Annotated in this window: 60 protein-coding genes and 2 tRNA genes (1 of these 62 running past the window's edge); 11 read left to right on the top strand and 51 right to left on the bottom strand. The window is 39.1% G+C overall.

Features of this window, described 5'->3' with window-relative positions; genetic code table 11:
• Nucleotides 1–1,667, top strand: partial view of a 7TM diverse intracellular signaling domain-containing protein gene (locus M23134_RS07655; protein WP_002695138.1) — the 3' portion only. 523 nt of this gene lie to the left of the window's left edge; the window shows 1,667 of its 2,190 coding nt (coding positions 524–2,190); the start codon falls outside the window, past its left edge; the stop codon is at nt 1,665–1,667.
• Nucleotides 1,668–1,889: 222 nt separating this feature from the next.
• Here M23134_RS07655 and M23134_RS07650 read toward each other — a convergent pair.
• From M23134_RS07650 to M23134_RS07640, 3 genes are all read right to left on the bottom strand, one after another.
• A tRNA-Asp gene (locus M23134_RS07650) sits at nt 1,890–1,963 on the bottom strand.
• A 131-nt stretch (nt 1,964–2,094) separates the two neighbouring features.
• Nucleotides 2,095–2,168 (bottom strand) — tRNA-Asp (locus tag M23134_RS07645).
• Between the two features lie 65 nt (nt 2,169–2,233).
• Nucleotides 2,234–2,902: a hypothetical protein gene (locus M23134_RS07640; RefSeq protein ID WP_002695136.1), complete on the bottom strand. Its 669-nt coding sequence runs from the start codon at nt 2,900–2,902 to the stop codon at nt 2,234–2,236.
• A gap of 119 nt (nt 2,903–3,021) precedes the next feature.
• Between M23134_RS07640 and M23134_RS37685 the strand changes: the two genes are divergently transcribed.
• A complete protein-coding gene (locus tag M23134_RS37685) occupies nt 3,022–4,881 on the top strand; it encodes a TPM domain-containing protein (protein WP_157558383.1) in 1,860 nt (619 codons plus the stop codon).
• A gap of 1 nt (nt 4,882) precedes the next feature.
• Here the strand turns inward: M23134_RS37685 and M23134_RS07630 are convergent, their stop codons facing one another.
• Complete coding sequence (locus tag M23134_RS07630; RefSeq protein ID WP_002695131.1) at nt 4,883–5,794, bottom strand: AraC family transcriptional regulator; 912 nt, start codon at nt 5,792–5,794, stop codon at nt 4,883–4,885.
• Between the two features lie 447 nt (nt 5,795–6,241).
• On the opposite strand from M23134_RS07630, the gene M23134_RS07625 reads away from it, so the two are divergent.
• On the top strand, nt 6,242–8,695 hold the full coding sequence (locus M23134_RS07625; protein ID WP_002695129.1) for a DUF5686 and carboxypeptidase regulatory-like domain-containing protein: 2,454 nt from the start codon (nt 6,242–6,244) through the stop codon (nt 8,693–8,695).
• A 55-nt stretch (nt 8,696–8,750) separates the two neighbouring features.
• Here M23134_RS07625 and M23134_RS07620 read toward each other — a convergent pair whose 3' ends face one another.
• The 8 genes from M23134_RS07620 to M23134_RS07585 form a co-directional block, all read right to left on the bottom strand.
• Nucleotides 8,751–9,512, bottom strand: coding sequence for a maleate cis-trans isomerase family protein (locus M23134_RS07620; protein WP_002695127.1), 762 nt, complete (start codon nt 9,510–9,512; stop codon nt 8,751–8,753).
• A 5-nt stretch (nt 9,513–9,517) separates the two neighbouring features.
• Nucleotides 9,518–10,696, bottom strand: a complete 1,179-nt coding sequence (locus M23134_RS07615) for a M24 family metallopeptidase (RefSeq protein WP_045113194.1) — start codon at nt 10,694–10,696, stop codon at nt 9,518–9,520.
• Entirely contained in the window at nt 10,677–11,948 is a 1,272-nt protein-coding gene (locus M23134_RS07610) for a M24 family metallopeptidase (RefSeq protein WP_262492893.1), read from the bottom strand. Before M23134_RS07610 ends, M23134_RS07615 begins: the two co-directional genes overlap by 20 nt.
• Before the next feature lie 25 nt (nt 11,949–11,973).
• Complete coding sequence (locus M23134_RS07605) at nt 11,974–13,152, bottom strand: aminotransferase-like domain-containing protein (RefSeq protein WP_002695123.1); 1,179 nt, start codon at nt 13,150–13,152, stop codon at nt 11,974–11,976.
• A 3-nt stretch (nt 13,153–13,155) separates the two neighbouring features.
• Nucleotides 13,156–14,124 carry an NAD(P)-dependent oxidoreductase gene (locus M23134_RS07600; RefSeq protein ID WP_002695122.1) on the bottom strand — a complete coding sequence of 323 codons (969 nt, stop codon included), beginning with the start codon at nt 14,122–14,124 and terminating at the stop codon, nt 13,156–13,158.
• A 24-nt stretch (nt 14,125–14,148) separates the two neighbouring features.
• Entirely contained in the window at nt 14,149–16,200 is a 2,052-nt protein-coding gene (locus M23134_RS07595; protein ID WP_082226529.1) for a TauD/TfdA family dioxygenase, read from the bottom strand.
• Nucleotides 16,201–16,865: 665 nt separating this feature from the next.
• Entirely contained in the window at nt 16,866–17,345 is a 480-nt protein-coding gene (locus tag M23134_RS07590) for a hypothetical protein (RefSeq protein WP_002695120.1), read from the bottom strand.
• Between the two features lie 36 nt (nt 17,346–17,381).
• The gene (locus M23134_RS07585; RefSeq protein WP_045113193.1) at nt 17,382–17,954 is read right to left on the bottom strand and encodes a hypothetical protein; all 573 of its coding nucleotides are present in this window, start codon (nt 17,952–17,954) and stop codon (nt 17,382–17,384) included.
• A 196-nt stretch (nt 17,955–18,150) separates the two neighbouring features.
• Between M23134_RS07585 and M23134_RS07580 the strand changes: the two genes are divergently transcribed.
• Nucleotides 18,151–18,627, top strand: coding sequence for a hypothetical protein (locus M23134_RS07580; RefSeq protein WP_002695117.1), 477 nt, complete (start codon nt 18,151–18,153; stop codon nt 18,625–18,627).
• A 63-nt stretch (nt 18,628–18,690) separates the two neighbouring features.
• Here the strand turns inward: M23134_RS07580 and M23134_RS07575 are convergent, their stop codons facing one another.
• Nucleotides 18,691–21,099, bottom strand: coding sequence for an alpha-ketoacid dehydrogenase subunit alpha/beta (locus M23134_RS07575; protein WP_002695116.1), 2,409 nt, complete (start codon nt 21,097–21,099; stop codon nt 18,691–18,693).
• 414 nt (nt 21,100–21,513) lie between these two features.
• On the opposite strand from M23134_RS07575, the gene M23134_RS39710 reads away from it, so the two are divergent.
• A complete protein-coding gene (locus tag M23134_RS39710) occupies nt 21,514–22,317 on the top strand; it encodes a DUF1573 domain-containing protein (RefSeq protein ID WP_075163999.1) in 804 nt (267 codons plus the stop codon).
• A 103-nt stretch (nt 22,318–22,420) separates the two neighbouring features.
• Here the strand turns inward: M23134_RS39710 and M23134_RS07565 are convergent, their stop codons facing one another.
• Nucleotides 22,421–22,816, bottom strand: a complete 396-nt coding sequence (locus tag M23134_RS07565; RefSeq protein ID WP_053337265.1) for a hypothetical protein — start codon at nt 22,814–22,816, stop codon at nt 22,421–22,423.
• A gap of 514 nt (nt 22,817–23,330) precedes the next feature.
• Between M23134_RS07565 and ald the strand changes: the two genes are divergently transcribed.
• From ald to M23134_RS07545, 4 genes are all read left to right on the top strand, one after another.
• Complete coding sequence (gene ald / locus M23134_RS07560; RefSeq protein WP_002695112.1) at nt 23,331–24,461, top strand: alanine dehydrogenase; 1,131 nt, start codon at nt 23,331–23,333, stop codon at nt 24,459–24,461.
• Nucleotides 24,462–24,701: 240 nt separating this feature from the next.
• Nucleotides 24,702–26,060, top strand: coding sequence for an FKBP-type peptidyl-prolyl cis-trans isomerase (locus M23134_RS41740; protein WP_002695111.1), 1,359 nt, complete (start codon nt 24,702–24,704; stop codon nt 26,058–26,060).
• A 176-nt stretch (nt 26,061–26,236) separates the two neighbouring features.
• On the top strand, nt 26,237–26,881 hold the full coding sequence (locus tag M23134_RS07550; RefSeq protein WP_002695110.1) for a leucine-rich repeat domain-containing protein: 645 nt from the start codon (nt 26,237–26,239) through the stop codon (nt 26,879–26,881).
• 138 nt (nt 26,882–27,019) lie between these two features.
• Nucleotides 27,020–28,597, top strand: a complete 1,578-nt coding sequence (locus M23134_RS07545; RefSeq protein ID WP_002695108.1) for a serine/threonine protein kinase — start codon at nt 27,020–27,022, stop codon at nt 28,595–28,597.
• Between the two features lie 36 nt (nt 28,598–28,633).
• Here the strand turns inward: M23134_RS07545 and M23134_RS07540 are convergent, their stop codons facing one another.
• Both M23134_RS07540 and M23134_RS07535 read right to left on the bottom strand, forming a co-directional pair.
• Complete coding sequence (locus M23134_RS07540; protein WP_157558382.1) at nt 28,634–29,305, bottom strand: DUF7738 domain-containing protein; 672 nt, start codon at nt 29,303–29,305, stop codon at nt 28,634–28,636.
• 79 nt (nt 29,306–29,384) lie between these two features.
• Nucleotides 29,385–32,138 carry a tetratricopeptide repeat protein gene (locus M23134_RS07535; RefSeq protein WP_045113192.1) on the bottom strand — a complete coding sequence of 918 codons (2,754 nt, stop codon included), beginning with the start codon at nt 32,136–32,138 and terminating at the stop codon, nt 29,385–29,387.
• A 744-nt stretch (nt 32,139–32,882) separates the two neighbouring features.
• Here M23134_RS07535 and M23134_RS07530 point away from each other — a divergent pair.
• Both M23134_RS07530 and M23134_RS07525 read left to right on the top strand, forming a co-directional pair.
• Nucleotides 32,883–33,416 (top strand): DinB family protein, encoded by a 534-nt coding sequence (locus tag M23134_RS07530; protein ID WP_045113191.1) that lies wholly within the window; start codon nt 32,883–32,885, stop codon nt 33,414–33,416.
• 253 nt (nt 33,417–33,669) lie between these two features.
• Complete coding sequence (locus M23134_RS07525) at nt 33,670–33,918, top strand: hypothetical protein (RefSeq protein ID WP_002695099.1); 249 nt, start codon at nt 33,670–33,672, stop codon at nt 33,916–33,918.
• Between the two features lie 130 nt (nt 33,919–34,048).
• Here the strand turns inward: M23134_RS07525 and M23134_RS07520 are convergent, their stop codons facing one another.
• The 35 genes from M23134_RS07520 to M23134_RS42045 all read right to left on the bottom strand — a co-directional run.
• Nucleotides 34,049–35,266, bottom strand: a complete 1,218-nt coding sequence (locus M23134_RS07520; RefSeq protein ID WP_002695097.1) for a metallophosphoesterase family protein — start codon at nt 35,264–35,266, stop codon at nt 34,049–34,051.
• A gap of 71 nt (nt 35,267–35,337) precedes the next feature.
• Entirely contained in the window at nt 35,338–38,379 is a 3,042-nt protein-coding gene (locus M23134_RS07515; protein ID WP_045113189.1) for an ATP-binding cassette domain-containing protein, read from the bottom strand.
• Nucleotides 38,380–38,796: 417 nt separating this feature from the next.
• Nucleotides 38,797–39,705, bottom strand: coding sequence for a hypothetical protein (locus tag M23134_RS07510; RefSeq protein ID WP_002695093.1), 909 nt, complete (start codon nt 39,703–39,705; stop codon nt 38,797–38,799).
• A 353-nt stretch (nt 39,706–40,058) separates the two neighbouring features.
• Complete coding sequence (locus M23134_RS07505) at nt 40,059–40,853, bottom strand: thymidylate synthase (RefSeq protein WP_002695091.1); 795 nt, start codon at nt 40,851–40,853, stop codon at nt 40,059–40,061.
• A 104-nt stretch (nt 40,854–40,957) separates the two neighbouring features.
• Nucleotides 40,958–41,965, bottom strand: a complete 1,008-nt coding sequence (locus tag M23134_RS07500) for a hypothetical protein (protein WP_002695089.1) — start codon at nt 41,963–41,965, stop codon at nt 40,958–40,960.
• A gap of 96 nt (nt 41,966–42,061) precedes the next feature.
• Nucleotides 42,062–42,583 carry a 50S ribosomal protein L17 gene (gene rplQ, locus M23134_RS07495; RefSeq protein WP_002695087.1) on the bottom strand — a complete coding sequence of 174 codons (522 nt, stop codon included), beginning with the start codon at nt 42,581–42,583 and terminating at the stop codon, nt 42,062–42,064.
• A 6-nt stretch (nt 42,584–42,589) separates the two neighbouring features.
• Nucleotides 42,590–43,579: a DNA-directed RNA polymerase subunit alpha gene (locus M23134_RS07490; RefSeq protein WP_002695085.1), complete on the bottom strand. Its 990-nt coding sequence runs from the start codon at nt 43,577–43,579 to the stop codon at nt 42,590–42,592.
• 71 nt (nt 43,580–43,650) lie between these two features.
• The gene (gene rpsD, locus M23134_RS07485) at nt 43,651–44,253 is read right to left on the bottom strand and encodes a 30S ribosomal protein S4 (RefSeq protein ID WP_002695083.1); all 603 of its coding nucleotides are present in this window, start codon (nt 44,251–44,253) and stop codon (nt 43,651–43,653) included.
• 35 nt (nt 44,254–44,288) lie between these two features.
• Nucleotides 44,289–44,681 (bottom strand): 30S ribosomal protein S11, encoded by a 393-nt coding sequence (rpsK, locus tag M23134_RS07480; RefSeq protein ID WP_002695081.1) that lies wholly within the window; start codon nt 44,679–44,681, stop codon nt 44,289–44,291.
• Nucleotides 44,682–44,731: 50 nt separating this feature from the next.
• Nucleotides 44,732–45,109: a 30S ribosomal protein S13 gene (gene rpsM / locus M23134_RS07475; RefSeq protein ID WP_002695079.1), complete on the bottom strand. Its 378-nt coding sequence runs from the start codon at nt 45,107–45,109 to the stop codon at nt 44,732–44,734.
• The gene (gene ykgO, locus M23134_RS39705; RefSeq protein WP_002695078.1) at nt 45,109–45,225 is read right to left on the bottom strand and encodes a type B 50S ribosomal protein L36; all 117 of its coding nucleotides are present in this window, start codon (nt 45,223–45,225) and stop codon (nt 45,109–45,111) included. Before ykgO ends, rpsM begins: the two co-directional genes overlap by 1 nt.
• Nucleotides 45,226–45,231: 6 nt before the next feature.
• Entirely contained in the window at nt 45,232–45,450 is a 219-nt protein-coding gene (gene infA / locus M23134_RS07470; RefSeq protein WP_002695075.1) for a translation initiation factor IF-1, read from the bottom strand.
• Between the two features lie 3 nt (nt 45,451–45,453).
• On the bottom strand, nt 45,454–46,227 hold the full coding sequence (gene map / locus M23134_RS07465) for a type I methionyl aminopeptidase (RefSeq protein WP_002695073.1): 774 nt from the start codon (nt 46,225–46,227) through the stop codon (nt 45,454–45,456).
• On the bottom strand, nt 46,227–47,534 hold the full coding sequence (gene secY / locus M23134_RS07460; RefSeq protein WP_002695071.1) for a preprotein translocase subunit SecY: 1,308 nt from the start codon (nt 47,532–47,534) through the stop codon (nt 46,227–46,229). The genes map and secY overlap by 1 nt, the downstream gene beginning before the upstream one ends.
• Before the next feature lie 3 nt (nt 47,535–47,537).
• Nucleotides 47,538–47,984, bottom strand: a complete 447-nt coding sequence (gene rplO, locus M23134_RS07455; RefSeq protein WP_002695069.1) for a 50S ribosomal protein L15 — start codon at nt 47,982–47,984, stop codon at nt 47,538–47,540.
• A gap of 66 nt (nt 47,985–48,050) precedes the next feature.
• The gene (rpmD, locus tag M23134_RS07450) at nt 48,051–48,233 is read right to left on the bottom strand and encodes a 50S ribosomal protein L30 (RefSeq protein WP_002695068.1); all 183 of its coding nucleotides are present in this window, start codon (nt 48,231–48,233) and stop codon (nt 48,051–48,053) included.
• Nucleotides 48,234–48,237: 4 nt separating this feature from the next.
• On the bottom strand, nt 48,238–48,753 hold the full coding sequence (gene rpsE, locus M23134_RS07445) for a 30S ribosomal protein S5 (protein ID WP_002695066.1): 516 nt from the start codon (nt 48,751–48,753) through the stop codon (nt 48,238–48,240).
• Between the two features lie 11 nt (nt 48,754–48,764).
• Nucleotides 48,765–49,112 (bottom strand): 50S ribosomal protein L18, encoded by a 348-nt coding sequence (rplR, locus tag M23134_RS07440; RefSeq protein ID WP_002695064.1) that lies wholly within the window; start codon nt 49,110–49,112, stop codon nt 48,765–48,767.
• A gap of 10 nt (nt 49,113–49,122) precedes the next feature.
• The gene (rplF, locus tag M23134_RS07435) at nt 49,123–49,692 is read right to left on the bottom strand and encodes a 50S ribosomal protein L6 (protein ID WP_002695062.1); all 570 of its coding nucleotides are present in this window, start codon (nt 49,690–49,692) and stop codon (nt 49,123–49,125) included.
• Nucleotides 49,693–49,704: 12 nt separating this feature from the next.
• On the bottom strand, nt 49,705–50,106 hold the full coding sequence (gene rpsH, locus M23134_RS07430; protein ID WP_045113188.1) for a 30S ribosomal protein S8: 402 nt from the start codon (nt 50,104–50,106) through the stop codon (nt 49,705–49,707).
• Nucleotides 50,107–50,186: 80 nt separating this feature from the next.
• A complete protein-coding gene (gene rpsN / locus M23134_RS07425; RefSeq protein ID WP_002695060.1) occupies nt 50,187–50,492 on the bottom strand; it encodes a 30S ribosomal protein S14 in 306 nt (101 codons plus the stop codon).
• Nucleotides 50,493–50,501: 9 nt separating this feature from the next.
• Nucleotides 50,502–51,059: a 50S ribosomal protein L5 gene (gene rplE, locus M23134_RS07420; protein WP_002695058.1), complete on the bottom strand. Its 558-nt coding sequence runs from the start codon at nt 51,057–51,059 to the stop codon at nt 50,502–50,504.
• Between the two features lie 5 nt (nt 51,060–51,064).
• Nucleotides 51,065–51,409, bottom strand: coding sequence for a 50S ribosomal protein L24 (gene rplX / locus M23134_RS07415; protein WP_002695056.1), 345 nt, complete (start codon nt 51,407–51,409; stop codon nt 51,065–51,067).
• A gap of 23 nt (nt 51,410–51,432) precedes the next feature.
• Entirely contained in the window at nt 51,433–51,801 is a 369-nt protein-coding gene (gene rplN / locus M23134_RS07410; protein WP_002695055.1) for a 50S ribosomal protein L14, read from the bottom strand.
• 72 nt (nt 51,802–51,873) lie between these two features.
• A complete protein-coding gene (gene rpsQ / locus M23134_RS07405) occupies nt 51,874–52,134 on the bottom strand; it encodes a 30S ribosomal protein S17 (RefSeq protein WP_002695054.1) in 261 nt (86 codons plus the stop codon).
• Nucleotides 52,135–52,140: 6 nt separating this feature from the next.
• Nucleotides 52,141–52,347 (bottom strand): 50S ribosomal protein L29, encoded by a 207-nt coding sequence (gene rpmC / locus M23134_RS07400; RefSeq protein WP_002695052.1) that lies wholly within the window; start codon nt 52,345–52,347, stop codon nt 52,141–52,143.
• A gap of 4 nt (nt 52,348–52,351) precedes the next feature.
• A complete protein-coding gene (gene rplP, locus M23134_RS07395; protein WP_002695051.1) occupies nt 52,352–52,771 on the bottom strand; it encodes a 50S ribosomal protein L16 in 420 nt (139 codons plus the stop codon).
• 81 nt (nt 52,772–52,852) lie between these two features.
• Nucleotides 52,853–53,569, bottom strand: a complete 717-nt coding sequence (gene rpsC, locus M23134_RS07390) for a 30S ribosomal protein S3 (RefSeq protein ID WP_002695050.1) — start codon at nt 53,567–53,569, stop codon at nt 52,853–52,855.
• A 2-nt stretch (nt 53,570–53,571) separates the two neighbouring features.
• On the bottom strand, nt 53,572–54,093 hold the full coding sequence (rplV, locus tag M23134_RS07385; protein ID WP_002695049.1) for a 50S ribosomal protein L22: 522 nt from the start codon (nt 54,091–54,093) through the stop codon (nt 53,572–53,574).
• Between the two features lie 6 nt (nt 54,094–54,099).
• A complete protein-coding gene (gene rpsS, locus M23134_RS07380; RefSeq protein ID WP_002695048.1) occupies nt 54,100–54,378 on the bottom strand; it encodes a 30S ribosomal protein S19 in 279 nt (92 codons plus the stop codon).
• Nucleotides 54,378–55,238, bottom strand: coding sequence for a 50S ribosomal protein L2 (gene rplB, locus M23134_RS07375; RefSeq protein ID WP_002695042.1), 861 nt, complete (start codon nt 55,236–55,238; stop codon nt 54,378–54,380). Before rplB ends, rpsS begins: the two co-directional genes overlap by 1 nt.
• A 12-nt stretch (nt 55,239–55,250) precedes the next feature.
• On the bottom strand, nt 55,251–55,565 hold the full coding sequence (rplW, locus tag M23134_RS07370; RefSeq protein WP_232296785.1) for a 50S ribosomal protein L23: 315 nt from the start codon (nt 55,563–55,565) through the stop codon (nt 55,251–55,253).
• A gap of 4 nt (nt 55,566–55,569) precedes the next feature.
• The gene (gene rplD / locus M23134_RS07365; protein WP_002695040.1) at nt 55,570–56,196 is read right to left on the bottom strand and encodes a 50S ribosomal protein L4; all 627 of its coding nucleotides are present in this window, start codon (nt 56,194–56,196) and stop codon (nt 55,570–55,572) included.
• Between the two features lie 5 nt (nt 56,197–56,201).
• Nucleotides 56,202–56,828 (bottom strand): 50S ribosomal protein L3, encoded by a 627-nt coding sequence (gene rplC, locus M23134_RS07360; protein WP_002695039.1) that lies wholly within the window; start codon nt 56,826–56,828, stop codon nt 56,202–56,204.
• Nucleotides 56,829–57,457: 629 nt separating this feature from the next.
• The coding region (locus M23134_RS42045; RefSeq protein WP_232296784.1) for a hypothetical protein at nt 57,458–57,671 on the bottom strand (214 nt) is incomplete at its 5' end.

The following is a 57,671-nucleotide window of genomic DNA, read 5'->3' as shown; positions in this document are numbered from 1 at the left end:
TAAAGTTATACCATCCTGCATCTATCAGCAACTACCGCGAGTGGAAACGCTTTACACAAGGGTTGTTTCAGGGCTTTTTCTGGATTCTTATTTTGTACAACCTCCTTTTATTTTTTACCACCCGCAACACCCCTTATGGCTATTATTCACTTTACTTATTTTTTATTGCCCTTTATTCTTTGTATTTCCAGGGTTTTGTAAGAGAACACTTGTTGGGCTACTATACCCACTATAACTCTATCATATGGCTCTTGTCGGTCAATGGTACCTCAATAGCTTATTACTTGTTTTTGCGTTCTTTTCTGCATACGCCCCGTCTTATACCTACCACAGATGTTTGGATACGCTATTATATTGTCATCAGGCTGGGAGCTCTTTTTGTTGAGCTAACGCTTTATTATGGATTACAAAATGCGGACTTAACCAACCTGGTAACCTTAATAGTGGCGGGCATTGACGTATTATTTTCGCTGACAGTACTTACTATTTTATACCGGACCAAAGACAAAGCTGCCCGCTATTTTATTGGAGGAGGTTTGTTTTTATATACTACGGTTATACTACTTGTTTTTACACATGGGTATTCTAAACTACTATATGCCATTATTTATCAAGTAGGCACTACATTGGAAATTTTGGTATTTTCACTGGGGTTAGGCTATAAAACGCGCAAGACTGAACACGAAAAACAAGATGCTCAACAAGCCTTGATCGACCAATTACACGAAAAAGATGAGTTGCAACGTCAACATGCCGAAGAGTTAGAAAGCAAAGTATTGGCACGTACTAATGAGGTGAGACAACAACAGGAAGAACTTCTACAACAAACCGAACACCTGATAGAAGCAAACCTGGTAATAGAAGAAAAGAATAATAAAATAAACGAAAGTATCAACGCAGCCAGTAATATTCAGGCAGCTATATTACCAAGAATAGAACGGATAAAGAAAAGCATCCCTGAGCTTTTTATCTTTTTTAAACCACTGGATATCGTAAGTGGAGACTTTTATTGGTTTGGCACCTATGAAGACAATTTACAAGGAGGAAACGTACAATCACCCTCTAAAAAGATAGTACTGGCAGCTGTTGATTGTACCGGACACGGCATTCCTGGAGCTTTTATGTCTATTTTGGGAGATGTTTACCTTAATCACTTGGTAAATATTGAAAAAATAACTGCCCCAGACATTATACTCAACCGATTGCATAAAGGTATAAGACATACCCTAAAGCAAGATATCACACTTAATCGGAATGGAATGGACGTGAGTTTGGTGGTGATTGACCCTGAGCGTAAAACATTGGATTTTGCCGGAGCCAAAAATTCGCTTTTGTATGTCCAAAATGGCATACTTACTGAAGTGAAGGGTGATAAACAGTCGGTAGGAGGCGAACAACGGGAAAAAAACCGGATTTTTAGTAGCCATACCATAGACATACAATCGTCCACTATGATTTACTTATATTCTGATGGATACCAAGATCAGTTTGGAGGGGCTAATGACAAAAAGTTTATGAAAAAACACTTTCGTAAATTATTATTTAGCATACACCAAAAAACAGCCGCAGAACAACACGATCATTTAGAAACTACCTTGAACAATTGGATGGGAAAAGGTGGGCAAATAGATGATATATTGGTATTGGGGGCAAGGTTAGAGTTTTAGTGATCCTGCAAAAATAAGTTGAGCCATTAAAGTGTATCTTTTGCCCCCTGACTTGTCTTAAAAAACATCACATAGCTTTGGCTATGTTCATTTTTTTAAGATCATCAGAAAACAAAATATTTTCTTGAATCAGCTCACTTTATTTTTTACACATCACTTAGAAGAAATAGAAACCCTATAAACACAAAAAACCCATCTATTTAGATGGGCTTTGTTACTTAGCGGAATGGACGAGATTCGAACTCGCGACCTCCTGCGTGACAGGCAGGCATTCTAACCAGCTGAACTACCACTCCGTCAGCAAAATTGTGATGCAAATATACAACTACTTTTGTTGTATTTCAATTATTATTGAACTTTCTATTAAAAATAGAAAAACTATTTCTTAATTAAAACCCATCTAAGTAGATGGGTTTTAGCAATTTAGCGGAATGGACGAGATTCGAACTCGCGACCTCCTGCGTGACAGGCAGGCATTCTAACCAGCTGAACTACCACTCCGTCAGCAAAATTGTGGCACAAAGATACGGCGACTTTTTTAAAATGCAAGACCTTTACAAAAAAACTTATTTTTTTTCTTCTTTCTTTGTTTCTGTCACCTGGGCAGCCTCCTCTTTTTCAAGTGCTTCCTCCTCGGCTTTACTCATAAGCTTATTTTCTTTTTCGGTTTGTTGCTTTACCAGTTCCATATCTATCTCCAGACTATCCAATACTTTTTGAATTTTTGGTTCTTCGATACTGTCTTCGCCAAGGTTGTTATAAATGACACTATTCATAGTATCTACAATTTTGTATTTGATGGCTTCTGCTTCATCTTCTGACTGGCTCAAGCGTTCGTCTAGCTTAATCAAGGCCTTGAGACAAGCGATAAGCTTTTCTTCGTAACGGTTCATGCTTACGCACAAATAGCGTAGCTCTGTATACACTCTTTTTTTAAAAATATCGTCTGGCAATACATCTTCTGGCTGTTCCAACTGATCGAACTCGCTGGATAAAATATCGCGATCAAAATATGCAGCTACGTCTACCAACATAGTAGTTTCTGAAAAATCTACTGTACCATCGGTAGCAATTGCTATGGTGATGGGGCTTACCAGCAAAAACGCATACAATTGAGAGTTGGAGAGTACCATTTCTCGTTCTTGACAATAGTCTGCCAATAACTCGCGGACTTCTGCAAAAAAATCGTTTAAAATCACCTTCTCTTCAGTAGGTGTGATGACTTGTTTTTCCATGGTGATATATAGATTGCAAGAGTTTTGTTAGTTGTTTACTTACGAAAGACGAGTGAAGTTGCTAAAATAATAACCAAATCCAGTAAATAATAGTATAATTTGAGTTAATGATTAAGCCTATGTTTAAAAACCGGTTATATTCCATAAAACTTCCACCTTTCATCATTGGGTTGGTCATTGTTTGGCTTACACTTCCGGTGTCTGCTCAAAGAATCAGTGAAACGTTTTTTGTAAACGATTGGGCTCAGGTATTGAGCAATGATGAGGCTCAAATGCTTGAGAAAAAAATCAAAGCCTATGAGGATAGTACTTCTACGCAAATAGCTATAGTACTGATAAATAGTTTGCAAGGGATACCCATAGAGCAACAAGCGCTTAAGATAGCCAATGACTGGGGGATTGGGCAAAAGAGAAAAAATAATGGCATCTTGATCTTAGTGGCAATCAAAGATCGTAAGGCAAGAATAGAATTGGGCAAAGGAGTTACTGACAAGATAAGTAATGCAGACGCACGCAAGGCAATAAGAGATATGACTCGCCCTTATTTTCGCAATAAACAATACTACAAGGGGCTAAATATGGGGGTTGACCGCATTATATGGCTTTTGGAAGGAAGGTTTAAAAATTACAAATTGGGAGCCATATTTTACCTGGCAGCACTTGCGCTTCTTGTATGGCTTGTTGTGTTCATAGGTGTAGTCAAAAGCAAACGACCTCCAATAATACTGGGTATTGCTTTTTTGGGTGTGGTGCTTATGGAACTTTACTGGATGTTTGACCATACCAGAGGCTGGATACCTATATTGGCAACCATAGGCTGGCTGGGGTTGGTGCTTGCCTTTTGGCAAATAAAAGAATATATAAACGATGTAAAATGGTACAAAACAAACATTAAAAAACGCATTGATGAAATAAAAGCTCGCCAATTTCACAAACAATATATCCCTGTTGAGGTAGACAATAAAATACAGGAATTGACCCAAAAAGCGCACAAAGGAAGTCGTAAACAGATGAAATCAGTTTACCATAGTATGTATAAAGTTTTGCATTATCCCTCTGATTTTTTCACCACACGTCCAGATATAACACTTCGGGATATTTCACAAAAACTAGCTCAGTCGCCTTATAACCAAACCCAGGAAAAGTGGGTATCAAACTATGTAAACTGGCTGCATACACACGCTCAAAATGAGGTAAACTGGTGCAATTCTCTAGACCTAAGTAAACTCTCTGATGATGAACAAGAGAGGATAACAAACGCTACAACACTCTACCAGACATTGTTTAATATTGTTGCTACAAGTCTAAAACCAGCATTTAAAGAAAACATTGCCAATAGTAAGTTTTTACAAAAAGATAGAAACCAGACTTTGCACCAACTTCAGGACTTTTGTTATAAAACCATAAAAAAAATGCCTTCAACACTGCCTGAAAACTACGCAAAAGAAACAAGTGTATTGCAAAAACACTTAGAAATGGTGATAAACACGCCAGCACAGGTATGGACATACGATGAGGTAAACATGTTACAGAAAATGGCCAAGGTATTTGGAGTAAAAGCCCCTCACAGAATCACTGATAAACAAACGTTGGTGGATAAGTTAACCAACCGCTCTTTAGAAAACATTCAAAATCTATCTATCTGGAAAGAGTATTCTCACAGGGCAAAGGAAGTAAAAAGCGTACAGCAAAAAATGTATCGTAGTTATCAACTATGGAATACTGTTCAAGGAGAAGAAAAATCCCGTCGGTTGGTGTCTTTTTACAATCAGTACATAGACAAAGGCATTGGGCAAATGGTCGTTAGAACATCAGTGAGCACATCGCGGAGTTCAAAGAAAAGTACTTATTCCAGCACTCGGTCAAACTCTTCCTATTCGTCTGATGACTACAACGATTACGGTTCATCCTCAAGTCGAGGATCGTCGTCTTGGGGAGGAGGTAGCTTTGGCGGAGATGGTGGTAGTGATGATTGGTAAGCTATTGCTCTATGAACTTGGAGGGGGTAATACCAAACTCTTTTTTAAAAGATTTGCTAAACGAGTGTATGTCTGGGAAACCAATCAAATAAGCAACCTCAGTAATGGTATAACGATTTTGACGCAATAACTCGGCAGACTTTTCCAAACGTTTTTTTATCAGGTATTTATGGGGCGAGATACCAAAAACCTGTTTGAAAGTACGAAAGAAATGGTATTCAGACAAAGCTGCTACTTGAGAGACTTCATTTATATCTAATTTTTTATAGTAAAACTCATCTAAGTATTCTTTGGCAATCAACACTCTCCTATACAGCTCTTGTTTGGTAGAAAGCTTGACAGATTTCAACCGATTGATTTCATGCGCAATTTTTTGCTGGTCTAGCAATAGTATTTCTGTCAAAGTATAGTACAAATCGTGATCACTGCGTACCGTTTCTAACGATCTGTGACGAATATTTCGGTACAGTTTTCTAATCATTAACCCCAGTGCACTATTGTGTGATTTGTAAATATTTTCAAAAAACTCAAAATTTTGAATACCAGTGTCAAAAGGGTTGTCCAATAAGGTTTGGTCAGCTTTTCCAAGTACTTTAGCTACACTGTCTATTATCTCATTGTGCAAGTAAATACACACCCCCTCTGTTTCTTTGTGTTTGTCAATATGCCCCTCGTAGTTACGTTCAGGGTTTACAATCAGAAACTCCTCTGCCTGAACTCTATAAGTATGTCCGTCTATACGGTAGGCTTCTTCACCGCTTACTACATACTTGATAGAGGCAGTGGGTTCTTTCGCAAAAGCATGCGCAAAACCTTTGACTTTAGAATGAATCACTGTATTACTATTTTTTGGGATTGATTTAATCTCCTCGTGATCGTCTAACGTAAGCGCAGGGTGTGAGTTTTTTGCCATTTCAGAAAGAGTTAAATACATGCTCAACGTGTCAAAATTAATTGCTCTATATTTTATTAGTAGCGTTCGCCCCATAAAAATTAACATTGATGGCAGATAAAATCCTTGCAAATTGGGTAGAAGCACTTTTTAATCATATTTATTTGAACTACATCCAGCATTTTTTGTAATGTGACTATTTGTTATCCCAAAAGAAGTACACGGGCATTTGGTCGAAGCAAATCAGTTTTTAGTATGAAAAACCGCCATACCTTGATAGATAATAGCAGAGTTTTGTAATTTAGAAAATAAGGGTACCCCTATTACACTTCACCTTTTAGGTAAGTTTTTATTATTTTTCAAAATGGAAAGCAACCATTAGGGGAGAGACTGCATCAGACTTGTATACCTATTAAACACACGGGATAAAATATCCATGACTCAAAAAATAACTTATTTATTATTTTCATGAAAAACCAACTGTTACTCAAAACTCTCGGAATATTATTGCTTGTGATACTTTGGGTATTACCTGGCAGACTTACTGCACAACAAAAGTTTACTCTGAAAGGACGGGTAACTGATAAAAAAGGACAAGGGTTACCTTTTGCGACTGTATATGTAAAGGGTACCTCTAATGGTACTACAACCAATGACAATGGAGATTATTTTTTACCGCTTAAAGCTGGAAGCCACGAAATTGCTTTTCAGTTTATTGGCTACAAAGCCAGTACTAAAAAAGTGACCATCAACCAGTCACAAACCTTGAATGTAAGTCTTGAACCTGAGGTGCTTACTCTAAATGAAGTAACCATTACCTCGAATGGCGAAGACCCCGCTTACCCTATTATGCGCAAAGCCATACGAAACCGTAAAAAACACTTAAGAGAAATAGAAAAATTTACCTGTGATGCCTATGTCAAAGGCTTGCAGCGCTTGGGTAAAGCCCCTAAACGAGTACTGGGAATGAAGGTAGATGTGGACACTGGCATTGTATACTTTTCGGAGTCGGTATCGGAACTGAGCTATAAAAACGGAGAGTATAAAGAGAAGATGATTTCATCGAAGGTAAGCGGCAATAGTCGTGGGTTTAGCTTCAACCAGGCATCAGAGATGGAAACGGAACTTTATAACAATATCATTGACAACACCGGTTTTAGTGAAAGAGGAATGGTGTCGCCAGTAGCTTTTAATGCCATGCTTTATTATCGTTACCGCTATGAGGGTTCTTTTCAAGAAAATGGGCTCACTGTCAATAAAATACGCTTGATGCCCCGCCGCAAACTTGCTCCGGCTTTTAGTGGTTTTATCTACATTATAGATGATACCTGGCGCATACATAGTATAGAGCTTTCGTTGGGCAAGGGCACAATAGATTTTATAGATTCGGTGACTATCAAGCAAGTATATGCTCCAGTGGGCAACGGAAAGGTATGGCGACCGCTCTCAGTAAAATATAATTTTGAATTTGCTGCTTTTGGGTTCAAAGGTCATGGCTATTTTTTGTGTATGTACTCTAACTATAACATCACACCGACTTTTCAACGGCGGTTTTTCAACAATGAAGTAATGACAGTGACAAATGATGCCAATAAGAAAGATAGTACCTACTGGAGCAAGATCAGACCCATTCCGTTAACTACTACTGAAGTAAAAGATTACCGCGAAAAAGATAGCCTACAAGTGATCAAGGATAGCAAGCCTTATAAAGATTCGGTAGACGCCAAACGTAACAAACTGGGAATTACTGGTATACTATATGGTGGCTATACTTATCGTAACTCTTACCGCCGCGAACGTTTTTCTTTTCAACCGCTTATTAGCACTTTTCAATACAACACTGTAGAGGGTTTGGTAACGGACTTGTCGCTTAATTATCAAAAACGCTACGAAAACAGAACATACTTTACCATTGATCCCAGTTTTAGGTATGGCTTTTCTAACAAGCGATTTCAGGCAAAACTACGCACATCTTATCGGTTTGCCCCCAAAAGCTTTGGTACAGTATGGGCAGAAGGTGGACGTTATGTAGAGCAATTGAGCCGTATGCAATCTATTTCGCCCTTTCTCAATAGTTACTATACACTGGTGGTTGAGGAGAATTTTATGAAGATATACGAAAAAGCTTACGCTAAAGTGGGGTATCGTCAAGAGTTGATCAATGGCTTGTACTTTAAGGGGAGCTTAGAGTTTGCTGAACGTAATGCTATGCAAAATACCACCAACTATAGTTGGCGCAATGTAGAAAACCGGGAGTTTACGCCCAACGCCCCTGTAAACAACGAACTGGCCAATACCGATTTTGCTTACCATCAAGCACTTACATTCAATGCCTCTTTGCGTTTGCGTATCAAACAACGCTACATCACTTACCCTCACCGTAAGTTTATTGTGGGTTCAGACTACCCCACTTTATTGTTGGGTTACCGTAAAGGGCTTGCTATAGGAGACAGCGACGTGGACTATGATTTACTACACGCGTCTATATCAGATGAGATAAGTATGGGGGTAATAGGAGCCAGTAAGTATCGGGTGAGTGCTGGAGTATTTTTAAATACTAACAAAATGTATTTTATGGATTTCCGTCATTTTTCGGGTAACCAAACAGGGCTTTTGAAAGGTAGCAGCAACGCTTTTCAGTTATTGGAATACTACCGTTACAGTACTCAAGACCGTTACCTAGAAGGACACTATGAACACCATTTCAACGGCTTTGTAATGAATGGCTTTCCGCTGATCAATAAACTAAAGTCTCAACTGGTGATCAGCGCCAACTACCTTTGGACTCCTACCTCGCTTAATTACCTTGAGCTAGGCATAGGACTGGAACATATTCTTAAAATTATGCGCTTTGACTTTATCGTAGGTTTGCAAGAGGGCAATCAGGTAAGCAGTGGTTTCAGGTTTGGTTTTGGGTTTTAAAAATAAAAACAAGGCATAAGCAACCAAACCTATGATTTGTTGCTTATGCCTATTTCTACCTTAGAGCTTGTTGTAAACGGGTCGCATGCTGAGTAAAAAGCTGTCCTCCTGCTAAAATATTTGAGGGGTCAATGTCCATTCTGGTTAAAATAGCATACATCATTGCTTGGTTACTAGTAATTACGGGTTTACCCAAGTCTCGTTCCAGTGCAGTTAAAGCTTCTAATGCCCGAAAATCGGTACAAGAAATTACCAGCGCTTCAGCTTCGGGGTGATCTGCCTGCAAACCAAACTTGTAAATTGTATCAGGAGTAACCTCTCGCATCTCACGACTCGAATAACTCTCACCTACACTGAAGTGATTGACTACCTCAAAACCACAGGTAGAAATAAATCGGATAGCGTCTTGGTTTAACTCAGCCACATAAGGTGAAGTGAAGGCAATACGGGATATGTGCAGTGTTTTGAGTGCCTCTATAATAGCCCCAGCGGCTGTAACTGCAGGTACTCCTGTTTTGTTTGCCATCTGTTTTTGAAACTGTTGATCAAATTCAAAACCGCTTGCTAGAGTGGCAGATGTACATCCATACGCTATTACATTGATATCAGCAGCTATTAACAAAGTCAGGGCATCGTCGAGCCCTGCCAAAGCAAAACGCCGCATTTCATCTCCATCTGGCACATCATCTACATCATAACCACCCACCCGTGTAAAGTGAAGCGTGATTCCTGCTGGTACCAACAACGCACAGTCAGGTTCAAGATTAGTATTCGAAGATGGGACAATCACCCCAATCCGTCCTTGGTCTCTGCTCATGAGTTTTAATTGTCTATAATAATTAATGAATGTGGTAATGTGGTAAAACGTTCGTAACCATCTGGTGTCACATGAATGGTGTCTTCGACTTGCACACTGCCAAAGCCAAGTTCATAAAATAACACTTCCAGCTCAAAGACCATCCCTGCCTCCAAACTGAGTGTTTCGTTTGGGCTAATGGAAGGAGGTTCGTACATATCAATTCCAATACCATGTCCAATATGTTTACGTTTAATGTCAGGCAAGCCATTCTCACGGGCAGCTTGCATGCCAATACTATAAACTTCGGCAGCCAATTGCCCAGGATAAATGGCATTGAGAGCCGCCATTTGCCCTGCCAAAACTGCTTCCCAACGTTCTGTTTGCAGTTTATTAGGTTTGCCTACACAGGTGGTTCGAGCAATATCGGCTACATACCCCTGATATGAGCACCCCATGTCCCAGCGAATCAAGTCACCCGCTTTGATGCAGTAATCACCAGGAATATGATTAGGATAAGCTCCATACGTGCCTGCACCTATTACAGCTAAATAAGGGTCGCCTCCTGCTTTAACTACAGCCATGTTAAAAATAATTGCCAGCTCTTTTTCCGAAATACCCACCTGTACTGCATTTATAGTATGCAAAAAAGCGATTTCTGTTATTTCGACCGCCCGGCGCAAGCGATTTACTTCTTCGGGTGTTTTTATCAAACGGCTTTGTAGCCACAAAGGGCGGGCATCAGTTACTTGGGTCTGATAACGTTGGCGATAAGCTTGGGCTAAATCCGGATCATCTATAGCTACACACGCTTCATCTGGTATACCTGCAAGGGCAAATGCTTCCCATAAATCTTTGGGGCGATTACTTACCAGTACCATGTTGGCATAACGCCAATCTTCGGCAAGCCAAATAGCTTCATCGCCTGGTTCTACTGTCACTGTATCAAAGGCAATGATATGATCGACTACCGGAGGGTCACAAGCAGCCCGGTCGAGTTCACCTGATGGAGCAATAAGGGTAACTTCGCCATTGAACTTAATAACAGCTACCGCCAAGGTTTTTTGCCCACGTATAAGCCATTGGCTTAAACTACGAAAACCACTGGCATACAGTAGGTTTTCGGGAATAGTTGCCATCATCACATCTACTCCATTAGTCTGCATTAAATGAAGAACACGTGCTTTATTTAGTAAGGGCTTCATTAATAACTTCCTGTTTGTTATGATCTTTGTCCTTTACAGGAACAACAGTTAATTCGTAAGGTAATTTATTTAGTCGGACAGGTCCTTGTTCTGTCACAATGATGGTGTCTTCGATTTGAAAACCGCCCAACCCCAGCTCATAATAAAGCACCTCAAGAGCGATGACCATACCAAGCTCAAGCAAATCGGCAGTTGCTTGTTTAGAGCGATCAAAGGTAACCCCCCGTTCGTTTTGGGCTTCTTTAGGAGCAATAATAGGAGGCTCACGTAGTTCAACTCCCACGCCATGCCCCAAGTGCTTACGTTTATAAGCAGGAATAACAGCTTTCATCATATCAAAACCTATCTGATATACTTCAGACAACTTGTTCCCAGCTTGCATGGCATTAAAACAGGCAGTTTGAGCACGGGCAATTGCGTCGGCATATTTTACTACTTTGGGGCTAGGTTCACCATAAAAAGCTATAAAACCCAGATCGACTCGGTAGCCATCTACTTCACAACCAACATCCCAGCGGATAAGCTCGTTGGGGCGTAATTGACGGTTGGTAGAAGGGTGATTCGGCGAAGCTCCATTTGACCCAATGCCCACCAGGGTCATATAAGGCACTGCCCCAGCTTTTACCACACTGGTATTGTATATATGGCCCAGTTCTAGCTCGCTGATACCTGTGCAAAGAGCTGCCATCGACTGGCGTAAACCCTCTTCTGCAATTTGAACCCCTTTACGCATTAATTCGAGTTCCTCTTCCGTTTTAATTACCCGGATGTCCTGTATTACTTCTGGAGCAATAAACAGTTCAGTCTGTGGTGATAAAACCTCCCTTAATCCTTCATAAGTAAGGTTGTCATCCAGGGCAACCCGTTGATTGGGTTGAATCAGATTCAAGGTTTCTACAGCATGATAAACACTGGTATAACTGGGGGTATCAAGTGTCCATTGTGCCAAACGGTGGTCTGGTTCTTCCCACAAAGACCTGTCTCCGGGTTCGATGGTAATGTGACCAACCGGGCAAACCTTTGAAACCCGTGGAGGAATGGCAGCTGCTACGTCTAATTCCTGCGCGGGCGATATCAACACCGACCGGGTAGGATCCTGGGCAGGAATTAATACCAAAACCTCGATTTTAGAAGAACGCATCAACCATTGACCCAGTGAGCGAAAGCCAATAGAATAAAAAACATTTTCGGGGGTGGTTGCAATCAACCAGTCGATGTTTTCGCGTTTCATTATTTTCTTTGTGCGTTCGATAGTTAAGCATAGTTGTAAATATAGGTTATTTTAGAATTAGGTTATCAGCAAACTCATTGTAGGCCAGTGCCAATAAGTCAACCGCTTTTTCGATTTCGTCTGTAGTATGATAGGCAAAACAAAGCCGCAAATAATCGGGCGAAGTATTGCATTTGGTGCCAGGTCGAAAGCTAACTTTGTATTTCTCCAGAGCTAAAGCAGCCAGTGCCGAACTATCCATCTGGTTAGGCAGTTTACACCATATAAAATAGCCACCTTGTGGGGTAGTTACGATTTCGAGTAGAGGCAATTTTTGCTGTACTGCTTTGTAAAGGCATTCGTATCGCTGGAAAAGCTCCTTACGTAAATCTGACAACCATTTTTGCATGGAACCATTACTAAGTATAGGTTCTATCCAGCCAGCCATCACTTGGTTTACTCCACCACCACTTACAAGTACTGGGTGGTTTACCATCCATTCAATCAAGTCTGGTTTTGCCTGAAGCCAGCCCAAACGGATGGCAGGAGCAAATATTTTACTGAATGTTCCAATGGTAAAAACTACACCTTTCTCTGTATAGTCTTCGCTTGCCAGTGCCGAGTGGACTTTGTTTTCAGGGAAACTAAGGAGTTGATAAGCTTCATCTGCCAGAATATAAAAATCGTGGGTCACTGCCAGTTGAATCAGCTTCTGTCGTCGTGGGGCACTTAAATTAACACTTGTGGGGTTTTGGTGAGAAGGAATGACAAATACAAGGGCAGGCTTGACCTGCTCTTCTATTATAAGTCGCTCAACTTCAACAACGTCAATACCCTCTTTATCAACTGGTATGGGCATAATATCGAACCCGCAGCCTTCTAGTACATTTACTGCCCACTGATAAGTAGGAGTCTCCACTAGGGCAAGCGGACGAGTAGGACTACTGGCGGCTATTCTTGTTCCAATCAGATTAATTGCGCCTGAATTTCCGGGAGTCACAAGCAGCTCGTTGGCAGCAATTTGGTCACCTGTTTCTGATGATAAAAACTTTGCCAACTCTTTACGGAAAGTAAGGTAGCCCTGTTGGTTGGCATATTGTAAAAAAGTAGGATCAGTAATATGATTTCTGTCGGTCGAATAGAGCAAATCCAATGGCAGCATCTGAGGTGAAGGTTGTCCTACATTAAGGTCATAAATGCCTTTTGTTACAGGCATTTGTACATATTCAGAGTTTTGATAAGTCATAGTTTATTCTTGAAAAATAATTTGTTGACATTTTTGAGCTACACTGGCTTGTAACCGCTGACCAGCTTCGGCGGTATACCAGGCAATGTGGGGTGATAAAAGCACATTGTTAAGCGAAATCATCTGAGAAATTATTGGGTGGGTATTGACATCCAGTGGTTCCTGTGAATAAACATCTAAAGCAACTCCTCCGATTTTTTGAGTAGATAAGGCAATCAACAAAGCCGTTTCATCTATAATCCCCCCCCGTGCTACATTGATTAACAGGGCAGAAGATTTCATCATAGCCAGTTGTTTTTCCCCTATCAGGTTACGGGTGTCGTTATTGAGACTAGTATGAAGAGACACCACATCGCAATGAGGCAATATATCTTCCAATTGTTCGGCTTTTTGTACCGCGCACAACTCCATTTCTTCAGCACTTACATAAGGGTCATAAGCAATGACAGACATTTGAAAACCAAAATGAGCAATACGGGCTACACTTCGCGCAATTCGTCCAAAACCAACCAAACCAATCGTTTTGCCGTTTAGTTCGGTGCCCAATGAAGCTGGGGTAATATCAAACCAACCTTTTTGACGCATAGTTTGTTGTACTGGCCAGGATTTGCGAGCCAGTGACAGCATCAGGTTAATAGCATATTCTGCTACAGTTTCATGTACATAGTCAGGTATGTTCTCCACCAGAATTTGTTGGCAGCGGGCGTACTCACAATCGATATTATCTAAACCAGTACCTGCTTTTACAATGCCACGCAATCCTTTTTGTAATCCGGCATCCATAATTTCTCTGCCAATAGGTGCTGCTCCACTGACAATGGCTCCTGGCGAATGTTCGTTGATTGCTGAGATGGCTTCATTCAAAGATGCCTCCACCAAACGGGTTTGGTGTTTAGCCAAGTAACCATCGAGTTGGGGCATTTCGAAATAAGTGGCACCATCGATTTTTAAAACAATGGGGATTTCAGACATGATTTTTTTCCTCTTTTGTGGTATTTATTTGACAAGTTCAACGTTCCAGTGCTCATCCGTCTTTACAAATTGAGCTGGTTGAGCCATTAAAGCTCCTGTAACCCTCTTGCCAGTAAAGGGAAGTCGCCCATGTGCTACCCGCAAATTATCCAAAAAGAGTACATCATGTTTTTGCCAGTTGTTGTACGAAATCCTTGCCAGCAGTAAGGCTTCTTCCATATGGCGCAATTCGGCTATAGAAAACGGTTCATTGTTGTCCCAGGTGACAGTAAGTGGGGGAGTTTTTCCTGGCCAAACCTGTTGGTACCAATAAGGTGATATGCCTACAATACTGGAGTGCAGGCATTTTTTACCCTGATATTGATACACTAATGGTCGAGTCAATTGGGTTTCAATTACCTTATTGTCTTCTTCCTGCAGCTGCACACAATTGTAACCCAAAGCATTAAAATGAGTCATAAAATCGTTGGCAGTACTACCTTCCCCCATTACTTGTTGCCAGCTTGGGTAGCGGTCATGACCAGAAGATTGAACATAACGCTTGCGAAATATCACATTGTGTTGGGTAGCCTTTGCCTGGAAATCTGGCGAGAGTACATCAAAAGCTTTAGCACAGTCATAAATTGCAGTTTCTCCACCATGTTCAGCGGGTACTTTGCATACAAAAGATATGTATTTAGGAAACTTAGTGTGATAAGTCAGCTCACTATGAGGCAAAATACAAAGCTCTTTTGACCAAGGAGTTACCTGTAGGGCAGAGGTCCCCTTTATTTTTTGGCGTGCTACGTTTCCATAGCGGTAATCCATCGCTTTACCTTTGCCAGTTAATAACTTTAAAACTTTGGCATCATCTATAGCCTGTCCTGTGCGCACTAATAAATGACCATGCTGCTTCAATCCTACTTCCAACGCTTCTGAAGAGGCTGGTACCTGCTTTACAATGTGGGCATTAATGATTGGTTCTATGCGGGTAAGAGTTTGTTTGATTTGACCCTCTGGCAAATTTTGTTTAGTAACCTGATATTCACCTGCAAAAAGTTTGGCAAGATGTACTACATCATCTGTCGATGTTGGAGTAGCTGAACTGATGGCTGTGATTGTATCACCAATAGCAATAGCTCCTTGAGTGTGAAGCTCGGTTAGTTTTTGATAAATGGCGCGGTTTTCAGAGTGTTGTTGCGAAAGCACAATATGCCAGGGATGAGCCCATTGGGTAGAAGAATAACGTAAAGGATTTTTGTTGCAAGAATGCCCCAACAATTCATTTTCTTTATTGGCAACAATCAAAGTTGAGGAAATACCCGCTTTTTTAGTACTTAATAAATCTTTCTTATATGCCAAAAACATGAGCGTCATTAAATTCTCCTCGTCATCTCTGGTATACATTCCTTTTTCCTTCAATGTTCGAGTAACTCTCTCTTGCTCAGTCTGATTTTTGTAAGCTCGTTGGGGCAATTCGTTTATTTGTTGTACTTCCAGGTTACATTTTCGGCAAAGTTCTACAAAGTCGGTGGGGTTTAAATATTTCACTACCGAGAAACAAAATAATTGGGTGTTTCCGTTAATTAATGCTTCCTGAATAATTCTTTCTGTTCCTTCTACTCCCAAATAAGATGTTACGCCAAAAGCTGTAATTACATCAGTCTCATTAGCCAGGTGATACTTTAACCCCTCAGAGTAAGGGGCATTTAGGTTTGCCACAAACGAGTGATCAGCTAAATTGATGTCCTTGGCAAAACGCAAAGGTTCTGACTGCGCGTCTATCAGGCTGATTTTCACTTTTTGGTCGGAGGCAGGAAAAGGTCGCTCTACAGTATCTTCGTTTCCCCAGCGGGTCATCACGTCCTGAGCAGTCAGATTATATTTTAACGCTACGGCATCTACCCCATGGCAACTACCAATTACAGATACCCGCAGTGGTGTCTTTGGCAATAAAACCTGACAATAATGTTTTAAAACCTTCATTGCGTGGAAAGGCAACCTATAGTTTAAATCCTGCACAAGACAACGAACATAAGTCTGTGGAGAATACAAGGAATAAATTTCGTCGAAGTTCGCTTTAATGTTTTGACTCATTTTTTTGTTGTTAAAAAAATCTTTCTTCTATATAAAGTGATGGCAAAATACTTCAGCAAATAGTGGTCTTTCATATTGGTTGTTGACCTGCATAAACATAGCCATTGAACACAATATATTATTTACTCTTGCAAGCATAAGCCGGAATAAAGTTATGTATAAAGAAAGAATGAAATTATTAAGTTTTGATTAGGGTTATGTTTTTGTTGCAATATACAAGGTGTTTGCACTAGGTATACCATTCTCGATTCCTATTTACATAGCATTATATACTAGGATTAAAGTGATTTTAGGATTTACAGGATTGATTAATGTTGGTATTCAGACAGTTAGTCAAAATCCATCCTCAAAACCATTTTTGTTTAAGTATATTATAACGATTAAGATTACCTGAACCCCTAAAGATGTAAAGTTGAACACAGGATTTTCAGAAAAAAGACAATAAGAAGTATAAAAAATAGCAGATAAAATACAATACGTATTTTCACGATTTGCTGTTCAATATAAAAACTATTTTTCGGATCACCGCTTCGATATGTAATAAAAACAAGAATATTTAAGATAAGTCATTTATAAGTTGCCCAATTTGTTGAAGTACCAGAGGCTAGAATGAAAGGGACTCCATCAGTAATCAGTGGCAAGTTATGTGGGGTATTTATACCTTTTTACTTTCCTCCCCGGCGGCTCCCCCCCCGAAAACTACGGCTTGAGCCTCCCCGAAAACTACCTACACTCCCCGAACTGGAAGAAGAACTATAACTACTACTGTAGTCGCTACTACTGTTGTTACGAGGGCGCTTGCCATAAGCATACAAATATCTGCCTCCTGCATATACTTCCAAAAACTTCTTGCCATAAATTCTGGTGACACTATCCCTGGTTTTGTTAAAACGTATTCCTACTTTGCTAATACTATCTCTTCTTCGTTGCCTCAAAGAGTCTCGCACCCTTTTTCTAACTGCCAATACAGAGTCCCATAACACTTTATTTTTTCGTCCGTAATACCCACTTTTTCCTTGGTATTTGTTGACAATGGCTTGGTTTCTAACGGGTTTGACTCCCCACCCTTGAGCCACAGCAAGGTAGGTAACAAATACAATAGTAAATGATATACCTCCAACAAGTAGTTTAGTATAGTTTTTCATAGTTGTAAGTTAAATATTGTAGGTAGCCTTGATGTACTAAAACCATTTTTTAGGAATAAAAAGCATCACAATCATGGCAAAAAACGAATAGATAAACACCTTATAATAATAACTGGTGGGCACTTTTTTACTAGCATACCTTACCTTAAACTTGATATAGTTACGCTTTGATTTTTTCAAGTTATTCTTGATTACCTTCATTGCCACCCTTAGTTCTTGATCTTTATTTACCTTAAAAAGGCGCTTGTGCCATTTATCACGGTAACCAGACTTATTTGTTACGATAAAATTTTCAGCAAACTCATTGATTAATTCATCTTTATTATTCAATACTTTGACATTAATCAACAAAGAGTCACCTGTAAACTCAGAAGTGTTTTTATCAAAGTTCATTTCATAATACTTCATACTTTTGTATACCCTGAAAGGTTTGCTAACCAAAGGACCTTTTTCGGTAAGCAGGTTTAAGCGAAACGTCTCACTGAGGAGTGAACTGTAAGAACCTACACCGAAAGCTGCTCGAAAAAATAGAATCGCGAACAACGCTCCCGTAGTAAGAAAAAGAATGCGACGAATGATTAGCACGTAACTTATACTCTTTGAACTCATTGTATTGATAAGATTGATTTGTCAGGTTTTGAGAAAAATAAGCTTTTTTGAGTGTTAACTAAAGCCTTTGCTAAAAAATTAATATTTTAGAATATTAACAAAGCAAATTTCTTTCCTTGAAAACTTATTTACAAGGTTCTTTTGTTTTACCTGATATTCTATTGTTTTATAACAACAACAAACTTTAACAATCAAAATGGCTTTACAAGAAAATGTGGACTATGTATTTGTACCAGTAGCAGACCAAATCACCGAAAAGGTTTGCTTTGTAGGTACCAACACCCATTTGTATGTAGTACCTGATCAAAAAACAGTATCCGAGTCATCTGTGAAGGAGTTTTTTACAAATGCACTGGCAGGTGTAGACAAGGTAGAATCGTTTAATTTTGGCGACTATACCCCCCGCGAAGTAATTGCTGGGCTATTAGCCGAAGAAAGCACTACTTTGGAAAGTTTGGACGAATTTTTTCAAAATTTTCAACAACAATGGAAGGCAGTAGTGCGAATTGAAATAGCCCAACTCAAGAAACTCAAGGTAGTCTCTAACATTTTTGGTGGGTCAGTGACAGTAAAACACGAAGGGAAAGCACTATTTACCCCTATTGTAACACGCATAGCCAGCAAAGCAGAGCGCAGAGCAGTCAAAGCGTTTTACGCAGACGTGGTAAAGTAGTGATTATTAAAAAAGCCCGTTTACTGTTCAATAAATGGGCTTTTTTTATACTTTATGCAGGAGTTAATAAATTGCTGGATATTGTGCCGGATCAGCCTCACTCATCATATCATATACTTTGTCAAACACGTCTTCTATGCTTGGCTTCGAGAAAAAGTCTCCATCGCTACCATAAGCAGCCCGGTGTTCTTGTGCAGCCAACGTAGCCGGAGCCGAATCTAACCAACGATAAGCGTTTTGCTCTTCTATCACTTTTTGCATCATAAACGCTGAGGCGCCTCCTGGTACGTCTTCATCAATAAACAAGGCACGATTGGTTTTTTTGATAGATTCTACAATATGGTGTTGCAAATCAAACGGTAATAGTGATTGCACATCTATTACTTCACAACTAACGCCTACTTCTTCGAGCTGACGAGCGGCATCTATTACAATACGACACATAGAGCCATAGGTAACCAGGGTAATGTCTGTGCCCTCTTTCAGGGTTTCGGGTACTCCCAATGGTACGGTAAAGTCACCTATATTCTCTGGTAATTTCTCTTTTAGACGATAACCATTCAAGCACTCCACTACTAAAGCCGGATCATCTGACTTGAGCAAAGTATTATAAAAACCAGCGGCTTGGGTCATGTCGCGCGGAGTAAGTATATAAATACCTCGCAAACTATGCAACAAAGCACCCATAGGCGACCCTGTATGCCAAATCCCCTCTAAACGATGTCCACGGGTACGAATAATCAAAGGAGATTTTTGCCCACCCTTGGTGCGGTATTGCAAGCAAGACAAATCGTCGGCTAAGATTTGTACTGCATAGTATATATAATCTAAGTATTGTATTTCAGCAATTGGGCGCAAGCCACGCATAGCAGCTCCAATGCCCTGCCCTATAATGGTTGCTTCACGAATACCTGTATCAGTAACCCTCAGCTCACCATGCTTTTCTTGTAGTCCGGCAAATGCTTGGTTTACGTCCCCGATCTTCCCTACATCTTCGCCAAAAGCAAACACCCTAGGGTCGCGGGTAAGTGCTGCATCAAAACAAGCTTGTAACACTTCTCTTCCATCTACCAACTTGCTGTCTTCGTTATACTGAGCGGGTATTTCGGGTATATTCAATGCCGATTCGTCTGACTGACTATACAGGTGTGAACTGTAGTCTTCACGCCCCTTTGCTATTACCTTATCTAACCAGGCAATGAGTGAATGCTTTGCAGGGTTTTGCTCAGTACGAATCAATCTCAAGGCTTTTTTTACTGACGTAATAGCGTCTCGTTTCAGTGGGTTGGTAGTTTTTTGCAAATCATCTTGAATCTCGCTCAACTTATCGGCATAGTTTGGGCTATTTTGAGCCAACTGAGTCAGTAGTTGCAAAGCTTCGTTATGATCGCCTTTCATAGAGTCTACAAAGGCATTCCAAGCAGTTTTACGGGCGTTTTTAGCGTTGGTTTTTGCCGTTTTTTCTATGGTATCTACCTCATCGTTTGAGGCGTATCCTTGAGTGACAATCCACTCACGCATTTTTTTAATACAATCAAATTCTTTTTCCCACTCTAAACGGTCTTTTGGCTTATAGCGCTCGTGCGAGCCGGAAGTAGAATGTCCTTGAGGTTGGGTTACTTCTATAACGTGCACCAATACAGGTACATGCTCAGTACGGCATATTTCAGCCGCTTTTTGATAGGTTTCAAACAAAGCTTCATAATCCCAGCCCTTGACCGTGAAAATCTCATAGCCTTGTTCTTTTTTGGTACGTTTAAAGCCCGCCAATACTTTAGAAATGCTGCCTTTGGTGGTGTGGTACTCTTTGGGTACCGATATGCCATACTCATCGTCCCATACCGACATGAGCATAGGTACTTGTAATACTCCGGCAGCGTTGATAGTTTCATAAAACAGTCCTTCAGAGGTAGAGGCATTGCCTATAGTGCCAAAGGATATTTCGTTGCCTTGATCAGAAAAATCAGTAAAAACCTGCAAGTCAGGGTTTTGCCGATAAAGTTTAGAAGCATACGCTATGCCTAATATACGAGGCATTTGCCCAGCAGTAGGCGATATGTCAGCTGAGGCATTGTAAGCATTGCTTTGGTTTTTCCACTTTCCTTCATCATCCAACAAACGGGTTCCAAAGTGCCCGTTCATCATTCGGCCAGCCGACACAGGCTCAGCTTCTACTGAGGTATGTGCATATAACTGGGCAAAATACTGCTCCATGGTTAACTCCCCAATTGCAAACATGAATGTTTGATCGCGATAATACCCTGAACGAAAATCACCTGGACGAAATGCCTGAGCCATAGCCAATTGGGCTACTTCTTTGCCATCACCAAAAATCCCAAATTTAGCTTTTCCCATAAAAACCTCCTTGCGCCCGATCAAACTGGCTTCACGGCTTTCACATGCTAACTGGTAGTCTTTTAGAATAGTGTCTTTAGTAAGTTCCTGTTCTACAGATATATCTTTTGTAATCATACGAAATGCAATTATTAGAATAGTTAAACTTTTTGACTGTATTTTGCAATCCTGAGAGGTGTCTTACAAAACTACTCAAAAAAAAGCATCTTTCAAATAGCTTTACCTTTTCAGAAATACCCATATAATATTTGGCAAAACGTTTTTTATTACAATTTGTGGTCAAAAAATTTCTAAAACAAAACAGTTTATTAGTATTTATTTTTTATAAAAATAGATTTACCAAATAATGTGGTTTTTTATTTTTAGCATTAAATTTGTCAATCTTGTCATCGAAAATATGATAGTATGGAAATTATGACCAATTCTGTCATATAATCGCTATTTTTGTGGTAGAGTAATTTAATATTGAGGAATCACACCAAGCGTAATAATACTATGCTTATTAAATCTTGTTTAATGTTTAACAGCACAATGAAAAATTTTAAAGACTCTTTTTTACTTATTTGCCTGTTGGGGGTTGCCTCAACTTGCTTGTCAATGACCAGCGTGTATGCTCAGGGCACAATGAAGTTTGACACCGAGAAACACAACTTTGGTGAACTTGCCGAAGGGGTAATGGTGTCTTATGAATTTGAATTTGTAAACACGGGGAACAAACCCATCAAGATTTCTAAGGTAACTGCCTCTTGTGGTTGCACAACTCCTTACTGGTCTAAAGAAGCTATACAACCAGGCAAAAAGGGTAAAATCAAAGCCACTTATAACACCACGGGGCGCCCAGGTAATTTCAACAAGAGTATCACTGTAAATAGCAATGCAACCAACAAATTGGTGGTTTTGTTTATCAGCGGTAAGGTCAATCGTAAGAAAAAAACCTACAAAGATATTAGCAATGGATCAGCAAAAGCAGCTCCCAAACTGTTTATGCGTAACAAGATCAAGCATTTTGGTATGACAGAAAACCGTTTGACACTGCGTCAGGCTTTTGAAATAAGAAATACAGGCAATGCCCCTTTAAAAATAGAAAAACTGGTAAGTGAATGTAAGTGTACAGTAGCCAATCTTACCCAAAACGTAGTGCCTCCGGGAGGACGGGTAATGTTGGAGTTAATGTTTACCCCCACCAAGGCTGAACCTATCCAAGAGTCGTTCTATGTATATACCAACGACACTAAGAGCCCACGCACCATCATTACTTTGAGTGCCGATGTATACGAAAACTTTAGCCGCACTTTGTTTCGTCGTGGCGATACCACACTTTTATTGGAAAGGTAAGCCATTGCACAAAGCATTTCATTACCTATACTATCAAACAATCAAGGGACAATGAGTTAGACCATTGTCCCTTGATTGTTTTTGGTCAAATTTTAGGATACACTTACATAATCGTAAAGCTGATATTATAAGAAGCATTGCCTCTGGTGCCTCCTACTATGACTTCGTAATTGCCACTGTAAGGCAAAGCGCCTGTCCAGGTCCGTGCATCTTTCCCTGGCTCGGTACCTGGCAAATACTTTTTGGTTTTCTTATGCCTGATTTGAAACACGGCATTCTTTCCCTTTGCCCAAACCTTTACAACCATTGTTTGTCCTTTACGTGCTCCCAATACATACACCATACGCTCACCTCTGATAACGGCGTCTTGGTAAGAAGCTCCCTGTGTGCCTTTCTTAGACTGTACATCTTTCACACGTGTGGTAGAAGATTGCCCATAGGATGTACTGCATAAACCCAAGGCAAAGAACATAGCAATTAGTGTTATGGTATGCTTCATATCATTGTCTTATTTTTAATTTTTTGAATAGTTATATTGTTTTTTATACTCTTTGGAGATAAAAATAGGGGTGTTTTTTCAAAAAATGTTGCAGAAAACAAACTGTTTTCACCAAATTTTATTCTAAAGTAATTCACTGTAAAACCTTTCATTATCCAATAAAATCACGATTATTTTTTAAAAAAACTTATGCTTTTTTTTTCAAATTACTCAAACTGCCTAATTTTCTACACTTTCAAATATCACAATTTATAGGTTTAATTATATTTTTTTTGTAGGAAAACGTGATTTCTACGCCACTTCTTTATTAAATTTGCTAAGGAATGGCTGAAAAATAAGTTACTTGCTTGACACTACTATGTTTTGCTCTAATACAAGGCACTTGCTGTATTGGTAGTTTTAGCTATCAACAAGAAAAAACGCTTCAATACATAAAGTCAAAATTGAAAAGTTATTTTTTGCCCATTTTTCACATAGTTTTTTTGACACTTTTTATTTAAACCAAAGCATAACAATGATTATCGGTGTTCCAAAAGAGATAAAGCAAAACGAAAGTAGAGTTGCCCTTACACCTGCAGGTGTAACCGAAATGTTGAATCACAACCATACCGTGTATATACAAACCCAAGCGGGCGAAGGTAGTGGTTTTTCGGATGAAGCATACAAAGACGCTGGTGCTCAGATTTTGCCTAATATCGAGGCAATTTATGATATTGCTGAGATGATTATTAAAGTGAAAGAACCAATTGCTTCTGAATACAATCTAATCAAAGAAAATCAATTGGTATTTACTTATTTCCACTTTGCTTCTTCTGAGGCTTTGACTAAGGCAATGATCGACAATAAGTCTATTTGTTTGGCTTATGAAACTGTTGAGAAAGCTGATCGTTCTTTACCTCTTTTGGTACCTATGTCAGAGGTGGCAGGAAGAATGGCAGTACAAGAAGGAGCCAAATACCTTGAAAAGCCTACTGGTGGTCGTGGTATTTTGTTGGGTGGTGTACCTGGTGTAAAACCTGCCAATGTATTGATTATTGGTGGAGGTATTGTAGGAACACAAGCGGCTAAAATGGCGGCGGGCTTGGGTGCCAACGTAACTATTATGGATATTAGTTTACCTCGTTTACGCCAGTTGGCTGATATTATGCCTGCCAATGTAGAAACTATTATGTCTAACCAGTACAATATTGCCGAAGCTATCCAACACTCTGACTTGATTGTAGGCGCAGTATTAATTCCTGGTGCTAAAGCGCCTCACTTGATCACTCAAGACATGCTGAAAACTATGCAGCCTGGCACTGTAGTAGTAGATGTGGCAGTAGACCAAGGTGGGTGTATTGAAACCTGTAAACCTACCACGCATGAAGATCCTACTTATGTAATTGATGAAGTAGTACACTACTGTGTAGCCAACATGCCTGGTGCAGTACCTTACACTTCTACTGTTGCCCTCACTAACGCTACTTTACCTTATGCTATTCAACTTGCCAACAAAGGCTGGAAAAAAGCTTGTCAGGACAGTAAAGAACTAAAATTAGGCCTAAACATTGTTCAGGGTGAGATTGTATACCAACCTGTAGCTACTGCATTTGACTTACCATATACACCAGTAGATACTTACCTTAAAGGTGAAGCTGTAGTATAACTTTCAAAAGCAACAAGCCCGAAACTATCAGTTGTTAACTTCATATCTATTGAGGTATTACTTACAACTGGTGGCTAAGAATTATTTGCTAAAGATTAAAAAGAGATTTCAAGTAAGATTGAAGTCTCTTTTTTTATTTTTGCATAACTTCATTTTTCCATGTGCCATGCAACACAATGGGCAAAATCACGTTTTTTGGTTTTGTTGAATGAATTTTGAAAAAAACTAAATTTTATATTCATGATGAAAAAAATATGGTTGGTAGTAGTGGCTTGTAGCGTTGCTTTGACAACGGTAGTTGCCCAGTCTGCCCAAAAAACCCTCCCTAGTGGCATTAAATACACGCTACTTAAGCACAATAAGGCTGCCCGTAAATGTAAAATGGGGGATTTTATGAGCTTTCATTTCAAAATGACCACTCCCAATGGTAAAGTGCTCACCAATAGCTTTACCCAAGGTACTCCGGTAGAAAACTTACCCATCAAGCCACCTCAGTTTAAAGGAGATATCACTGAGGCTTTTGCTTTGCTTGCCGAGGGTGACAGCGCGTTGATAGATAGCCCAGTAGATACAGTGGCTAAATACAGTAAACGTCCAATGCCTCCTTTTGCCAAACAAGGCACCTATATTTCTTATATAATAAAGGTAATAAAAGTGCGCAACCAAACCGAAATGTTAGAGGCTCAACAAAGGAAACTGGCAAAAATGCGTGCCCGCGAAAAGATTATCATGGATAAGTACATTACTGAGCAAAAGTTAAAGAATGTAAAGGCTACTGCTTCAGGTTTACACTATGTGATACACCAAGAAGGCAAAGGTGCCCTGCCCAAACCAGGCGAAACGGTAAAAGTAAACTACACGGGTAAGCTTACCAACGGGAAGGTGTTTGACACAAGTCTGGAAGATCAAGCCAAAGTACACGGTAAGTATAACCCTGGACGCCCTTATAAGCCGTTTGAGTTTCAGATAGGCAGAGGACGAGTAATCAAGGGTTGGGACGAAGGTATTGCTTTGCTGAAGCCAGGCGCCAAAGCTACCTTGTTGGTCCCTTCTTATTTAGGTTATGGTGAGCGTGGTGCTGGGGGAGATATTCCACCCAACTCGGTATTGGTATTTGAGGTAGAATTGGTGGGTATCAAAGGTAAAAATGATGACCAACAACTTAAAATCAAAGAAAAGGCGAAGATTCAACGATACCTACAAGAAAAGAAGTTGGGTAATGCAAAAGTAACTGCTTCAGGGTTACATTATGTGATACGAAAAGTAGGCAAAGGCAAAAAAGCGACCCCAGGCAGCAAAGTAAAAGTAAATTATACGGGTAAGCTACTCAATGGAAAAGTGTTTGATACCAATGTAAAGGCCGTAGCAAAAAAAAGCGGAAAGTATAATCCTAAACGTCCTTATGAACCTATTGAGTTTACTTTGGGCAAAGGACAAGTGATTAGGGGCTGGGATGAAGGCATCGCTTTATTAAAAGTAGGGGATAAAGCTACTTTTGTGATTCCTTCAGCATTGGCGTATGGCGCTCGAAGCGTAGGTGCTGACATTCCTCCCAATTCAGTATTAGTATTTGAGGTAGAATTAGTGGCTGCCAATTAACCGGAGAAATAACCAAACGCTTGTCTAATAAAAAACGAAGTTCATCTAAGAACTTCGTTTTTTATTGCTTGATATACTGATTTTCACTAGTTTACAAGTAGATTATTTATTAAAAACAGGCTTTCAATAAACATTCAACCGATGCAATAGTTAAAGTTACAAACCTGGCAATTGGAATGAGTATTATAATCGATGACAAAAATAAAGAAGAACGTTTAGGCGACTGTTCTAACCGACCACCTACACCTCCCAAAAAACTCAACCGTGGGGTAATACTTGGATTTATTAAGTATGGGCTATTACGCTCGCTCGAAAAGTTCGAACAACTTGATTTGTCAGCATTGAAAATAGAAACCATTCCTTTACACATAGGCGAGTTATTCAAGCTTCAGGAATTGGTACTATCTAACAATCAAATTACCAGTTTACCAAATGAAATGGCTTACCTGAACAGACTAAGGGTGTTGAGAGTTGACGATAACCAACTCACCCAACTGCCTGGATTTGTAGGGCGTTGGCAACAGCTTACAAAACTTTCTTTGGTAATGAATCAGCTACACACACTGCCCAAAGAAATAGGGAGCCTACCCCAGCTTAACACTTTAGCACTGAGCTATAATCACATTACTAGCCTACCCACCAGCATAAGGCATTTGTCTAAACTCAGGTACTTGATTCTTGCCAACAATCCCATCCAATATTTACCCGAAGAACTAGCACTATTGCAAAACTTGCACACCCTCAACCTGAGCGGTACACAGGTAAGCAAGGTAGAGAAAAACAGGTGGAAAAAGCTTTTGCCGCATACACGTATCTTTTAACTTGGATTATTCTATTGCTTCATTCACCTCAAAAACAAAACCCACACAACCTATTAGCCCATCAACTTGCTGCCAGGCATTTGCTAAGTTTTTGATTTGTGCTAACTTGTAAAACGAACTGTCAAAAACCTCCAGATAATGAAAAACCTGAAACAACGTGTTTCCAGCAATGACCTGGATATTGCCTGCCGTATTTTAGACGATGCTTTTTTTGATACGGTAGAAGAGCTTAGAAACGAATACCTCAACCTAAGAGCAAGAATAAAGGAAAACAAGTCGAACGAATTGGGGCGGGTGGCTACTTCAGAAAATATAGAGCTGGAAAAAAACCTGTTGAGACGTACTACCCTCAAGTTATGCGATGATATTGAAGATTTTGTAAGAAATAACTTTGCCTATCTTTTCCGAATTTCGTCTAAATCGCTGGAAAAACAACTCAAGCTCAAACTAGCGGCTCATTATGAGGTAAAAGACCCCATCAATGGCAATTCGGCGGTATTTTACCACGGCACCGAACTCAACTCTAACCGTAGGATAATCATCAGGGCACTAAAAAAATACGAGTTTGATCCGGTAGACAAAGCAACTCAGGCAGCACGCAAACGAGCTAGAGATGCCCGTCTCGACCGAATATTGAACTTCAAGCATCGCAACATCATTAAAATATTGGGTACCCATTTAGACAGCTTTCCGCAATGCCTGATACTAGAGTATGTAGATGGTATTTCGCTTCAATCTATTTTGAGGGTATTGCCACTTACCAGAGTCAGCGCTATAGAGATGGCCATTCAATTGGCTGATGCCATTGATTATTTACATACTCACGGAGAAATTCATCAACGGATTCGTTCGTCTAAGATACTGATAGACAACGAGCTAAAGCCTATTATTTCGCCATTTGAACTACTCGATAGAGTAAAAACACCTCAGGAGGGGGAAAACTTCCTTGCCGACTTGCATTATGCGGCTCCAGAGGCTTTGGCCGATATGCGCAATGCCACCGAAAAGTCCGACCAGTTTTCTTTAGGTGCGGTTATTTTTGAGATGCTCACAGGCAAGCCTTTGTTTCGTCCACTAAGCCGAGGTAAGGCTTCACTACAAGAGGTATTTCAACATCGCCTCCACTTTTTTAATGTACAAAAAGTCAATCAACAGGTATTGGCACAAGTAGAAGATACAAAACTCCGGAGTGTATTAAAGAAAATGCTGGCTTACCACCCCAATGACCGCTACTTTAGTATGGGGGAGGTAAAACACGAACTACAGGCGATTCACTTGCACAAAAACAAAAGTATTGATTTGGCACTGGCAAGCTATAGGCGTTGCTGCATTCGCAACCCTGAGTTTTTTAATCATTTTTATGAAGCCTTGTTTGCTCATCCAGCTTTGGGTGAACAGATCAAAGCCTACTTTACTGCTCCTGAGGTAGTAGATAACGATCGGAACCGGAAACGAAAGCTTCGCAATGCTTTGCTACTATTGTTGGGTAATATAGAGCACTCTTCTATTTATGGGCATATTTCGCAGATCAAGGGGCACAGCAAACTAGGGATGGAGTTTTATGAGGCATTTATGGATCAGCTCATTATAACGGTGGCAAAAAACGATTATTTGTGGCAAAAGTATGAAGCAGCAAACAACCCAGCCTTACAAGATGCCTGGGCAGCCGTGAAAAACCGTACCCTGGCGGGTTTGAGGGTGGTGTTGGCAAAGTAAGCTTGAGTTGGGGTGATAGCTATGCTCAACACAATATTAACGGCTTTTTGAAATGACCTTTATATAACTTATACGTTGGGTTTTGCCCGCATCCAAGTATATCATTAGATGAGGTGATGCTTTGGCACTATACAGGCGGTCTATCACGGTACCTATAGAAGTAGCCCCCCACAAAATACCCCATTGGGTAAACCCTTGACTTTGCTCATTGACACCCTCAGGCACTGCTTTTTGGCTAGGCGAAAGTACTTGGGTGTTGAGAGTGAATGTTCCAGTAAAGGCAACCTGAGGATGATATTTAAACGCACGAGTATTAGTAAATATTCTTGGGTTGTGAAAAAACACAATGAGTTTCAAAGGTTTGGCTTTGACTAAAGAATTACTTTTGACAAACATCAAACCCCATTGGTCATAAATATAATAGTATTCTGTCATATCTACCATTTCAGAAGTAGGTGGTATGCTCCGATAGCCTCGTCTCTCGAAACGTACTTTACGAGTGTGTGTTTCAGTACGACTGGGCTTGCCTAATATCTGGTTTATTTGCTTGAGGTCAAAGGGTTGCAGGATTGTTTGCCCATTGATATAAATGCTGTGGGTATGCGTGTTGAGGGTTATTGTCATACGCTTGGGCAAATTTGCCTGACCAATGCCATTAGTAGACATACTGAGCCATAACAACATACTTACAAATATTGATTGTTTCATAATAGTAAAATTAAAACTGATAAGATACTACTAAGACAAGTCGTCGGTTAAAAAGTAGGAGGGTAAAGAATCAACGCTACTACTGCACTATTTCCAGTAACTCCTGAAAGCGCGTGGTATCATGTGCATATATCGTGTCCTTCAATGCACTTACCCAGTCCTTAATGTTTTCGTCCACATCTGTGGGCAGTGTATCCAGTATTTTTCCTATTTTACTTATTTCATACAACTTACATTGTACCAGCTGGGGAAGAATAGACTGTAGGATTTCTTTTTCCTTTTTAGTAAATGTAAGCACATTTATTGGGTCATCTGTAACCTCTGCTTGTGGTTTTTCAGACAATGATGTGGGCTGGTGTTCTGACAAGGGCACCGTAAACCCAAAAGTAGCCCCTTTGCCCTGAACAGAGGTAACCTCTAAGTTTCCCCCGTGTGCCTCAGTTGCCAATTTACAAAAGGCTAGCCCCAACCCGGTAGAGCGCATCTGTCCCGATTTTTTGGCAAAAGCCTGTTGGTACTTATCAAATATTTTATCTAAATGCTCAGGCGCAATACCCACCCCTGTATCACTTATTTGTATTTTGCAAAAACCCGCTGGGGCATCGGGCACTATATCAATGGTGATTGTACCACCTACAGGCGTATATTTGGTGGCGTTGGTGAGCAAGTTTACCACTACCCGCTCCATCAGATCAGCATCTACGTTTACAAAAAAACCCGTCAAGCGTCCCACTTTGAGTTTTAGCCCTTTTTCTTGTATAATATAGTTTACCTGTGCCAAAGCTGCGTTGATGATGCTTTCTGCCAAAATAGTTTTTTGCTCAATTTTTAGCCGATGTTCTTCCATTTTTTGCACATCCAATATATTCATAATCAGATGGTACATACGTTTGCCTGACCGATTAATGGCAGTAAAAAACTGTGGATTGGTTTGCTCCTCAGATAAGCCAATGATAGAGTTGAGCGGATTTTTGAGGTCGTGTACAATCATTCCCAGCATTTGTTGTTTAAACCGATCTAACTCTACCAATTGGGCATTGGTAGCAACCAACATCTGGTTACCGCGTTGTTTGCTATGATAAAACAAACCTAACACCAAAAGCAGTATCACCAACAAACCTGCCCCAATCAATGCTGTACGGCGGTTGGCTCTTTGGGCGTTAATCTCAGCAACCAGCACTTTGCGTTCACTTGCTTGAACCGCTGAGAGCGAGTCTTGCTGTTTACCTGCTATATACCTTTCCTCCAGCTGGGCTACTTTACGAATAGTTGCCCCATTAAGTAAACTATCTGCCATTTGTCTGAAAAGCTTCAGATGCTGGTAAGCCTTGTCTATTTGCCCTAGTCCCTCGTAAGTTTTGGCCAAGTATTCGGCTCCATCCCTGACAGTCTCCGGGCGACCAGTTTTTTTAGCCATTTGAATCCCTTTTTCCAAGTGGTGTTGGGCTTCCTTATAATTACCCAATACACAGTAGGCAGTTCCTAAAATCACATGATCTTGGGCAAGTGGCTCTCCAATTGCCTCTCTCAATGTCAAGGCTTTTTCAAAGTAAAACTTGACCGAATCAGCTTTTTTTTGGGTCAGATGAACCCGTCCCATTAACAGGTAAGACTTCGCTTCCCAGGTTTTAGCTCCCAGTTTTTTACGTATTTTAAGCGCTTTTTGGTGCATCTTAAGTGCCTGTACATACTCTCCCCGAATACGATGTATTTTACCTATTTCATCATAGCTCCAACTGATGTCAATTTGATCTCCGATTTGCTCACGTATTTTAAGTGCTTTTTGGTGCATTTTGAGCGCGTGGAAATGTTCGCCTTGCAAGTCATATATGCGTCCCAGTTTGGTATAACTCCAGGCCGTAAGTCTTTTGATTCTGATTTGCTCACGTATTTTAAGCGCTTTTTGGTGCATCTTAAGTGCTTGATCATACTCTCTTTGCATGCGATGTACCTCTCCTATTTTAAAATAACTCCAAGCCATTCCCACTTTATCACCAATCTGTTCCTGCAATTTGAGAGCCTCTTGATAGACTTTAAATGCCTTGAGATATTTGCCTTGTGCTCGATACACATCACCTATTTTAATATAACTAAGCGCTATTTTTTGCTTATTTCTCGACTTTTTATGAGCTCGAAGTGCTTTTTGGTGCATTTTGAGTGCCTGAGGGTACTCATTGAGTATGCGGTGTACCTCCCCTACTTTCACATAACTCCTGCCTATCCCCCTCAAATCTCCCATTTGCTTGTATATACTGAGGGCTTTATGATACATTCTGAGGGCTTGAACATGCTTGCTCTGACATAGATAAACGAAGCCTATATTGTTATAGCTTTCTGCTACCGCGCTTTGATCTCCGGTTTTTTGTCGAATATTGAGGGATTTTTGGTACATTTTCAAAGCTTGAGGATAATTACTTTGCATACGATAAACAACTCCTGCCCCATTCAAGGCATTGGCCTCGCCTTTTGCATAACGAGCCTCTTTTGCCACCTCCATACAGTTTTTGTAAAAACGATTTGCCTCTTGGTAGTGTCCTTTTATCATAGTAACCCACCCCAAATAGTACAAGGCATCGGCTTGGGCTGCACCATAGTTGGCTTTTTTTGCCAACATTATCGCCTCAGAAGTATAAAAAGCTACTTTAGAAGAATCAGCATACCTGTATTGATAGGCTAAACGGTTATATGTATCTGCCTTTTGTTTATCTGAAATGTTGGCATGAAGCACTTCTTTCAGAGAATCTACCTTGAGCTTATTTTGGGCTTGCAATGATAACTGGGCAATAATCAAAACACTCAGTGAACACATCAATAAGAATGGGTAAGTTCGCATAAAGAAAGGTAATGTTAGACAATTTTGGATAGTCAGAGCCTAGTGTGCATTGGGTACTAAATCCCTGACGCTTCTTTCGGCCTCCCCGAATCAAGTTCAGGACTGTGAGCTTTTGTCTGCTGACTTCACCTAAAAAAACTCACGTAGCTAAGGTTCCAATATGCATCGGAATTCAGAAAGCGAACTCTGCTCGTTTTTTGTAGGTTTGACAGCCGCCAAAATAACCTCGAAATAATGTATAATTTACTTAGGTCCAAAGCACTAGCAGTTGAGGGTTTATAGCAAGTGATTATAAGTCAACCATTTTCAGTCTTCATAGTAATAAACGTAGAACCTGCTTTCCTGTTTTAGCGAAGGTTTACTTATGGAGTGAGCAATAGGCTATCAGATCAACTAAGTTAATTTATTTCAATACTTGCTTCTTTGTTGCGAAAAACTTACCTAGCTCAGGTTCTGATGCACAACGAAGCTGTAGTTATCGGTTTTACTGCCACCCAAAAAGAAAAAAAATAATCATTCACTCTTATAGGCATTAGCTATAAGTGGACTTAAGCTACTAAGAATAAATTAAATATATCAATTAGATGTGTTTAAACCATAACTCAGTACTTAGAATAACCCATTGTTATGTGCAAACGTTCCCCATATGCCTACTGCAACCGAAGGTGAATTGCCTCACTACTAATTTTTCAGCAAAGTTTTTTGACAAAAAAGGAACTTTTGGCTTTCTTGACCATAAAAACAATGAATTTTCATTTAGATAAATCTATTGAGTTGTTGGCACGTACCCCACAAGCATATAAGGAGCTGTTTACGGGTTTGCAATATGATTGGGCACACATCAACGAGGGGGCAAACACCTGGAACGCTTTTGACATCGTAGGGCATTTGATCCACGGAGAGCAAACCGATTGGGTACCACGAGGGCGAATTATTTTGGGCAACCAAGCCGATAAAACATTTGTGCCTTTTGACCGCTTTGCTCAAGAGCAATTATCGGTAGGCAAAACCATGGATGAGTTACTAGAGGAGTTTGACCAACTCAGGCAAGCCAATTTGCAGGAGTTAAAATCCTGGAACTTAAGCCCAACAGATTTGGCTAAAACAGGCATTCATCCCGATTTGGGTACAGTTACTCTACAGGAATTACTTGCTACCTGGACTATCCATGATATGGCACACCTCAACCAAATATCGCGGGCATTGGTAAAGCATTATGCGCAAGACGTTGGTCCTTGGCATCAATACATCAGGTTGTTGAAAGATAAGCAAGGTTAAGTTTCCTTTTCGCTAACAATGTTTAAATTATAGGGAATAGTGAAGGGTTGTACAATACGCGTGAAGCGGTGCTAAAAAAGCACTTACACTATTTAAATGCTTGATTATCAATAAATTAAAATATTATCTTCTTGCAAAAGGCATGCTTTTTTACTATATTTATCCATATTCTTATGGTAAGAATATAAGCCCAAGAGGTTTAGCTTGGAACCTTCCTCAAGGGCTTTTTGTAAAACAACTTAATGCATACAGTATGCAAGATATTAATTTAAATTTGGAGGCACAAATTGAGGTGCCCACTCAACCTTTAGATTTATTTGCCCTTGGTTTACGTATTCGTTTAGAGGCTTTTGTCCTCAATGCCGATGCCTCGCTCGATTACCTTCGGGCCAACGAGTCTGAGAAACTCAAACGCTATTTGCAAACCACTATTTTAGAGCTGCAATGCCTGCTCAACGAGTTTAATCTGTATGACTCGCTTACTCAAACCGAAGAAGCGTAATAAGACACAAACAACAAAGCCCAAGGCAATACCATTGTCTTGGGCTTTTACTTTTCATTGTTATACTTTAAACAGAAGAATCTCTTTTTGCAAATGATTTTAGGCTCGCTTCACCCAATCATTTTAAACTTTACTTGCTTCTCACCTCTCTAAACAAATCCATCAAACGATCGTTGGGTTCCTGGTCGTTGTTTTTTGATTTGAAATAATCGCGAAACAAATCATCGATGTGCTTGCTGGTATCAATACTTGACGCCTTGTCTGATAAATTTGGGTTTTTGTTTTTTACATCAGGTATAATGGCAATAATGCCTGAATGGTGTTCATTGAGGGTTTTACGTTCTTTAGCAGTCAGGTAATGGTCGGTTACAATGGTAATTTCTACCAAAGCATTTTGATTTTCTTTGAGCCATTCTACTGCCTTGTCCATTTCATCAAACCTGCCCCGCAGTAGTTTTTTCCCTTTTTCAAGGGCAATGCGATTTACCTCTACTGGTTTACCAGGCTCAGCCTCTATTATTGCTACATACTTGGTTTGATTGGCTTCGGCAAAACTATACGCCAATGGGCTACTGCTGTATACTACCGGGCAGGGAGCACCACTTATATTTTGGTAGCGATGCAAGTGTCCCAATGCTACATATTGCATTTGCGAGGGTACTTGTTCGGTATATATTTGCTGGGCGCCTCCTATGTGCAAAATAGATTTTTCCGACTCATCTTCTACGGGTGCTTCTCCCCCTTTTTTCATCATAAACAAGTGAGCAACCAGCATATTAATGCCTTGCGCGTTGCAATGAGCATCAGCAAGTTGTTGCCACCTTTGCTGTAGCAAGTTACGCAGCTCTCCTTCTTTGTCGGTCAAGCCTAAAAATGCTTTTAGACGCAATTCATTCGCATAGGGTGTTACAATCAAACGTAATGGCGCATCATGCCCGGGCACTTTCATTTCTAAAAAACCCTGTTCCGACTTAGTTACTCCCAATCCGGTATCTAGCTTGAATGGACTTACCTCAGAATGAGGAAACCCCAGCAGCACAATGCCACATTCTTTTGCCAAAGGATCAGGGGCTTCTATGCGGTCAGGCGAGTCATGGTTGCCCGCAATGGCGATTACTGGTCGAGTGCCATTTTTTGAGATACGTTTGAGGGTTTTATAAAATAGCGTGATGGCATCATTGGTGGGGTTAAAGGTATCATATAGGTCACCGGCTACTATCACTACATCTACGGCCTCACGATCAGCTATTTGACAAATTTCGTTCAGCACTTCTTCCTGCTCTGGCAAACGGGTATACGTTTCCAGCTTTTTTCCTAAATGCCAATCTGCTGTATGTAGTATTTTCATTGAGTACTTATTTTTTAGTTATATACCGACAGGTTGTTGTGCTATTGATCCAGTATTATGATTCAAAAAAATTAACGGAAGCTTTTGCGAAAGCTTAAGAAAGTAAGTACCCGCTTAAACAGTTTGAAATACAGGCTAATAAACAGCAGCAAGGTGGCAAACCATATTGCCCCAAGGTTAAACCAAAGTGTATCTATATAAAAACCCATAAAGTGTTTGCGGGGCGCAAAAAAGTGTGCCCTAAAGTCCAACAAATTACTTACGTTGTCGGGGTCCTGAAACACAGGGTAAATATGCTGAATAAGCTTGCCGTCTGACTCAGAAATACGCAATGGATTACTGGTGTTTTTTACCATGTCTGCTACTTGTTTGTTATGGTAGCGATTCAACGAACTTAAGAAAGCCGCTTTGCCTTCTTTGGTTTTAGTCCGTTCACGAATGAGCTTATCTTTGGCTTTGCTTGCCCTGTTATACATGCGCACATAATACAACCTTAGCTTTTTCAGATACACTTTGGTAGCTTTGCCCACGGCAAAATCAAAACCTTCGTAGCTCAATTCAGGGTATTTTTTTAGTTGAATATCTGGCACTTTTTTCAGTTCTTTGCCTACTTCGTTACGCAGTATTTTCAAGTCTCTCTGTACTTTGTTTCTTACCTTGTCATCATTTTCTTTGATATGGGTAAGGCAATATGATAGTTTAGACTCAAGCGTAGGAATAAAATACACCTTTTTATAATCGGCAGTTGCCATTTGGTGATCATACTCGTAAAAATCTCTCTCGTGTGGATTATCTTTAAACTGGCTAACTGCAAGTGCCTCAAATGACCAACGCGATACCATAAACTCACTGATCCAAGGCACATTGTTTTCAGAAGCCAACCGTGGGTTAATATTCTCAAACTTGACTACAATTCCCCCTAATATCAACTGTGGAATAATAAGCAAAGGAATTAGAATATAAATAGTAATGACTGAGTTAAAAGTACGAGAGATGTTTAACCCCATCATATTGGCATTACAAGCAATAGAAAACAGTACCATCCAATAGGTAAAGGTCATACCTTTGATTCCCAGAATGAGCGCTCCTACCAACACAAATGTCATTGTTTGATAAGCCGAAAAAGCAAAAAGTATAAAAATTTTAGAAAACAAATAACTGCTATGGCTTAGGTGTAAAAACCGCTCTCGTTTGAGTATCTTGGCATCTTTAAATATTTCTTCAGCACTAATGGTCAGCCCAATAAACAACGCCACAATAATACTCATAAAAATATACGCAGGTACATTCATGTTTTCGCTAAACACATACGAGCCATTCCCAGTCTCTTGGTCTACCCTGTAAAACCGTACAATATACGCCAGTATTACGGCCAGTAACGGAGCTTCTAACAAGCCAATCGCCATATATTGAGCATTACTTAGCTTGGCTAGTATATCGCGAAAGCTAAAAATCATAAATTGACGAAAACGGGAAGGTAGATGAAGCGTACTCTTTGGGGGTTCTTTGATGGTCTCTACTTTGGGTAGCGATATGCGTTCTTTGAAATACTTATGCCATTGGGTTGGTGAAACTTTTCGTTGTGGAGTATAACGTCCATACTCATCTACAATTTTAGTTTCTATAATATTAAATATCTGTTCAGGGTTTACATTACCACAGGTGGGGCACACTCCCTGCGAGCTATTGATCAGGTTTTCCAGGTCTTTAAAATAGGTGACTGCTTCTATAGGATTACCATAATAAATTTGATACCCACCTACATCTAATATAATAAGCTTGTCAAACATTTTGAAAATGTCGGAAGAGGGCTGGTGAATTACCACAAAAATAAGTTTACCTTTTAGCGAAAGTTCTTTCAGTAAGTCAAGAATATTTTCAGAGTCATTAGATGACAACCCAGAGGTGGGCTCATCTATAAATAAAATGGAAGGTTCCCGGAGCAATTCCAACCCTATATTCAAACGCTTGCGTTGCCCCCCACTGATGATCTTTTCCATGGAGCTACCTACTTTTAGGTTTTTAGCCTCCAGTAAACCCAAGCTCACCAGTGTTTTTATCACTAGCTCATTTATCTCTTCTTCTTGGTAATGCCCAAAACAAAGTTTTGCTGCATAATATAAGTTTTGGTATACCGTAAGCTCTTCTATCAACAAGTCATCTTGGGGCACATAACCTACTACCCCCCTTATCTTACTTTTTTCTTCACCGTCATGAATATCCACTCCATTGATTAGTACCTTGCCCCCCAACGGTGCAGCATTGCCATTTAATACATTGATTAGGGTAGACTTTCCCGAACCACTAGCTCCCATGATACCTATTAACTTTCCTGACTCTTCAGTCATGTTAATATCACGTAAACCTATTTTACCTCCACGAAAAGTATAGTACACATGCGAAGCTTCAAAGGTAATACGTGCTACATTTTGCTCTTGAAGAAAGTTGCTGACTACATCACTGTAATAAATAGGATCAATCAGGTCGGCACGAATAGATGAGCCATTAGAGAAGGTATAGATGTGACGATCTTTGAGCAAAAAGCCATTGAGGTAAGTATCTGTTTCGCCCGCAAAATACTTTAACATGTACATTTCTACGCTTGGTATGCGTAAAATACCCACCGATGATTTAAAATTAGGGCGGTGTACATGCTTTATTTTACTGTCAAACTTCTGACTGCTAATAATCAGTATATTTTGCAAACCCAGCTTAAGCGCATCATCGTCAATTACAAACGCCTTAATGATACTGTACTCGTGCTCATCTATATTAAAAGCCTGGGCAACTTCATCTATAAAGTTACTTTCATCATTATGCAAGTTTCCATCAGAATTCACCAATTCCAACAAGTGAAACAACACAATAATTTTTTGCTTCTGATTTAGTTCTTCATTAATTCGTTTACAAATATTAATCGTTTGGATATGCCCAGCCAATGCAATGTCTGCATACTCGTTAAACAACTGAATAAAAGCATCAGTCGCCTCAGCACTTAACTGTTCTTGAATAAAATCTGTAATTACTCTTTTCTCCGAAGCCGATATAACTCCATCAACACTTGCAGATATTGCCATTAACTGGATAATAGACTTCAGAACAGGTTCACTCATAGTTTAATACAATTATATTCCTACCTAAATTAATCAGTTTAGATAAGTAAAGCTGCTTAACAACCTTAACCAAATAACATACGCTCGTTAAACTATATATACTTATTTGTTGCCCGCTTCAAAAAAGCGGTGTACCTAAATCAGACAATGTTTTTGTCTTACCCAACAGCAAAATACTAGTTTACACTGGCGTATCTTATTTCTATAAGATCATTTAATTCTCAACATTTATTATTCTTACTCTGTAAAAATAGCAAAAAGCTTGAATAATTTTTATACCTACGTATATTTTTCGCAAATCTAAAAATCTTCATAGGCTCCACCCCACCACAAAAAAAGCACTGATCACAAGACCCGTGCTTTTTTTGTTATTTATCTTATGTTTTCCTTGCGGAAAATAACATTTACCTAATTCATTTAGTTTACTATATCTGCCCTTATAGCATTTACTTTTTTAGTAATCCCAATCAATGATTTATCAGACAAAATCAAGTCCCCTTTATTTTTTCTGATCTTCTCTTCCATGTTCAAATCTTCATAAATCTTATATAACTCTTCCAAGTCAGTTACCAATTTATTTACATCGGCAGGCTTATCGTTCAAGGATTTCAAAGCTTTGATCAATTCACCCAAAGGCACTTTTTGTTTAATAACTTCTCTTACCAAGCCTACTAAAACCTGAATACGAGCTTCTTCTGGCAATTCATCTTTAGGGTAGTTAGCCACAAGCTCTGTTGCCACAAACAAACCTTCAAGAAAACTTCCTGTAAAAATCAACGCTGCAATATCATTTCGTTCTTCGCTTTTCAGGTAATCATCCGATTTTTTCATCGACTCATTGATAATCTTAGTCAATGAATCAATACTTGAAAGATTATCCTTAAAACGTTTGACAGTAGCAGGTGAAAACGCTCCGGCAATGCCCAATTTATCAGCCAAACCTTGAGTAGCATTCATATAATCAATGGCATTTTGTACTTTGTCATAAATCACCATATACCCCAGATCAGTAGCATAAACACCCAAGTTCAACGCAGCTTTACTATTAGTTGTCTTGTATTTATCACTTGAAGCAGGAGAGTTAGCCAGTTTAGGGTCAAACTCTGCTCCCGTTTGTTTAATCATATATGGAATTTCAGAAGGCTCGGGAATTTTAGTCAGTACCTTTTTATTCTGTTCTTTAATATCATTTACAATGTTTTTGGCAGTATCCTTCCCAGTATCTGCATTGTCATTTTTACCCTCCTTAGAGCCACCACAAGCATACAACGACACAGTTAGTACTACCAGGATGTATTTAGTTTGAAGTAGTTTTTTCAAATTCATAGTCTAAGCCATTTTAGAATTAAGATAATGTTATCAGTAACAAACTTAAAAAATAATCACGAATGATAAATAAAACCTTTATAAGATTTTTTTAGCATAGTAACCCCATCTGGATAAAAAATACAGTCAGGGCAACTATTAAGTGACGTGTTCGCAATAACTGTCCGGTTTGACTGCAGATCTTATGGTCATGTTTTGTTGAAAAATTGGCTAGTAGTATTGCTATTAGTCAATTTTTCACCTCGCCTGACTTCAAGCTTTTTTCTCAATATCGGACACCTACTTTGAACAGGTCACTAACCAATTATTTTACTGAAAACCTGTCATTAAGGTAGTCAAACCCTACTTATATGTTATACAGCTACTGGTAATTTTATCATTGGATGATATTGATAATCTACCACCTTAATATCTTCATAGGTAAATTTAAATAGGTCTTTTACCTCACTGTTTAACTCAAGTCGTGGCAAAGCATAAGGTTTACGCTGAATTTGTTCACGCAGGGCCTTTTCGTGGTTAGCATAGATATGAGCATCACCAAAAGTATGGATAAACTCGCCAGCCTTTAAGCCAGTAACCTGGGCAACCATCTCTAATAATAAAGCATAAGATGCAATATTAAACGGAATTCCTAGCCCTATATCTGCGCTTCGTTGATACAACTGACACGATAACTTACCCTCAGCTACATAAAACTGAAACATAGTATGGCAAGGCGGCAAAGCCATTTTATCTATTTCGCCCACGTTCCACGCACTTACCATCAGGCGGCGCGAATTGGGATTGCGCTTAATTTGATTGATCAAATTAGTAATCTGGTCAACCGTTTCACCAGTTGCAGTTTGCCAGCTTCTCCACTGAGCTCCATATACCGACCCTAAGTTTCCATCATCATCAGCCCATTCATCCCAAATAGTCACTCCATTGTCTTGCAAATAGCGTATATTAGTATCGCCTTTCAAGAACCACAAAAGCTCATGAATAACCGATCGTAAGTGTATTTTTTTGGTAGTCACCAAAGGAAAACCATCTGCCAGATTAAAACGCATTTGATAACCAAATACACTCAATGTACCTGTCCCTGTTCTGTCACCCTTACGCACACCATTTTCCAATACGTGCTGTACCAAATCTGTATATTGCTGCATGATTCTTTCTTTCTATATATAGCTTGCTTTCATCAAGCAAATCAAAAACTTTATATATTGTCCTCTCTCTAAAACTGTCAAATATATCGCTCAAAACTACATTTTTACTCTCCTTGGCTTATTTCATTAACCAATCGTTTTACTCGCGAACTTGATCTACCATAACTTACTATCCTAATATCTAAGCCTGTATTTTCAAACTTCCTAATGGCTTGCTTTATAGCATCAGTTATCCAAACCGTGTCATTACCAAAAGCACCACCTCCCACTAGTGTAAGAAAAACCTTGTTACACCCTGTTTGCTCTAAATTGATCACACCTGCTGCCAAGGTTGCTTCATAGGTAGCTTCTAACACCAATCGGGCAAAAGTCTCCCACAAACTCTCATCTAACAAGGAGTACGCCACAGGTAACGCCGAACAGTACGCTTGCGTTACTCTTTGGGCACTGTCGTCAATTGTTACTTCTGTATCCCACTGCAACCCAATTTTTAGCTTTCCTTTCAAAGTTTCATAACCAGCCGCATCTAAGGCTTTTATCTGCTCTGTTATATTTTTTAATCCTTGCTTGTTAGCCAAGGCATAGCCATTCCGCATTGTCCAGAGTTTATCATCTTCATTTTGTAAGGCACCCCCTACATTTTCCAAACAATCAACCTGATGTTCTCTAGTTTGACCAGTTTGCCCATTTACTTCAGCGAAATAGTTTCGATAAATAGTACCTGCCCCACAAGCAATAGCACAAGCAGGCCCTTGGGTATGATCAAGTGAATAAATCCCTACGCCCCTTTCTGGGACTACCTCAGGTCCTACCATCTCAAGCAAGTTAAACTGTGAAGCCGCCTGAAACAAAGCCCCTTGATTTTCTTTCTGTTTATGAAAAATCTGCACATTACCAACTATCTCTGACACTTTGATGTTTTGTGAGGGTAGCTTCTTTATAGTGACTAAAGCCGTTTCTCTTAAACTTTCTAAGTGTGGTACTTCCAACCTACCAAAGTTCCAGCTTCTACCATTTACCAAAGAGGTCAAAGTCTCCCCCTTTACTTGAAGGTTTGCTCTTACCTGATTAGGCGACTCTTCTTTGAAACCTGTTAATTTTTCAAACCACATATCAGTTTCAACTAATTTTAATACAAGCACTAAAGCAAAAAAAGGATTAAACCGCAGTTTAATCCTATAAATTTTATATGAACCAGATAAATGCTATTATTCCTTATCGTCTCCTTTAGCATCCTCAGATTTATTCTCAGGAGCTTTATCTTCTACTTTAGCATTTGTGTCTGGAGTACTTTCTGTATCTTTCTTACCACCTCCACGACGGCTACGACGAGTTTTTGGTTTCTTGGCTTTTGCTTCAGGCTGATAGGTTTCGTTATAATCAACTAACTCTATCAAACACATCTCAGCGTTATCACCCAAACGGTTACCCAACTTAATAATGCGGGTATAACCACCGTTTCTATTAGAAATCTTATCAGCAACTTCGTCAAACAATTCTTTTACAGATTCTTTATCCTGCAAATAAGAAAATACTACACGACGAGAATGCATATTGTCATTCTTAGCCTTTGTTAAAAGAGGCTCTACATACTGACGTAATGCTTTTGCCTTGGCAACTGTAGTTTTAATTCGTTTATGCAAAATTAAAGAAGACGCCATATTGGAAAGCATTGCCTTTCTGTGTGGGGCAGTTCTTCCCAAATGATTGAATCCCTTTCTATGTCTCATCTTTCTTTATTCTTCGTCAAGTTTATACTTCGATACGTCCATGCCAAACGACAATCCCTTCTCAGCAACTAATTGTTCCAACTCAGTAAGAGATTTCTTACCAAAGTTTCGGAATTTCATCATATCGGCAATGTCCAATTTCACTAAATCACCCAATGTTCTAATATCCGCAGATTTCAAACAATTATACGCTCTTACCGAAAGATCTAAGTCACTAATTGGTGTTTTAAGCAACTTACGCATATGTAAGAAATGCTCATCAACCTCTTGAACTTCTTCCTTCTTAGCTGTTTCAAGTATAATATTTTGATCAGAGAATAACATAAAGTGCTGAATAAGAATATTCGCAGCTCCTTTCAAAGCTTCTTCTGGGTGAATAGACCCATCAGTTTGAATATCTAACAACAATTTTTCGTAGTCAGTTCTCTGCTCAACCCTTGTATTTTCAACAGCGTAACGCACGTTCTTTATTGGAGTAAAGATTGAATCTATAGGAATATGACCAATGGCTGCATCTGGCAACTTTTGATCTTCAGAAGATACATATCCTCTTCCTTTTTCAATATAGAGTTCTACCTCTAAATCAACTGATTCATCAAGGTTACAAATAACCAAATCAGGGTTTAAAATTTCGAAAGAGGAAGTAAATTTTCCTATATCACCAGCCGTTAACGTCTCTTGATTACTCACCTCCACCACTATCTTGCTGTCAACGTTCTCAGAAATCTTTTTGAAACGTACTTTTTTCAGGTTCAAAATAATCTCTGCAACATCTTGCATTACTCCTTTGATGGATGAAAACTCATGCTGCACCCCCGGTATTCTGATACAAGTAATTGCATATCCTTCTAACGAAGATAGCAAAACTCGTCGTATCGCATTTCCGACAGTTACACCAAAACCAGGCTCTAATGGTTTAAATTCAAACATACCGTGAAAATCGGTAGTTTTATCCATTACAACTTTTTCTGGTATTTGAAAGGTTAATAATGACATTTTGTGTCCTCCTGAATTTATGAATGTTATGTAATCAAGGGTATAGAACGGCGAAAAATCGCCACAAAATATTACTTAGAGTAAAGTTCAACAATCAACTGCTCTTGAACCTTCTCAGGAATTTGATCACGTTCAGGGTAGCTCAAAAACTTACCAGCCATCATTGTGCTATCCCACTCAAGCCAGTTAAATCGCTTGCTGTTGCTCATCAAACTTTCGGTAACAACCTCTAAAGATTTGGATTTCTCACGAACTCCAACAATATCACCTGGTTTTAATGAATAAGAAGGCACGTTAGCCACTTCACCGTTTACGGTGATATGTTTGTGGATAACTAATTGTCTGGCAGCTCTACGAGTAGGAGCAATTCCTAAACGATACACAGTATTATCTAAACGAGCCTCCAAGAACTTCAACAAGTTTTCACCTGTGATTCCTTGTTTACCGGCAGCTTTATCAAATAAATTTGCAAACTGACGCTCAAGCACACCATAAATATACTTTACTTTTTGCTTCGCCTGAAGCTGAATTGCATATTCAGACTGCTTCTTACGTCTACCTTTTCCGTGTTGTCCTGGAGGGTAAGCCTTCTTTTGAAGGGCTTTGCTTGGACCCATAATAGGCTCTCCAAACTTTCTTGAAATTTTTGATTTTGGACCTCTATATCTAGCCATTTTCTACTCTTTCTCAGTGATTATACAAACCCTCATTATACTCTTCTGCGTTTTGCAGGTCTACATCCATTATGAGGCAATGGAGTAACATCTTTAATCGCAGTTATTTCAATACCTATGTTTTGTATAGTTCTAATAGCAGATTCACGTCCTGAACCAGGTCCCTTTACAAAAACCTCTGCCTTTCTCATACCCAAGCCATGTGCAACTTCTGCACAGTTTTTGGCAGCTACTTGCGCAGCATAAGGAGTGTTCTTTTTAGAACCTCTAAATCCCATTTTACCAGCAGATGCCCAAGAAATAACTTGTCCTGTAGAGTTGGTAATTGAAATAATGATATTATTAAAAGAGGCTCTGATATGAACTTGTCCTACCGCCTCTACATTTACAACCCGCTTTTTAGCTTTGTCTTTTCTTTTTTGACTCATAACTCTTTTCTCTATAAACGACTATTAAATTAACAGCTTCAGCTTATTGATTATTTAGTCGCTTTTTTCTTATTGGCAACAGTTTTACGTTTACCTTTGCGAGTACGAGAGTTATTCTTAGTCTTTTGTCCTCGCAATGGAAGCCCTTTACGGTGACGAATGCCACGGTAACATCCAATATCCATCAATCGCTTGATGCTCAACTGTACTTCAGACTTAAGAGCACCTTCTACTTTGTACTCAGAGCTGATGATACTTCGAATCTCGTTAGACTCTTCATCTGTCCAGTCAATTACTTTCTTATTGCGGTCAATTCCAGCTCTCTCTAAAATAGTGCGAGCTGTGCTAAGACCAATGCCGTAAATATAAGTCAAACTTACTTCTCCCCTTTTTTTGTCAGGGATGTCTACTCCTGCTAATCTAGCCATTATCCTTGTCGTTGTTTAAACCTCGGATTCTTTTTATTAATCACGTAAACTTTACCTTTGCGTCTGATAATTTTGCAATCAGCGCTACGTTTTTTTACTGATGCTTTAACTTTCATATCTCTTTATTTGTATCGATATACAATACGTCCCTTACTTAAATCATAAGGAGACATCTCCAGTTTTACTTTATCACCTGGCAAAATCTTAATGTAATTCATTCTCATTTTACCAGAAATATGGGCAATAACTTCGTGACCATTTTGCAACTCTACGCGAAACATCGCGTTAGAAAGGGCCTCTGTTATTACACCGTCTTGTTCTATGGATGGTTGTTTTGCCATTATCTATATTTTGAAAACTTCTTCTATATATTCAAATGTTGTCAAAACATCACACTTACCATTATTAATGGCTACTGTATGCTCATAGTGTGCTGATGGACTACGATCAGATGTTTTTATTGTCCAGCCATCATTACTTTGAACCACATTTCGTTTTCCTAGATTAACCATTGGCTCAATAGCAATAACCAGCCCTTCTTTTAATTTAGCTCCTCTCCCTCTTTTCCCAAAATTTGGAACTTCTGGAGATTCATGCAAAGAACGACCTACGCCATGTCCTACTAACTCTCTGATAACCGAAAACCCGTTTTTTTCTACGTGTTTTTGAATAGAGTAGCTAATATCTCCAACTCTGGAGCCAGCCAAGGCGTGCTGGATACCAATATCCAAAGACTCTTTTGTTACTTTTAGAAGTTTTCTAATGTCAGCGCTTACTTCTCCTATTGGGTAAGTGTAAGCACTGTCACTATGAAAGCCATTAAGAAAAACTCCACAATCAATAGATATAATATCTCCTTCCTTCAGCTCATACTTATCTGGAATACCGTGAACTACGGCATCATTCACAGAAATACATAAGGATGCCGGAAAACTATTATATCCTTTAAATGAAGGCTTTCCTTTATTATCTCTAATAAATTCTTCAGCTCTCTTGTCCAAAGCAATAGTTGAGACTCCAGGTTGAATCATTTTTGCTACTTCGGCGTGTGCTTTACCCAAGATTTGAGCACTTTGTCGAATCAGCTCGATTTCTTCTTGTGTCTTATATACTATCATTATTGAACAACTGCAATGTTTTGAGAACGCCCTTTTACATCTCCTGACTTCATGTATCCATCATATCTTCTCATTAACAAGTATCCATTGATTTGTTGTAGGGTATTTAATACTACTCCTACCATAATCAAAAGAGAAGTTCCTCCGTAAAATTGGGCAAAACTATTCTGAATCCCAAATTTCACCGCAATTGCTGGCAAAATAGCGACAATAGCTAACCAAATTGAACCAGGTAAAGTAATTTTAGACATGATTTTGTCAATGTATTCAGAAGTGTCACTACCAGGTTTAACACCAGCAATAAATCCACCATTACGCTTTAAATCATCTGCAATCTGTTTTGGGTTTACAGATATTGCAGTATAAAAATATGTAAAGATGATAATCAACAACCCAAAAACAAGGTTATATTGCCAGGTTGTGATGTCTGAGAATGCAGAACTGGCTCCTCCAACATAAGGCGTAATGAGCGCAGGGACAAACATCAATGCTTGAGCAAAAATGATAGGCATTACACCAGCTGCATTTACTTTTAAAGGTAAATACTGACGTTGTCCACCATAAACACGATTGCCAACAACTTGTTTTGCATATTGAATAGGGATTCGCCTTGTGGCTTCTGTAAGCATTACAACGCTCATTACTACAAAGAACAAAACTACCATTTCAAGGATTAATATCAATACTTGACTGCCAGTAGATCTTGCTACCACTTCTTCTACAAGAGACTGTGGCAAACGAGAAATAATACCAATCATAATTAATAAAGAAATACCTTGTCCAATACCTCGGTCATCAATTTTCTCTCCTAACCACATTGTGAACACAGTACCAGCAGTAAGAATAATTACTGTTGATATAGTAAAAGAAAGCTGACTAACCATTATAGCATTACTTGGTATTGTAGCTTGAATATAGCCTATTGCCTGAGCCGCTGTAATTACAATCGTTAGGTAACGTGTAATTTGAGTTTTTTTCTTAAAACCTGACTCACCCTCTTTTTTCAATTTTTGAAAATAAGGAACAGCCACCTCCATTAATTGAATAACAATAGAGGCTGAAATGTATGGCATGATACCTAAAGCAAAAATAGAGGCTTTGCTGAAAGCACCTCCCAAAAAGACATCAAGCATACCAAATACGCCTCCTTTAGGTCCATTAGCTGCTAAAATTGCAGAATCAACCCCAGGCACGACAATAAAAGAACCCAAACGAAATACTACCAATAGCCAAAACGTATTGATAAGTCTACTTCTCAGTTCTTTGATTGCATAAATGTTCTTAATTGTAGTGATGAACTTTTTCATAACTTACAGTTTTGTTGCTTTGCCACCAGCTTTTTCTATGGCTTCAATAGCAGATTTAGAAAACTTATTTGCTTGTATTTCCACCTTAGCTTTCAGCTCTCCTCTCCCTAATACTTTAATTAAATCGTTCTTAGAAGCCAAACCGTTCTCTCTCAACAATTCCACAGTTATTTCTGTAGTATTGGTTTTCTCTACCAATTCCTGGATGGTGTCTAAGTTTATGGGTTTATAAGATACTCTGTGTATGTTATTAAAGCCGAATTTAGGTAGACGACGCTGCAAAGGCATTTGTCCACCTTCAAAACCACTTTTTCTACTATACCCAGATCTTGATTGAGCACCTTTATGACCACGAGTAGATGTTCCACCCCTTCCAGATCCTTGTCCTCTACCTACTCTTTTTCTGTTTTTTACTGAACCTTTTGCAGGTTTTAATGTATGCAATTTCATTGTAATAATCAAATTAAGTTAAACCAGCTACCAGCACTAAAATATACAAGTCTAAGATATTGATTATTATCCTAGTTCTTCAACAGCTATTAAATGCTGAACCTTACGGATCATACCTGCAATTTGCGGGGTATTTTCTTTCTCAACACTCTTATTAATTCTTCCCAACCCCAAGGCTTTGATAGTAGCTTTCTGTTTTTTAGGACGATTAATAGTGCTTCTTACCTGCGTTATTTTAACCTTTGCCATTGTTTTATCCTTTAAAAACTTTCTCCAACGAAATACCTCTTTGATAAGCTACTTCGTGAGGAGCTTTCATTTTTTTCAATGCATCAAAAGTAGCTTTCACTACGTTGTGAGGGTTAGAAGACCCTTTAGATTTTGCTAATACATCCTTAATCCCTGCACTTTCAAGTACAGCACGCATAGCACCACCAGCTATAACCCCTGTACCAGGAGAAGCAGGCTTCAATAATACAAAACCTCCACTGTATTTTCCTTCCATTGAGTGAGGAATTGTATTTTTAAGGATAGGAACTTTTACCAAGTTTTTCTTGGCATCCTCTACTCCTTTAGTAATCGCATCAGTTACTTCGTTGGCTTTCCCTAGTCCATACCCCACTGTTCCGTTGCCATCACCTACTACTACGATCGCAGAAAAGCTGAAGCGTCTACCACCTTTAACAACTTTCGCTACACGATTAATTGCTACTACCTTCTCTTTAAGATCCGTTTCGCTTGCTTTGATTGCTTTTTTTCTTTGCTGCATGGTTCAAATACTTAAAATTTAAGACCTCCTTCGCGTGCACCTTCAGCCAAGGCTTTTACTCTGCCATGGTATAAGTAACCATTACGGTCAAATATTACAGAAGCAATTCCATTGGTAGAGGCTTTTTCAGCCAATAATTTTCCAACAGCGCCTGCACTTTCTATATTATTTTTACTTCCCTCTAATTCCAGAGATGAAGCACTTGTCAGGGTTTTACCGTCTACATCATCAATAATTTGAGCATAGATGCATTTGTTTGAGCGAAATACGCTCAGTCTTGGGCGACTTTGAGTACCAGTAATTCTTTTTCTGATACTTCTTTTAATTCTTATTCGTCTCTGTTCTTTTTTTGTAGCCATCTCTCAACTATTATTTCTTAGCAGCAGTTTTACCAGCTTTCTTTCTCAAATCAACACCAAGTACCTGACCTTTAAGACGAACACCTTTACCTTTGTAAGGTTCAACTTTGCGAAGAGCTTTAATCTTAGCAGCTACCTGACCAATTAATTGCTTGTCAATACTCTCAAGAGTGATTATAGGATTAGATCCTTTTTTTGTTTCTGCAGTACCTTTTACTTCTGGCGGTAGTGCAAAATAAATATTGTGAGAATATCCTAGGTTCAAATCGAGAACATTGTTAGTACAAGTGGCTTTAAAACCAACCCCAACAATTTCTAACTCAATTTTGTAACCTTCTGAAACGCCAAAAACCATGTTATTTATAAGACTTCTATAAAGCCCATGCAGTGCTTTATGGCGTTTTTGTTCTGAGGGGCGTTCAACCAATATTTCTCCCTCATTTACATTTACTTTCAAATCTGGGTCTATATGCTGTAAAAGTTCGCCTTTTGAGCCTTTTACTTTTACCAGATTGTTTTTATCAACGGTTATTGTTACTCCTTGAGGAATAGCAATAGGTTTTTTACCAATTCGAGACATTATATATACTCGTTAATACACGTAACACAAAACTTCTCCACCTACATTCAAATTTCTAGCTTCTTTATCAGTGATTACACCTCTAGAAGTAGAAAGTATCGCTATACCTAGCCCGTTTAATACTCTTGGTAGTTCGTTGGCTGGTACATATTTTCTCAATCCAGGCTTACTTACACGCTGCAATTTAAGGATTGCAGATTCTTTTGATACAGGGTTGTACTTCAAGGCAATTTTTATAGAACCTTGAACAGAACTGTCAGCATCAAATTTATAGTGTTGGATGTAGCCTTTTTCGTGTAATACCTTAGTGATTTCCTTCTTTATATTAGAGGAAGGTATTTCCACGATTCTATGCCTTGCTTTTATGGCATTTCTAACTCGCGTCAAATAATCGGCAATTGGATCCGTATTCATCTAAACTCAAAATTTTTATTTGCTCCTGCAAAGGCAGGGGTGCAAAATTAACACTTTTCGTACAAAAACAAAAAAGAAAATTACCAACTAGACTTTGTAATACCTGGAATTTTCCCTTCAGAAGCCATTTCACGGAATACATTACGACAAATACCGAATTTGCGCATATACCCTTTAGGTCTACCTGTTACTTTACAGCGGTTGTGTAAACGTATTGGAGAAGCATTTTTAGGCAACTTATCCAAAGCAACATAATACTCTGTTGGATCTTCACCAGCTTTGATAGCTTCTTTGATTTTAAGTCTTAAATCTTCTCTTTTTTGGGCATATTTAGCAACCATGCGTTCTCTTTTACGCTCTCTTGCTTTTATGGATTCTCTAGCCATGGGTAATATTTATTTTTTCAAATTTGCAAATGGCATACCGAGTAGCTTCAACAGTTCATAACCTTCTTCATCAGTTGAAGCAGTTGTTACGAAGGTAATATCCATTCCTGTAATTTTATTAACTTTTTCTATGCTAATCTCAGGAAAAATAATTTGTTCTTTCACTCCTAGGGTGTAATTACCTCGACTATCAAAGCCTTTTTCATTTACACCTTTAAAGTCACGAACACGTGGAAGTGCTACTGTAAATAATCTGTCAATAAATTCATACATTCTGTCTCCTCGCAAGGTAACTTTTGCACCGATAGGCATTCCTTCACGGAGTTTAAAGTTTGCGACAGATTTCTTAGCGTAAGTAGGTACTGCTTTTTGACCAGCAATTAATGTAAGTTCATCTATTCCTACATCTACTAATTTTTTATCGGCAACTGCGGCACCTATACCTTTGTTAATTACTACTTTAGTAACTTTAGGCACTTGCATCACTGACTTGTACTGAAATTTGTCTTTTAAACCTTTGACAACTTCATTCAAGTATTTTTCTTTGATTCTTGGTGTTCCAGCCATTATTCTTATGCTTTCTTATGCGACGTATGTTCCTTGAAATACCTTTGAAGTTTACCGTTCTCATCACGTTTCTTGCCTGAACGTCTGGGTTCTCCAGAAGCCGGGTCAATTACCATTAGGTTACTGATGTGAATAGAACCTTCTATCTCCTGGATAGAACCTTGTGGGTTGTTAGCAGAAGGCTTAAGGTGTTTCTTAATCATATTCACGCCTTCAACAACTACTCTGTTCTTTTCGATTATTACCTCAAGTACATCCCCTTCTTTGCCACGAGAGTTTCCAGCGATTACTCTCACTTTGTCGCCTTTTTTAAGGTGTAATTTAGGCTGTTTATTCTTTTTACGTTCCATCGTCTATTCTTACTTTTTTAGCCTTATAGTACCTCAGGAGCCAAAGAAACAATTTTCATAAATTGTTTTTCCCGTAACTCACGGGCAACAGGTCCAAAAATACGGGTACCTCTAGGTTCGTCATTGTTATTTAACAATACAGCGGCGTTGTCTTCAAAGCGAATATATGATCCGTCGCTACGACGAATTTCTTTTTTAGTTCTTACAATTACTGCTTTGGAAACCGTACCTTTTTTTAGGTTACTAGAAGAAATTGCAGACTTGACAGTTACTACTATCTTATCTCCTATACTTGCGTATCTCTTCTTAGTTCCGCCTAATACACGAATACAAAGTACTTCTTTTGCGCCGCTATTATCGGCTACACTGAGTCTTGATTCTTGTTGTATCATGGTTTAAATCCGTTAAATCAAATTTTAAAATAATTCCATTTGGACTTCCACCCCTATTAGGACAGAAAGCTGTTATTTGGCACGTTCGATAATATCAATCAAACGCCAACGCTTTCTTTTACTTAACGGACGGCATTCCATAATTTTAACAGTGTCTCCAATGCTGCACTCATCCTTTTCATCGTGAGCAACAAACTTTTTAGACTTGTTCACAAACTTACCATAGATAGGGTGTTTCACTTTTCCTTCTACAAGTACAGTAATAGATTTGTCCATCTTATTACTTACAACTCTCCCTATTCTCTCTTTTCGTGCGTTTCTTTCTACTTGCATAATACGTTAAGATTTTGATTTTTCCGCAAGTTCACGTACTCTCAACTCGGTGTTTAACCGTGCTATAATTTTACGTGCTACCCTAATTTTCATTGGGTTCTCTATAGGAGAAATAGCATGTGCAAACTTTAGCTTCTGCAATTTATCACGCTCAGCGTTGGTTCGCTCTTTTAGTTCTTCAGTCGTTAAAGACCTAATTTCATCGTTTTTCATAACTCTACTCTACGTAATCTCTACGTACAACAAATTTGGTACTTACTGGAAGTTTATAAGCAGCAAGCTTTAAAGCTCGAGCAGCTAACTCCTTACTTACACCATCAATTTCAAACATGATAGTACCAGGCTTAACTTTAGCCACCCAGTATTCAGGAGCACCCTTTCCTTTACCCATACGAACCTCAGCAGGTTTTTTCGTAATAGGCTTATCAGGAAATATTCTAATCCAAATTTTACCTTCTCTCTTAAGAGTACGGGATATAGTGATACGACACGCCTCAATCTGACGAGAAGTAATACGACCGCTTTCGAGAGATTTCAAACCAAAAGTTCCGAAAGCAATTGTGTGACCTCTTCCTGCAAGCCCCTTAATTCTTCCCTTTTGTTGTTTTCTAAACTTTACTCTTTTTGGTTGTAACATGGCTTTTAAAATTTAAAGTTTAAAGAATGGTATTACCACAGTATTAAACTTTCTCACCAATATCTTTTAAAATTACGTTTTCTAGTTACGCTTTTTTCTGCGTTGATCGCGGCGACGACGTGGCTGTCCTGAGCGTTCGTTGTCTGCTCCTTGATTTGGAGACAAATCAGGCTTACCGTATACTTCTTTCTTGAATATCCACACTTTGATACCAATTTTACCATAAACGGTATTGGCTTCTGAGATTGCATAATCAATTTCAGCTCTTAAAGTGTGCAGAGGAATACGCCCTTCTTTGTATTGTTCTGAGCGAGCCATTTCAGCTCCACCTAAACGACCAGCAGCTTTAATTTTAATACCCTGTGCACCTACTCTCATAGCAGCCGCAATGGCTTGTTTCATTGCACGTCGGTAAGAAATACGAGCTTCTAGTTGTTGTGCTATTGATTCGCCTACCAATTTAGCATCAAGTTCAGGACGCTTTACTTCAAAGATATTGATTTGAACATCTTTACTTGTAAGTTTTTTAAGCTCTTCCTTGATCTTATCTACTTCTGCTCCTCCACGACCAATAACAACTCCGGGACGGGCAGTATGAATAGTAAGAGTGATACGTTTTAGTGTACGCTCAATTATAATTCGTGAAATACCACCTTTGGGGATACGTGCGTGAATATATTTGCGAATTTTTTCGTCTTCTAATAATTTATTGGAGTAGTTTTTTCCTCCGTACCAGTTTGACTCCCATCCTTTGATGATGCCTAGTCGTAAACCGTTTGGATTAACCTTTTGTCCCATCCTTAGTTTTCGTTTTCAGTGTTATCGTTGTCCGAAGTAGTATTATCCGCATCTGCCGGATTCAAACTATCAATCACGATAGTAATGTGATTAGAACGTTTACGGATACGATGTCCTCTACCTTGTGGAGCAGGACGTAAACGCTTCAACATACGACCACCATCTACAAAAATTTCTTTGATATATAAGTTGGCATCTTCGATCTTGCGATCTTCGTTTTCATTTGCCCAATTAGAAATTGCAGATAGTAGTAATTTCTCAATGTACTCTGACCCTACTTTTGAATCAAACCTAAGAATGTTCAAAGCACGATCTACTTTTTGCCCACGAACCAAGTCTGCTACTAAGCGCATTTTACGAGGAGAAGTAGGTACATTATTCAAAGAAGCTTTCACTGCACCACGCTTTCCAGCCATTTGTTCTTTACGCTCTCTGATTTCCTCTTTTCTTTGCGCGATTCGAACCGACTTTTTTACTTTTCTTGGAGCTTCTTGTATTTCTTCTAAAGTCTCTTTTTCAGCCATGATACCTTATCGCTTTTTCTTATCTTTTTTGGCAATATGTCCCCTAAAGTTACGAGTAGGTGCAAATTCACCTAATCGGTGACCTACCATGTTTTCTGTTACAAATACAGGGATAAACTTGTTCCCATTATGAACAGCAAAGGTAAGCCCAACAAAATCGGGAGAAATCATAGATCTGCGAGACCAGGTTTTTATCACCGATTTTTTCTTAGATTCGCTCATAGCTTCTACCTTCTTTTGAAGGTGATGCTGAATGTATGGTCCCTTTTTAAGTGAACGTGCCATTATTTTCTCTTCTTAACAATTAGACGATCTGAATATTTGTTTTTCTTTCTGGTCTTTTTACCCTTAGCATACAAACCCTTACGAGAACGTGGGTGTCCACCAGAAGAACGACCTTCACCACCACCCATTGGGTGATCTACCGGGTTCATTGCTACCCCACGAGTACGAGGGCGACGACCTAACCAGCGTTTACGACCAGCTTTACCCAAACGAACATTCATATGATCGCCGTTAGAAACGGTTCCAATAGTTGCCAAACAACTCTGTAAAACCATTCTCATTTCGCCAGAAGGCATTTTTAAGGTCACATATTTACCTTCACGAGCTACCAGTTGAGCATAAGTACCAGCACTACGTACTAATACAGCACCATTACCAGGCTTTAACTCAAGGTTATGAACCACAGAACCTAAAGGAATATTACCTAATGGTAGAGTGTTTCCTACTTCAGGAGCAACATTTTCACCCGAAATAATGGTTTGCCCTACTTTTAGACCTTCAGGAGCTATAATATAACGTTTTTCACCATCTGCATAATAAAGTAGTGCAATACGAGCAGTTCTTGCTGGATCGTATTCTACAGATTTAACAGTAGCGGGAATATCAAACTTTTCTCTTTTAAAATCTATTACGCGGTAACGTTGTTTATGACCACCACCCATATACCGCATAGTCATACGACCTTTGTTGTTTCGTCCGCCAGATTTTTTGCGAGACTTCAACAAAGATTTTTCAGGTTTTCCTTTACGATCAACCTCTTTTTCTTTGATAGTTATCTTACCGAAGCTCAACTCATCAAAAGAAGGTGCTGAACGAAAACGCTGTCCAGGTGTAATTGGTCTTAGTTTTTTTACTGCCATTATACCTTCAAATTAGATATTGTCATAAAAATCAATCATCTCTCTCTCTCCATCCTCTCCCAGAGCGGTAGTAACTATCGCTTTTCTATAATTAGGAGTGTGCCCTGTAATTACCTTAGATTTTGTATATCTGGTTTTCGGCTTACCAGCATAATTGATGGTGTTTACCGATTCTACAGTCACATTGTACATCTTCTCTATGGCTTTCTTGATCTCAATCTTGTTAGCCTGAGCATCTACGATAAAAGTATACTGCCCTTTTTTTTCGATCATTTTAGAAGTCTTCTCTGTAATTAAAGGCTTCTTTAGTATCATTTTCTCGTTCATTTTCCTAATTGAATAAGTTTTCAATTTGCTCTACTGAACTCTCAAAAATCAACACTTTGTCTGCATTCAATAGCTCAAAAGTATTTATTTGGCTACAAGGTAGTACTTTTGCCTTAGGCAGGTTACGACTTGACAAATACAAGTTCTTGTTGTGATCAGGCAAGATCAATAAAGTTTTTTCATTCTTTTCAGAAATGTTATTCAAAACTTTTTGATAGTCTTGCGTTTTTGGAGCCTCAAGATTGAAATCCTCAACAACTGTGATATTGTTTTCCTTGGCTTTATAAGTCAAAGCAGACTTACGAGCAAGTGATTTCACTTTACGATTTAATTTAAAGTGATAATCTCGCGGACGAGGTCCGAAGATACGTCCTCCACCTCTGAACAATGGCGATTTAATGCTACCCGCACGAGCAGTACCAGTTCCCTTTTGCTTTTTAAGCTTTTTGGTAGAACCTACAATTTCTGCTCTTTCCTTTGCTTTATGTGTACCTTGTCGACGATTTGCTAAGTGCTGTTTTACGTCCAGATAAATTACGTGGTCATTAGGCTCAATGGCATATATAGCATCTGCCAAAGTAACTTTTTTACCAGTACTTTCGCCTTCCCTGTTTATTACTTCCAGTTCCATCGAGATTACTTTTCTATAATTACGTATGAATTTTTTGCGCCAGGTACTGACCCGCTTACTAAGATAAGATTCTGCTCTGGGTAAATCTTAACAATGCGTAAGTTTTGAATTTTTACGCGCTTGTTACCAGTACGTCCAGCCATTTTCAGACCTTTGAATACCCTTGCAGGATAAGATGCAGCACCAATAGAACCAGGATGGCGTTGTCGGTTATGCTGTCCGTGGGTTGCCCCTCCGACACCATGAAACCCGTGACGCTTCACAACTCCTTGAAAACCTTTACCTTTTGATGTTCCAACGACATCAACAAAGTCACCTTCTTCAAATACATCACCTACAGTGATTTCCTGTCCCAACTCAACATCTTTATTGAACTGAAACTCCACCAACTTGCGTTTTGGAGTTGTATTTGCTTTATTGAAATGACCCTGTAAAGGTTTGGGAGTGTTTTTCTCCTTCTTGTCATCGAAGCCTACTTGAATAGCTTCGTACCCATCATTCTTTGTTGTTTTTACTTGCGTAACCACGCAAGGACCAGCTTGTATTAACGTGCATGGAATCTGTTTGGCAACAGTTCCCTCGGCACTATAAATGCTAGTCATTCCGATTTTTTTTCCGATTAGACCTGACATTTCAGCAATCTTTATTCAAAATAAAACTACTTACTTGAATAATAAGTAGTTACCATCACATTTTTCAAACGGAGTGCAAAGTTAGGAATTAATAATTAGATTGCAAATAGATCACAAAAAATAAACATAGGTCTGAAAAGAAAGATTTTTAGGGTTTTGAAGCGTTTTTGCGGGATTTAGCCAGGTAAATTTGCAAGTACTTTGGGGTAATCATCAGGGTCAAAAACAGGTTTGCCTAGGTCTGCTTTGCTTAGGTAGAGTAACCCGCTACCAAAATAGGATACTTAAAAGATTTGAAACTCAAAATGATTAGTCACCTAAGTGTTGAACTGGTGGTAAAATTTAGAGAAACAACAAACGTAGTGCAAGGCGCCAAAAGCGAGCAAAGTTAATTCTCTGAACTCCAACGTCTAGCGTAACCTAAGTTACATGATTTTTTAGCAATAAAGAAGGATAAAACATAAAAATGGCTACTTGTCTTCAATCAAAGACAAGTAGCCATTTTCGTAATATGTATATTTTTGAACCCTATTGCTAGACTGTAAGTGTTGCTTCTCCTGCAAACAACCATCCTTTAGCCTGATACATATCTGTAAATTGCTGAAAAATAAATTCATTAGTCAATGAACCTACTTGTTGTATAAGGTTTTGCTTCTGTAATCTTTCGTCGAAACCCGGAGATAGTACAAAAGCAATTTTACGGGTAAGCCCCAAGCGTTTGGCGCAAAGTGGCTCCCATTTTTCATTACCCAATCCATACCATCACCAGCTACACTTAAGAGCCTGGTCTCATCACTTACAAAATCAGTGATGTCATAACGAGATGCAGATTCAAGCATGTTT

This window comes from Microscilla marina ATCC 23134, from assembly GCF_000169175.1.
In the GTDB taxonomy this organism is placed as follows: domain Bacteria; phylum Bacteroidota; class Bacteroidia; order Cytophagales; family Microscillaceae; genus Microscilla; species Microscilla marina.
The sequence above is the reverse complement of the archived record's forward strand: the minus strand, read 5'-3'. Positions and strand labels throughout refer to the sequence as shown.

Bases quoted from the DNA above. Each gene is read 5' to 3' on its own strand.
- rpsM (WP_002695079.1), bottom strand. From the start codon at position 45,109: ATGGCTAGATTAGCAGGAGTAGACATCCCTGACAAAAAAAGGGGAGAA.
- rplB (WP_002695042.1), bottom strand. From the start codon at position 55,238: ATGGCAGTAAAAAAACTAAGACCAATTACACCTGGACAGCGTTTTCGT.
- rplV (WP_002695049.1), bottom strand. From the start codon at position 54,093: ATGGCTGAAAAAGAGACTTTAGAAGAAATACAAGAAGCTCCAAGAAAA.
- rplF (WP_002695062.1), bottom strand. From the start codon at position 49,692: ATGTCTCGAATTGGTAAAAAACCTATTGCTATTCCTCAAGGAGTAACA.
- M23134_RS07600 (WP_002695122.1), bottom strand. From the start codon at position 14,124: ATGTCTGAAATCCCCATTGTTTTAAAAATCGATGGTGCCACTTATTTC.
- M23134_RS07515 (WP_045113189.1), bottom strand. From the start codon at position 38,379: ATGAGTGAACCTGTTCTGAAGTCTATTATCCAGTTAATGGCAATATCT.
- rpmC (WP_002695052.1), bottom strand. From the start codon at position 52,347: ATGAAAAACGATGAAATTAGGTCTTTAACGACTGAAGAACTAAAAGAG.
- rpsQ (WP_002695054.1), bottom strand. From the start codon at position 52,134: ATGCAAGTAGAAAGAAACGCACGAAAAGAGAGAATAGGGAGAGTTGTA.
- rplN (WP_002695055.1), bottom strand. From the start codon at position 51,801: ATGATACAACAAGAATCAAGACTCAGTGTAGCCGATAATAGCGGCGCA.
- M23134_RS07620 (WP_002695127.1), bottom strand. From the start codon at position 9,512: ATGAGCAGAGACCAAGGACGGATTGGGGTGATTGTCCCATCTTCGAAT.
- rplD (WP_002695040.1), bottom strand. From the start codon at position 56,196: ATGGAACTGGAAGTAATAAACAGGGAAGGCGAAAGTACTGGTAAAAAA.
- M23134_RS07580 (WP_002695117.1), top strand. From the start codon at position 18,151: ATGGCTTTACAAGAAAATGTGGACTATGTATTTGTACCAGTAGCAGAC.
- M23134_RS07535 (WP_045113192.1), bottom strand. From the start codon at position 32,138: ATGCGAACTTACCCATTCTTATTGATGTGTTCACTGAGTGTTTTGATT.
- rplO (WP_002695069.1), bottom strand. From the start codon at position 47,984: ATGAAATTGCATACATTAAAACCTGCAAAAGGTTCAGTAAAAAACAGA.
- M23134_RS37685 (WP_157558383.1), top strand. From the start codon at position 3,022: ATGTTTAAAAACCGGTTATATTCCATAAAACTTCCACCTTTCATCATT.
- M23134_RS07575 (WP_002695116.1), bottom strand. From the start codon at position 21,099: ATGATTACAAAAGATATATCTGTAGAACAGGAACTTACTAAAGACACT.
- M23134_RS07490 (WP_002695085.1), bottom strand. From the start codon at position 43,579: ATGTCATTATTAACCTTTCAAATACCAGAAAAAGTTGTAATGGATAAA.
- M23134_RS07550 (WP_002695110.1), top strand. From the start codon at position 26,237: ATGAGTATTATAATCGATGACAAAAATAAAGAAGAACGTTTAGGCGAC.
- map (WP_002695073.1), bottom strand. From the start codon at position 46,227: ATGATAGTATATAAGACACAAGAAGAAATCGAGCTGATTCGACAAAGT.
- infA (WP_002695075.1), bottom strand. From the start codon at position 45,450: ATGGCAAAACAACCATCCATAGAACAAGACGGTGTAATAACAGAGGCC.
- M23134_RS07520 (WP_002695097.1), bottom strand. From the start codon at position 35,266: ATGAAAATACTACATACAGCAGATTGGCATTTAGGAAAAAAGCTGGAA.
- M23134_RS41740 (WP_002695111.1), top strand. From the start codon at position 24,702: ATGATGAAAAAAATATGGTTGGTAGTAGTGGCTTGTAGCGTTGCTTTG.
- M23134_RS07590 (WP_002695120.1), bottom strand. From the start codon at position 17,345: ATGAAAAACTATACTAAACTACTTGTTGGAGGTATATCATTTACTATT.
- M23134_RS07545 (WP_002695108.1), top strand. From the start codon at position 27,020: ATGAAAAACCTGAAACAACGTGTTTCCAGCAATGACCTGGATATTGCC.
- rpsD (WP_002695083.1), bottom strand. From the start codon at position 44,253: ATGGCTAGATATAGAGGTCCAAAATCAAAAATTTCAAGAAAGTTTGGA.
- rplX (WP_002695056.1), bottom strand. From the start codon at position 51,409: ATGGAACGTAAAAAGAATAAACAGCCTAAATTACACCTTAAAAAAGGC.
- ald (WP_002695112.1), top strand. From the start codon at position 23,331: ATGATTATCGGTGTTCCAAAAGAGATAAAGCAAAACGAAAGTAGAGTT.
- M23134_RS07530 (WP_045113191.1), top strand. From the start codon at position 32,883: ATGAATTTTCATTTAGATAAATCTATTGAGTTGTTGGCACGTACCCCA.
- M23134_RS07540 (WP_157558382.1), bottom strand. From the start codon at position 29,305: ATGAAACAATCAATATTTGTAAGTATGTTGTTATGGCTCAGTATGTCT.
- M23134_RS07525 (WP_002695099.1), top strand. From the start codon at position 33,670: ATGCAAGATATTAATTTAAATTTGGAGGCACAAATTGAGGTGCCCACT.
- rpsS (WP_002695048.1), bottom strand. From the start codon at position 54,378: ATGGCACGTTCACTTAAAAAGGGACCATACATTCAGCATCACCTTCAA.
- M23134_RS07595 (WP_082226529.1), bottom strand. From the start codon at position 16,200: ATGAGTCAAAACATTAAAGCGAACTTCGACGAAATTTATTCCTTGTAT.
- rpsH (WP_045113188.1), bottom strand. From the start codon at position 50,106: ATGAATACGGATCCAATTGCCGATTATTTGACGCGAGTTAGAAATGCC.
- M23134_RS07630 (WP_002695131.1), bottom strand. From the start codon at position 5,794: ATGGCAAAAAACTCACACCCTGCGCTTACGTTAGACGATCACGAGGAG.
- M23134_RS07640 (WP_002695136.1), bottom strand. From the start codon at position 2,902: ATGGAAAAACAAGTCATCACACCTACTGAAGAGAAGGTGATTTTAAAC.
- M23134_RS07615 (WP_045113194.1), bottom strand. From the start codon at position 10,696: ATGAAGCCCTTACTAAATAAAGCACGTGTTCTTCATTTAATGCAGACT.
- rplC (WP_002695039.1), bottom strand. From the start codon at position 56,828: ATGTCAGGTCTAATCGGAAAAAAAATCGGAATGACTAGCATTTATAGT.
- M23134_RS07605 (WP_002695123.1), bottom strand. From the start codon at position 13,152: ATGACTTATCAAAACTCTGAATATGTACAAATGCCTGTAACAAAAGGC.
- rplE (WP_002695058.1), bottom strand. From the start codon at position 51,059: ATGGCTGGAACACCAAGAATCAAAGAAAAATACTTGAATGAAGTTGTC.
- rplW (WP_232296785.1), bottom strand. From the start codon at position 55,565: ATGAACGAGAAAATGATACTAAAGAAGCCTTTAATTACAGAGAAGACT.
- M23134_RS07505 (WP_002695091.1), bottom strand. From the start codon at position 40,853: ATGCAGCAATATACAGATTTGGTACAGCACGTATTGGAAAATGGTGTG.
- rpsN (WP_002695060.1), bottom strand. From the start codon at position 50,492: ATGGCTAGAGAATCCATAAAAGCAAGAGAGCGTAAAAGAGAACGCATG.
- rplP (WP_002695051.1), bottom strand. From the start codon at position 52,771: ATGTTACAACCAAAAAGAGTAAAGTTTAGAAAACAACAAAAGGGAAGA.
- M23134_RS07565 (WP_053337265.1), bottom strand. From the start codon at position 22,816: ATGAAGCATACCATAACACTAATTGCTATGTTCTTTGCCTTGGGTTTA.
- rpsE (WP_002695066.1), bottom strand. From the start codon at position 48,753: ATGCAGCAAAGAAAAAAAGCAATCAAAGCAAGCGAAACGGATCTTAAA.
- rpsC (WP_002695050.1), bottom strand. From the start codon at position 53,569: ATGGGACAAAAGGTTAATCCAAACGGTTTACGACTAGGCATCATCAAA.
- rpmD (WP_002695068.1), bottom strand. From the start codon at position 48,233: ATGGCAAAGGTTAAAATAACGCAGGTAAGAAGCACTATTAATCGTCCT.
- M23134_RS39710 (WP_075163999.1), top strand. From the start codon at position 21,514: ATGAAAAATTTTAAAGACTCTTTTTTACTTATTTGCCTGTTGGGGGTT.
- rplR (WP_002695064.1), bottom strand. From the start codon at position 49,112: ATGGCTACAAAAAAAGAACAGAGACGAATAAGAATTAAAAGAAGTATC.
- rpsK (WP_002695081.1), bottom strand. From the start codon at position 44,681: ATGAGTCAAAAAAGAAAAGACAAAGCTAAAAAGCGGGTTGTAAATGTA.
- M23134_RS07510 (WP_002695093.1), bottom strand. From the start codon at position 39,705: ATGAATTTGAAAAAACTACTTCAAACTAAATACATCCTGGTAGTACTA.
- rplQ (WP_002695087.1), bottom strand. From the start codon at position 42,583: ATGAGACATAGAAAGGGATTCAATCATTTGGGAAGAACTGCCCCACAC.
- M23134_RS07585 (WP_045113193.1), bottom strand. From the start codon at position 17,954: ATGAGTTCAAAGAGTATAAGTTACGTGCTAATCATTCGTCGCATTCTT.
- M23134_RS07625 (WP_002695129.1), top strand. From the start codon at position 6,242: ATGAAAAACCAACTGTTACTCAAAACTCTCGGAATATTATTGCTTGTG.
- secY (WP_002695071.1), bottom strand. From the start codon at position 47,534: ATGAAAAAGTTCATCACTACAATTAAGAACATTTATGCAATCAAAGAA.
- M23134_RS07500 (WP_002695089.1), bottom strand. From the start codon at position 41,965: ATGTGGTTTGAAAAATTAACAGGTTTCAAAGAAGAGTCGCCTAATCAG.
- ykgO (WP_002695078.1), bottom strand. From the start codon at position 45,225: ATGAAAGTTAAAGCATCAGTAAAAAAACGTAGCGCTGATTGCAAAATT.